Here is a 57,671-nt window from a genome sequence, read left to right on the forward strand (position 1 = left end):
ATGACCAAGGAGGCTTAATTATGGCACACATTAGAAAAGCAAATGGCTTAATAGATTGGCTTGATCAAAGATTAGCTGTCCATAAATTATTTGATGTTTTGATGGTAAAATACTGGATTCCTAAACAAATTAATTTTCTTTGGGCAATGGGTGTTATTTTAACAACACTTTTTGCAGTACTTTTTGTAACGGGTCTTTTACTTGTAATGTATTATAAACCTGATACTGCTCTTGCTTTTGATAGTGTAAATAAAACAATTATGCAAGAGGTTGATTATGGTTGGCTATGGCGTCATATGCATGGTGTAGCTGCTTCTGTAATCTTTTTAATCATTTATATTCATATGTTTACTGGAATTTATTATGGTTCTTATAAACGCGGTAGAGAAATGATTTGGGTAAGTGGTATGCTTCTTTTTGTTGTGTTTTCAGCTGAAGCTTTCAGTGGCTATATGCTTCCTTGGGGGCAGATGAGTTATTGGGCTGCACAAGTTATTACTAATCTTTTTGGAGGAATTCCTTTTATAGGTTCTGAACTTGTAATTTGGATTCGTGGAGATTATGCTGTTTCTGATCCAACTTTAACAAGATTTTTTATGCTTCATGTTTGCTTACTTCCTATAGTGATTATTTCAATCATTACTTTCCATTTTTATTCTTTAAGAATTCCACATGTAAATAATGAAATTTCTGAAGAATTGGATTTTGATTTAGAAGCTGAAAAATATATGGCAGGTGATACTAGAAATTCAAAAGTTATTCCTTTTTGGCCAGGATTTTTATCTAAAGATTTTATGTATATTTGTTTATTTATGATTTTCTTCTTTTATTTAGTTTGTTTTAAATTTGAATTTGCTATGGATCCTATTAATTTTGATCCAGCGGATGCGCTTAAAACTCCACCTCATATTTACCCAGAATGGTATTTTTTATGGAGTTATGAGGTTTTAAGAGGATTTTTCTTTGATATAGGTGGTATTAAAGCTTTCAATATCGGTTTAGCAGCTTTTGGTATAGCTCAAGTAATCTTTTTCTTGCTTCCTTGGCTTGATAGAAGTGAAGTAGTAAAACCGGCTCATGAGAGACCTTTATTTTTTATTTGGTTTTGGATTTTACTAATAGATATGATTGTTTTAACTATTTATGGTAAGTTGCCTCCAACGGGTGTAAATGCTTGGGTAGGATTTTATGCTTCTATTGTATTTTTATTATTGCTTCTAGTTATCTTACCTATAATTACTATTATGGAAAGAAAAGGAGCTAAATAATGAGAGAAATTAAAATATTTTTAATAGTAGTAATTTTTGCAGGAATTGTATATTGGGGTGTTGAACCTTATGCTCATTCTGTAATGAAGCCACATGTTACTCCTGCTAATTTTAATTTTTCTGCAGAAGATTTAAATTATGCTAAAAGCATCTTAGCTCAAAAAGAAGCAGCTTTAAATGATGCAAAAAAGGTAAATGATACTAAAAGAATTGAAAGCGCTCAAAAAGAACTTGACAAAGCAAAAGAAGATTTAAATCAAGTTAAAACTCTTTGGGATAAAGTTGCAAAAATAGATCTTAGCAAAGGTAATGTAGCTAAAGGTAAAGAATTTTTTACTGAAAATTGTGCAAGTTGTCACGGTTTAAAAGAAGATAATATTACATCACCAGTAGCTGATTCTTCTGCTTTTGGAGTTATTCCTCCTGATTTAAGTGCTGCTGGGGTTATTTTTGATGATAAATTTTTAGCTGCTTTAGTGATGAATCCATCAGTAGCTTTAAAGGTATATCATAAATTTGGAGATAATTTTCCAATGCCTCCTTATCAAGATACTCCAGAAGTTATGGATGCTAATATAGCTAATGTAATTGCTTATCTTAAAGAAATGGGAAATAAATTTGAAACTAATGAAAATATAGTAATTAAAAAAGAAGTAGAGACTAAATATCAAAAAATGGCAAATAGTCCTGAAAAAACTGCTTTAATCAATAAAGACATTACGTTTGCTAAAGATAAAACTACTTTTATAGAAGCTTGCGGTCGTTGTCATGATGTAAAATACGATAATTTTTTCACTCCTTCAAAACATAGTGATTTAAAAACTTACTTAGGTTCAATACCACCTGATCTTTCAATGATGATTAGATCTCGTGGAGAACAATATCTTCATGATTTTATCAATGATACTCAAAAATTACTTCCAGGAACTGCTATGCCAAGAGTTGGTTTAACAGAATCTGCTCAAACTAAGGTTATTTCTTATATTGAAAAAGTAGGTGATAGTAAAAAAGAAGAAAGAGAAAAAACAGGAATTTATATTATGATATTCTTCGTTATTTTAAGTGTATTTGCTATAGGATGGAAACGCTCAGTTTGGTCTAAACTTCATTAAACTTTTTTTAGATTTTCATCAGTATTATGATGAAAATCTTTTAATTTATCTTCAATTTTATTAGATTTTAAACTTAAAAGAGAAATACTGCTGTTTAAAATTTTTATTGGATTGGAGTATTTATGTTTGAAAAAAAATTAATTAAAAAGATTCTTTCAAAATGGAATTATGGTGATTTTAAAGTTATATTTTGGGATAATGATGAATTGATTATTGGAAAAAAACCTTCTCAATTTACTTTAATTTTTAAAGAAAAAATACCCTTATTTAATTTATTTAACGATACAAGTTTAGTATTTGCAAAACATTATATGGAGTCTAAGCTTGATATAGAGGGAAATTATGATGAAATAGCTAGAGTATTATATTATTTTTCAAATAAACATTTTTTGAAAAATAAAGAAGATGTTTTGAGTAAAATTACACAAAAGCAAGAAAGTAAAAATATTAAAAGTCATTATGATTTGGGAAATGATTTTTATAAATTATGGCTTGATAAAACTATGAGTTATTCTTGTGCTTATTTTAAAAATCCAAATGATACTCTTTATCAAGCACAAATTAATAAAATCAATCATACTTTAAAAAAGTTAGATTTAAAAAAAGGAGAAAAGCTTTTAGATATAGGTTGTGGTTGGGGATGGCTTTCTATTATGGCTGCACAACAATATGGCGTTAATGTTGTTGGAGTGACTATTTCTGAAGAGCAATATAAAAAAGCAAAAGAAAGGGTTAAAGAATTTAATCTTGATGATAAAGTTGAAATAAGATTGCAAAATTATCAAGATTTAGAATTTGAAAATTATTTTGATAAGGTTGTATCTGTAGGTATGTTTGAGCATGTAGGTAAGGAAAATTTAGGACTTTATTTTATGAAAGTTAAACAAGTATTAAAACCAGGTGGAATGATGCTTTTACATTCTATTTTATCTATGTTTGAAGGTAAAACTAATGCTTGGATTGATCGATATATTTTTCCAGGAGGATATTTACCTTCTTTAAGAGAAGTTATTGGTGTGATGAGCGAATGGGATTTTCATCTTCTTTTGGCGGAGAGTTTGAGAATACATTATGCTAAAACTTTAGATATATGGAGTCAAAATTTCAATCAAGTTTTACCAGAAGTTAGAAAAAAATATGATGAAAAATTTATCAGAATGTGGGATTTATATTTAAGATCTTGTGCTTCAGCTTTTCGCGTGGGTAGTGTAGATTTATTTCAATTTTTAATTACAAAAGAAATTAATAATGAATTAAGCCCAACTAAAGAATATATCTATAAGTAAAAACTAAACTTAGTTTTGGTAAAATCGGAAATTCATTTCGCACACACCAATTTCCTTTTTAGCTTGTTTAGTTAAGGGGTGTGGAGGAATAAAAGCTAAATTTACAAGGAGAAATCATGGTTAGCATGAGAGATTTATTAGAATGCGGTGTTCATTTTGGACATCAAACAAGAAGATGGAATCCGAAAATGAAGAAATTTATTTTTGGAGAAAGAAAAGGTATCTATGTTATAGATTTGCAAAAAACTTTGAGATATTTTAGATATACTTACAATATTGTTCGCGATGCTGCAGCTGAAGGTAAAACTATACTTTTTGTTGGAACAAAAAAGCAAGCCGGCGGGGCAATTAAAGAATATGCTGAAAAATGTGGTATGCCTTATGTCAATCACAGATGGTTAGGTGGTATGATGACCAATTTTGGCACTATTCGTCAATCAATTAGAAAATTAGAAGTTATAGAAAAAATGGAAGAAGATGGAAGTATCAAACTTTTAACTAAAAAAGAAGCTTTGATGCTTACAAGAAAAAAAGAAAAATTATTAGCTTATCTTGGAGGAATTCGTCATTTAAAAACTCAACCGGATATGATCTTTGTTATTGACACAGTTAAAGAAAAAATTGCTGTTCAAGAAGCAAATAAATTAAAAATTCCTGTTGTGGCGCCTCTTGATACAAATTGCGATCCTGATTTGGTAACTTATCCTATTCCAGGTAACGATGATGCGATTCGTTCTGTGCAACTTTTCTGTCAAGAAATCGCTGAAGCTATCAATGAAGGAAAGAATTTAAGAGATCAAGATGGTGAAATGCCAACTACGCAAGAAGAAGAGATTACAGAAGAAGAAAAAAAAGAAGTTTTAGATGAAGCTATGAGCGAAGAAGATTTTAAAGAGGAGCAAGAATAATGGCTGAAATTACTGCTGCAATGGTAAAAGAACTCCGTGAAAGCACAGGCGCGGGGATGATGGATTGTAAAAATGCTTTGAGTGAAACTGATGGAGATTTTGACAAAGCAGTTCAGCTTTTAAGAGAAAAAGGATTAGGCAAGGCTGCAAAAAAAGCCGACAGACTTGCCGCTGAAGGTTTAGTAAGTGTTAAAGTTAATGATGATTTTTCAAGCGTAACTATCACTGAAATCAATTCAGAGACCGACTTTGTAGCTAAAAATGATCAATTTATCTCTTTGACTAAAGATACAACAGCACACATTCAAAACAATAGCTTACAAAGTGTTGAAGAGCTTCATTCGAGCGTAATCAATGGGGTAAAATTTGAAGAATATTTAAAAAGTCAAATTGCAACTATTGGTGAAAATTTAGTTGTAAGAAGATTTGCGACTTTAAAATCAAGTGCTAATGGTGTTGTAAATGGTTATATCCATACAAATGGACGTATAGGCGTTATTATTGCTGCTGCTTGTGATAGTGCTGAAATTGCTTCTAAATCAAGAGATTTTTTAAAACAAATTTGTATGCATATAGCAGCAATGAAACCAAGCTATTTAAGTTATGAGGAATTAGATATTTCTTTTGTTGAAAGTGAATATAAGGCTTTAGTTGCTGAACTTGAAAAAGAAAATGAAGAAAGACGCAGACTTAAAGATCCAAATAAACCAGAGCTTAAAATACCTAAATTTGCAAGTAGAAAACAACTCAGTGAAGAAATTTTAAAACAAGCAGAAGAAGATATTAAAGCTGAACTTAAAGCACAAGGGAAACCTGAAAAAATTTGGGACAATATTATCCCTGGAAAAATGAACAGCTTTATCGCGGATAATTCTCAACTTGATAGCAAATTAACCTTAATGGGGCAATTTTATGTTATGGACGATAAAAAAACTATAGAGCAAGTTATTGCTGAAAAAGAAAAAGAATTGGGCGGTAAAATTAAAATCGTAGAATTTATTCGTTTTGAGGTTGGTGAAGGTTTAGAAAAGAAAACTGAAGATTTTGCTGCTGAAGTGGCTGCACAACTTTAAAAGCGATTGTAATGGAACTTTTAAGAGCGGAAAATTTAAGTCATAGTTTTGATTATCCGCTCTTTGAAAATTTAAATTTAACTTTAAAAACTCAAGATTGTATTGCTATAGAGGGTAGTAGCGGTTGCGGAAAATCAACTCTTTTGCATATCCTTTCTTCTTTGCTTCAACCTAATGGAGGCGATGTTTTTTATAAAGATAGAAATCTTTATCATTTAGATGAAAATGAAAGATTAAAAATTCGTCGTTATGATTTTGGTATTATTTTTCAAACACATTATTTATTTAAGGGCTTTTCTGCTTTAGAAAATATAGAACTTGCTAGTGTTTTATCTCATAAAAAATTAGATGAAAAGATTCTAGAAAAACTAGGCATTGATAAACTTTTAAATCAAAAAATAGGAAAATTAAGCGGTGGGCAACAACAACGTGTAAGTATAGCTAGAGTGCTTTGTAAAAAACCTAAAATTATATTTGCAGATGAAGCAACCGGAAATTTAGATTTTGATAATGCTAAAAATGTTATAGAGCTTTTAATAAGTTATGCTAAAGAAAATGAAGCTGCCTTGTTTTTTGTTACTCATGATCATAAACTCGCAAAATTTTGTGATCAAATTTACACTTTAAAACTAAATGGAATTTGTTAATTATCTGGGCGATAAAAATGTAGCCACCTTTATGCTCCTTTTTGCTAGAATGAGTGGACTTATAGTTTTTTTTCCTTTTTTTTCTCATAATTCTATTCCTATAGTTATTAAAACAACTTTAGCTTTGTTTTTAACTATGTATTTATATCCTCTAGCAAAACTTGAAAATTTGCATTTAGATAGTTTTTTTGTGATTCAACTTTTAAGCGAAGTGATTTTTGGGATGATTGCAGGTTTAATATTGCAAATTATTTTTGCTATTATTATGATGGCTGGTGAACAAATTGCTTTTATTATGGGATTTACAATGGCTAATGTTTTAGATCCAAGTTCTGGCACAAATATGCCAATTACATCCCAAATTTTGCATTTAATTGCTTTATTGTTTTTTCTAGCCTTTAATGGGCATCATTTGATACTTTTATTTTTAAGTTATTCTTTAGGTTATATTGATTTAGGGGCTTTTTATCCTCAAGAAAATTTAATGCGTTATTTAAATTCGGGCATTTTAAATATTTTTATTATAGGTTTTACTATGAGTTTTCCTATACTTGGAATTTCTTTACTTACCGATACTATTTTTGGACTTTTGATGAAAACTATGCCGCAATTTAATCTTTTAGTAATTGGCTATCCTATTAAAATCGCTTTAGGAATTATTGTTTTAATAGTTATTTTGATTGTGATGATGGAGTATTTTAAGGATTTGATATTAGAAGCAATCACTCATATGCAAACTCTCTTTTTTGTCTAAGCAAAGGATAAATGAAAATTTTGTAGAATAGTAATTATTTTTAAGGACAAGTGATGAAAATTTTACTTTTAAATGAGAATTCTGTAGTTTCGAGATTGATAAGTCTTAGTGCTAAAAAAATGTCTTATGAATTTGAAGAGCTTAATACTTATAGTGAAGATTTGGGTCATTATGATGTTATTGTAGTTGATAGCGACGTCCCGGCTCCTTTAAAGGTTTTAAAAGAAAAATGCGATAAATTGATATTTTTAGCACCACGTAATCAAAATGTTGATATTGATGCACAAATTTTATATAAGCCTTTTTTGCCTACAGATTTTTTAAATTTATTAAATGGGGAAAATTTAAAAATCGATGATACCATTACTACAACAGCTATTGAAGATTCTAATGATGAAACCATTAAAGATGAACTTGATATAAATGATTTGAATTTAGATGATAAATCTAGCGAAGATGAATTGAAAATTGATGATTTAAATTTAGATTTTGATGATGAAAAATCAGATGAAGAAAATTTAAATATTGAAGAAACTAAAGATCTAGAAAATTCTTTAAATGAAGAAAATGAAAATCTTGACAATCTTAATGAAGAAACTGAAGCTATAAAATTAAATGATGAAACAAAAGAAGAAATTAAAGAGGATTCTCAAATATCACAAGAAAATCAAGATAAATTAGAAGCTGATGATGATTTTAAATTTGAAGAAAATATCGATAAGTTGGATGAAAAAGAGAATACACTAGAAGAAAGTCATAAGGAAAATAATGAAATTTCAGAAAATCATGAAATTTTAAATCATGATGAAATTTTAAACGATGATAATCTTTTATTACAAGAAGAAAATTTAAATGAAAAAACAGAACAAATAAATACTCCAAATATTCAAGAAGATTCTTTTGAGGATGAATTACCTTTAGTTGAAGAGCAAGAAAAAGAAGTTGATTTTGATGATATTCCAGAAGATGCAGAATTTTTAGGACAAAATAAAGAAGACGACGAAAAATCAGAAGAAGAAATCTTACCTGTCATTGAAGAAGACAATTCTTTAGAGGAAGATTTAATCAATGATTTTGGAAATTTAAGCGCTCAAGATCAGATTAAAGAAGAATTAGCACAACTTGATGAGCTGGAATATGAGATTGATGAAGATGATAGTCCGCAGATTTTAGAGAATTTTAAAGATACACCTGTTTTTGATGAAAAAGAATTACAAATTGATGAGGAAGAAGTCGTGGTTCCAAATTTAGCAGCAAATGAATTAGATGGTATTAAAGAAAGTGAAATACAACAAGCTTTAGGTGAAACTATAACAGAAAAAACTATTGAAGAGAAAAAAACTATTGAAAAAGAAATAGTATCTCAAGATCCCAAGGCACCAGAAACGACTAATGAAGAAATTGTAAATGAATTGAGTCAAAGTATCGCAGGAGCAATTACCTCAAGCATTAAAGATGATACCTTAAAAGCAGCGCTTAAGGGTATGAATATGAATATTAACATTAATGTTACTTTTAATGAGGAATAATGTTTGAAAAATTTTATTTTATTAGTGTCTGGGCCTAGCGGAGCTGGCAAATCTACGCTTTTAAAAAAACTTTTTGAGGAATTTAAATCAGATTTATATTTTTCGATTTCATCTACAACTAGATCTCCAAGAGAAGGTGAAAAACACGGGGAACATTACTATTTTGTTAGCCATAAAGAATTTCAAGAGGATATAAAAAAGGGCTATTTCTTGGAATGGGCTAAGGTTCATGAAAATTTTTATGGGACTTCATTGCGATATACGCAAGATGCACTTAATCACGGAAAGATAGTTGTTCTTGATATAGATGTACAAGGATATAAAATAGCTAAAAAAAAGCTACAAGATAAAATTGTTTCTGTTTTTATCACAACAAAAGATAAAGAAGAATTAAAACAAAGACTTATTAAGCGAAATACTGATACAATAATACAACTAGAAAAAAGATTAGAGAATGCAAGTGATGAAATGAAAGAGCTTTGTGAGTATGATTATTTGATTATAAATGATAAACTTGATCAGAGCTATGAAGCATTACGAGCAATTTTAGTCGCCCATAGGTTAAGAACAAAAGGGCAAGATCTAGATCGAATTCAAAATATTTGGAATAAAGGAGAGTAAAATGGGTGGTTGGTCAAGTCCTAGTCATTGGTTAATTATTTTATTAATTGTTGTGTTGCTTTTTGGAGCTAAAAAAATTCCAGAACTTGCAAAAGGTTTAGGTAAAGGTATTAAGACTTTTAAAGATGAAATGAATAGCGATGATGAAACAGTTAAAAATACTCAAAAAATCGAAGAAAAACAAAATAAAGAAAACAATACAAGTATTGATGCAAATATAGACGAAACAAAAAAAGCTTAAGGTTTTTTCTTGAAAAGTATTATTTTTAATGAGATTAAAAAAGTTTTAGGATGTGATTTTATTCTTGAAAATCCTAAGGATAAAAATTTAGCGCATTTTGCTACTCCTTTAGCTTTTTCTTTAGCTAAAGAGTTAAAAAAATCTCCTATGATTATAGCTAATGATTTAGCACAAAAATTTCAAAATCATCATTGTTTTGAAAAAGTTGAAGCTATTAATGGTTATCTTAATTTTAGAATTTCAAAAAACTTTTTAAATGAACTTGCTAGTCAAGCTTTAAAAAATCCACACGAATTTGCCAAAGATAATGGTAAAACGCACACTTTTTTACTTGAATACGTAAGTGCAAATCCTACAGGCCCTTTACATATAGGTCATGCAAGAGGAGCTATTTTTGGCGACACTTTAGCAAGAGTAGCAAAACATTTAGGTTATAAATTTGATACAGAGTATTATGTCAATGATGCGGGAAATCAAATTTATCTTCTTGGTCTTTCTGTTTTATTAAGTGTAAAAGAAAAAATTTTAAAAGAAGAAGTAGAATATCCAGAACAATATTATAAAGGCGATTATATCAGTGATTTAGCTAAAAAAGCTTATGAAGAATTTGGAAAAGACTTTTTTAAGGAAGAAAATATCCCTTCTTTATCAGATTGGGCAAAAGATAAAATGCTTATACTGATCAAACAAAATTTAGATCAAGCAAAAATTAAAATTGATAATTATGTAAGCGAAAAGTCTTATTACAATGCTTTAGATGCGACTTTAGAGGCATTAAAACAACATCAAGGTATTTATGAAAAAGAGGGAAAAATTTGGCTAGCTTCTTCTTTAAAAGGAGATGAAAAGGATCGCGTGATTATCCGTGAAGATGGTCGTGGAACTTATTTAGCTGCTGATATAGTATATCATAAGGATAAAATGAGTCGATCTTATGATAAATGCATCAATATTTGGGGAGCTGATCATCATGGATATATTCCTAGGATGAAAGCTGCAATGGATTATTTGGGTTTTAATCCAGATAATCTCGAAATTATTTTAGCGCAGATGGTTTCTTTGCTTAAGGATGGTGAACCTTATAAAATGAGCAAAAGAGCAGGAAATTTCATTTTAATGAGTGATGTTTTAAATGAAATTGGTGCAGATGCATTGCGTTATATATTTTTAAGTAAAAGATGCGATACTCATTTAGAATTTGATGTAAGCGATTTGCAAAAAGAAGATAATTCTAATCCAGTTTTTTATATCAATTATGCCTATGCAAGAATACATCAAGTTTTTGCAAAGGCAGGTAAGAGTATTGCGGATGTAATTGAGGCTGATTTACAAAATTTAAATCAAGATGGAACTAATTTACTCTTTGAGGCTTTAAATTTAAAAGCTATTTTAAATGATGCTTTTGAGAGTCGATCTTTGCAAAAGATTCCAGATTATCTAAAAAATCTAGCAGCAAGTTTTCATAAATTTTACAATGAAAATAAAGTAGTGGGTTCTGAAAATGAAAAGAGTTTGCTAAAATTATTTGCTTTAGTTGCTCTAAGCATAAGAACTGCTTTTGCCCTGATGGGAATTGAGGCAAAAAATAGAATGGATCGTTAATCCATTCTAAAGATTAAGCAAAATCACAGCTAATATAGTTAAAAAAACGCCACAAATTCCTATTTTATTTAATTTTTCTTTATATAAGATCCATCCTCCAGCACAAGTTCCGATAATTCCTATAGCGCCCCAAGTCGAATATGCGATACTTAAAGGCACATATTTTAAAGCAAAAGAAAGTAGAAAAAAAGCTAAGATGGCGCTAAAAATAGCAGCAATTCCCCAAAATTTATATTTAAAACCATTGGATTTTTTAAGTAATAAATTTGCAAGAATATCTAAAAATGCAGATAAGATGATAATTAAAAAATAAAATTTCACTCTCTAACTTCTCCGATATTAATCAAAATAATCCCTGCAATAGCACAAACAATACCTAAAATTTGAGTTAGAGTCAAAATTTCTTTAAAAATGATAAAAGAAACCAAAAGGATAAGAATTACGCCTAGCAATTCCCAAACTGCATATGCTATGCCAACTTGAATTTTTTTAATAGCTTTGCTTAGAAAAAAATAAGAAAAACCAATAAATACGGCCATAAAAAAATAGCCTAAAACTATGTTTTCCATTTTTAAAAAACTTGTACCCAACACTTCAAAAACAATAGCGCAAATTAAAAAAAACCAAGCTTTAAAAAGCTCTCTTTTTTCCATAAACACTCTATCCTTGTTAAAATTAAATGTTGAAATCATATCATTTAAAGCTTTAATCAGCCTTTTTATTTTATACTTTCAAGCGTAAAAATCTTTAAGAAAGTGAGAAACTTATGGGACGAGCGTTCGAGTACCGAAGAGCTTCTAAAGAGGCTAGATGGGATAAGATGAGTAAGCTTTTTCCTAAGCTTGCTAAGGCTATACAAGTAGCAGCTAAAGAGGGTGGGTCTGATCCTGATATGAATCCAAAATTAAGAAGTGCTATAGCTACTGCTAAAGCTAATAATATGCCTAAAGATAATATTGATGCGGCAATTAAGCGTGCTAGCGGTAAAGATAGTGTGGATATAAAAAATATCCATTACGAAGGAAAAGCAGCGCATGGAATTTTGGTTATAGTTGAATGCATGACAGATAATCCTACTAGAACCGTAGCTAATGTAAAAGCTATTTTTAGTAAAAATGGTGGAGAAATTTTGCAAAATGGATCCTTAGGTTTTATGTTCAATAGAAAAGCGGTTTTTTATCTTGAAAAATTTTCAGGAGATTTGGAAGAATTGGAACTTGATTTAATCGATGCTGGTCTTGAGGAATTAGAGCAAAATGAAGAAGAATTAGTTATCAGCGGGGATTATACAGCATTTGGAGAATTAAGTTCAGCTATAGAGGCTAAGGGTTTAGTGCTTAAAAAAGCTGGGCTTGAATATATTGCTAATAATCCTTTGAATTTTAGCGAAGAACAACTCAATGATATAGAAAAACTTCTAGATAAGCTTGAAGAAGATGATGATGTTCAAGCTGTTTATACTAACATAGAATAAAGGAGGAAAAATGCTTAAACAAATCGATACCACTAATGCAGGCAAATATAAATTTGCTTTAATTAAAACAGAAAAAGGCACAATGAAAGTTGAGCTTTTTGCCGATGAAGCTCCTCAAACGGTTTGTAATTTTGCTAATCTGGCTAATGAAGGATTTTACAAAGATTTAACTTTTCATAGAGTGATTCCAAATTTTGTTGTGCAAGGGGGCTGTCCTTATGGCAATGGTATAGGTGGGCCTGGATATGAAATTCCTTGCGAATGCGATAATCAACAGCATGAACATTTGCGTGGGACTTTATCAATGGCACATGCAGGAAGAGATACAGGTGGATCGCAATTTTTTATTTGTTTAAGTGCGCAACCTCATTTAAATGGAGTGCATACCATCTTTGGGCAAATTGATTTAAAAGATGAGCAAAGTTTGGAAGTACTTGACTCAATTCGCCAAGGTGATAAAATTTTAGATATTGAAATTCCTAGCGAAAAATGATTAATATAATCTAAAATTAAAGCTTTTTATTCTATAATAACTTCTTTACTTTAATGAAATATTTACAAGGAGTTATTATTATGAAAACTAAGTTTTCAATTATTTTGAGTGCTTGTATTTTTTCATCATCACTTTTTGCACAAACTGCAGATGATGAGATCACTAAGCTTCAAAAACAGCTTGCAAAAATTCAAGCTGAGTTAAAAGAAATCAGAAAAGAAAGAGAAGCTCAAGCTAAGCAAAACAAAGAAGTTAAAGAAGAGCTTGCTGATCTTAGCGATAGAGCAGATGATAACGAATTTCAAGCTGCTTTAAGTAAAGTGAAATTCGGACTTGAATTCTCGAATGCACTTTCAAATACAAACTATAAGCTTCCTAGCACAACTTATCATGCTAACAATAAGTGGATGATGGAACTTCACTTAAATATGAATGCAGATATTAACGATAAAACTAAATTCTATGGTCGTTTATCTATGGCTAAAAACTGGTCTCAAATGGGATGGAGTGGAACGCCTTATGACTTAGATGCAGGAAGAAACACTAGAACAAGTGGTCCTATCCTTTATGTAGATAGAGCTTATCTTGATTATTACATTACTCCTGAGTGGATTGCAACTATAGGAAGACAACCTGGAACAGATGGTCCTGGAACAAATCTTAGAAACAATGCCCTAAGACAATCAACCTATCCAGCTTTAGCAATCAACGCTTTAGGTGATGCTGCGGTTATTACTTATAAACCTGAAAGTTTGCAAGATTATAAAGTAGCTATCCGTGCTGCTTATGGTAAAACTTACCAATGGGATGAAGAAAGTGGTAAAGTAAGAGACTGGATGAGTGATCAACAAGATGCAGATGCAAATCTTTACTATGCAGCTGTAGAGGGAGAGCTTCCTTTAGGTAGCTTTGGAAATAACTTGATCATCTTTAATATAGCTCGTATGACTGATTTCTCTTTACCAGTTGATCTTGGCAATAGTGTAATGAATGGATTAATCGGTGGAGCAGGTGTTAAAAATTTAGGTGATGCAACTATTGCAAATATCCATTTTGAAAACTACAATACTTTTGGAACAGACTTTAACTGGTTTACATCTTTAGGTTATTACAACGGAAGCAATGCAAATACTTGGTGGTCAGATAAAGCTAATAGTATGGCTAGTTCTTTAGCATTTAACGAAAAAGATGGTTATGCAGTGCATGTAGGTGGACGCTATGACTTTACAAGAGCTTTAAAAGTAGGTTATGAATTCTTCTGGGGTAGCAGATACTGGTATACTATGTCTCGTCCAAGCATCAATGATCCACTTAATATAAGAATGACTAGAGGTATAGCAAATGATGTTTATGTGATTTATCAACTTGATAGATATCAATTCTTACGCTTAAGTTACACCAATATCCAAAATAAATGGGGAAATCGTGGTTTACCTCTTGGTGGAGCTAAGAAAGAAAAATCAAGAGCTGATAATGTTATGTTAATGTATAATGTGAAATTTTAAGGAGTAAGTGATATGAAAAAATTACTTTTTTTAGGTTTATTGCCTATCATTGCTTTAGCTGATTGTGCTAGCTTAATGGCAAAATACGAAGCTCCAGAACCAGAATCAAAAACAATGAAGCAAATTGAACGCTGGGTGAATAAAAAAGTTAAAGATCCTAAAGATGCTTCAATTTTGAAAGAGTGTATGGTTGCTCGTGCGGCTGATAATCCAAATCAAGTTTCAGTTGCAGGTAAATAATAAAAGCGGTTTAAAACCGCTTTTATACTTCTTTTAATTTCTTCAATTCTTTTTTTATTTTTTATATTCTTTGTTTTAAAATTTTGTTATAATAAATCAAATTTCAATCATAAAGAATTATAAATGCAAAAACCTGATATACAAAGTTTGACTAATTTTCTTATTATCTATACAAAGACTTTATTGGGTTCTGGGACTTATACATCTAGGGTGGCTAAATGTGTAGGAAGAATCGCTAAAGTTTATGGCTATGAGATCAATATTAATTTCTTTTTTCACCATATTACTTTAAATATCGTAGATAGGAGCGATAAATCCAAGCATAGAACTTATGTAATCCCTAATCATCATGCTTATATTAATTTTAAGATTATTTTAGATTTGAGTGCTTTAAGTTGGGCTATTTATGATCATAGATATGATCTTGAAAAAGCAAAGGCGATTTTTGATCAAATCATCTGCCAAGAAAAGCGTTCTTTTTTAAAGACTCTTTTTTTAGTTTCTATTGCAAATTCGGCTTTTTGTAGGCTCTTTGGTGGTGACTTTGGTTCGGGTGTTTTGGTATTTTTTGGAACTTTTTTAGGTTTGATTTTAAGATTTTTTTTGACAAAGTTTAAAATAGATTTGAGAATTCAATATATTATTTGTTCTTTTATCTCTTCAGGTTTTGTTTTTTTAGGGCTTGATATGGGATATACAAATACATCCGATGTGGCTTTAGGTTCTAGCATTTTATATCTTATCCCTGGTGTGTTTTTTATCAACTCGGTTATAGATATACTTAAAGATCATATTTTAATGGGAGTGAGTCGTATTATTAGTGTTGGGATTTTGATTTGTTGTATAGCACTTGGAATTTATATGACGCTTAGTTTAACTGATTTTGGAATTTTAAGATGATAGAATTTGTTTTAAAAGATATGTTTTTTGCGGCTTTAGCTGGTTTTGGTTTTGCTTATGCTTGCAACCCTCCTTTTAAAACCTTGGTAGCTTCAGCTTTTTTAGCAGCTATTGCCCATGGTCTTCGTTTTGTTTTGGTGCAATATTTTCACTTTCAAACCTTAGCAATAGCAACCTTTATAGCCTCTTTTTGTATAGGTTGTTTGGGTATAGTTTTAGCAAAAAAGATAAAAACTCCAGCTGAAATCATAGCCTTTCCAGCACTTATACCGATGATACCTGGGATTTATGCTTATAAGGCAATTTTATATTTGATCTCTTTTATACGCAGTGAAGATATTCAAGCTAAAACTAATTTTTTGGTGCAATTTTTTGATTATTTTTTAACTACAGTTTCTGTAACTCTAGCTTTAGCTATAGGAGTAAGTATCACTTTGCTTATATTCTTTGAGCAAAGTTTTATGATGACAAGACACATAAGAAGACATTAATTTTCATTTTTTTTATCTTTTTGTTAATTTAATATCTTACAATAAAAATAAAAAAGGAAAAAAATGCAAAAGTATTTATCGCATAAACCTTTAGCAAAAAAATGCCATTCTCATCATGATCACTCTCATCATGAACATCATCACGATCATAATCATTCAGATGCGCGTAATATGGATAAGAAAATTTTAAAAATATCTCTTATTATGACTTTTTTGATGATGCTTGTGCAATTTGTGTATTCTATACTTTCAAATTCCTTAGCATTATTAAGCGATACTTTGCATATGTTTTCTGATGTTTTTGCTTTAGCTCTTAGCTTTTTTGCGATTATTGCTATAGAAAAATTTAAAGATGAACAAAAAACATTTGGTTATTTTAGATTAGAAATTTTAGTTGCTTTTATCAATGCTTTAACTATTATTTTATCTGCGATTTTTATTATTTATGAAAGTATAGAAAAATTATTTTATCCAGTAAATATAGATGCAAAAACTATGATTGTTGTTGCTATTTTGGGATTTTTAGTCAATGCTTTTAACGCTTTTTTAATGTTTAAAGGTGCAAGTTTAGATAATGTCAATATGAAATCTGCTTTTTTACATATGATAAGCGATTTGCTAGGCTCTTTGGTGGTGATTGTAGGCGGAATCGTTGTTTATTTTACTCAAATTGTTTATATTGATACGATTTTAGCTTTGATTTTATCTCTTTTGCTTTTAAGATGGGCGATTAAGCTATTAAGAAAAAGTATTAATATTTTGCTAGAAACTTCACCTGTAGATGTCAAAAGTGTTGAAGAAGTGATTTTAAAACATCATCAAGTGAGCAAAATTTTGGATTTGCATATAGTAGAGATTACAAATAAAATGTTTGTAGCAACTTTGCATATCGAAGTTAATATTAAAGAATTATATGAATTTGAAAAACTCTATCAAGAGCTTTCAAATGAACTCTTAGAACATTTTAATATAGGACATATTACAATACAACCAAGTATTACAAAAAAGGAAGAATGATGAAATTTAAAGTTAATAATGTCAATTGTATCAATTGTGTAAATTTAATCAAAAAATCTTTAGAAAATGAATATGGGGCAATAGAAGTGGATTTAGAAAATAAAATTTTAAGTGTTGATTTGAAGGAAGAAAAATTAGAAGATTTTAAAAATGAATTTGAAGAATTAGGATTTGAAATAGTAGGTCGCATATAAATGCAAGAATTTCGTGTAAAAATAGGGAAGATGACTTGTGTTAATTGCTCCAATGCTATTGAACGTGCTTGTAAAAAGATTGATGGTGTTGAAGAAGCAAGTGTTTCTTATATAAATTCAAGTGGTATTTTTCTCATCCAAGAAGATGAAAAACGTAAAGAAATTTTAACAAAAATAAAAAATTTAGGCTTTGAAATTTTAGAAGATGAGCAAAGCCTAGAAGAATATAAAATCAAAAAACATATTGAACTTAGAAAAAATTTACTTTTAAGTATAGTTTTAAGTGTTGTTGTGATGTATTTTGAAATGTTTGATCAAAGTTTTTTTTCACAAAATATGCAAATGTTTTTAAGCTTTTTTGGAATTTTTTACTGCGGAAGAGATTTTTTTTCTCATGCTTTTTTGGGATTGAAAAATAAAAATTTAGATATGAATACCCTTGTTGTTTTAGGGGTAATGAGTGCTTTTGTGTATTCTTGTTTGATTTATTTTAGAATTTTTAATGAAGAGCATTTGTATTTTAGTGGCGCTATGATGATTATCTCTTTTGTGCTTTTAGGAAAATATCTTGAAAATAAAATCAAATTTAAAGCTGAAAATTATCAAAAAAAACTTGAAAATATTGATACAAAAAAGGCAAGAATTTTACTTGAAAATAATCAAATTAAAGAAATCTCAAGTGCTTTTGTTAAAGCTGGAGATATTATTTTGGTAAAAGAAGGTGAAAGCATTGTTGCTGATGGGGTGATTTTAAGCGGAAATGCTGAAGTAGATATGAGCTTTTTAAATGGAGAATTTTTTCCTATATTGAAAAAAGAAAATGATGAAGTGCAAGCGGGTGGTATTGTTTTAAATGGTATGTTAAAAATTAAAGCAAGTAAAAAAGCAATGGATAGCACTTTAGAACAAATTAAAAATTTAGTTTTTTATGCAGGAAATATAAAAACCCCATTAGCAACTTTAGCAGATAAAATTTCTAAATATTTTGTAGCAGGTATTATCATTTTGGCTTTATGTGTATTTTTATTTTGGTTTTTTAAAGCAAATTTAAATATAGCTTTTTTGCACGCTTGTGCTGTGCTTTTAATCTCTTGCCCTTGCGCCTTAGGACTTGCAACTCCAATTGCTTTAGTGGTAGCTAGTTCAAATGCGGCTAAAAATTTTATTTTACTTAAAAATCCTGCAGCCTTAGAAAAGCTTAGTCAAATTAAACTTGCTTATTTTGATAAAACAGGAACTTTGACTAAAGAAGAATTAAAAATTATTAAGCACAATTTAAATCAGGACGATTTTAAAAAGCTTTGTGAGATTGAAAGCTTAAGTTCTCATCCTATTGCAAAAAGTTTGAGTAAAAATATTCATCCTAATTTAAAAGGCGAAGGTGAAATTGTTTTTGGCGCAGGTATTGTCTATAAAGAAGATAATGATACATATTTTATAGGAAGTAGATATTTTTTAGATAGCAAAGGTATTGATACTAAAGAATGCGATCAATTTTTTAATCAATTTAAAAATTTGGGAAGTATTAAGGTGTATTTTGCAAAAAATTTTCATTGTCTAGGTGGAGTTTTACTCGATAGCACTTTAAAACAAGGTGCAAAAGAACTCATTGCGGGATTAAAAAAACGAGGAATTAAAAGTATCATTTTAAGTGGAGATAATCAAGAAAGTGTTGAAAAGGTAGCTAAAGAGCTAGATATTAGTGATTTTTATGCACAATTAAAACCAGAAGAAAAATTTCAAATCATTAAAAATTCTAAAGAAGCTCTGTTTATAGGAGATGGCTTAAATGATGCAGCAGGATTATCTTTAGCAAGTGTGAGCATGAGTTTTTCAAAGGCAAATGAATTAGCTAAAAAAACAGGGGATTTTATCTTGATTAAAGAAAATTTGGAAAATATTTTATATTGCTTTTCTCTTTCTAAAAAAACAAGAAAAATAATTAAATTAAATCTTTTTTGGGCTTTTATTTATAACACGCTTTGTATTCCTATTGCGGCTGGTTTTATACCTTTTGTAACTTTAAGCCCACACTTCGCAGCTTTAGCCATGTGTTTTAGTTCTATAACGGTTGTACTTAATTCTTTGAGGTTAAAAAATATTTAATTATTCTTGAATTTGAGGCTCTCCAAAACAATCTTTCAAAGCCTCTTTAACATCTTCTTCAGGATTAAATTTTTTAGCTCCTTGTTTGAGTTCTTTAAAAGATGAATTAAGATCTAGCTTAGAATTTGAAAGAGAGCTAGGCTCTTGAGTTATTGATTGGAGTTTGCTTTCATCAATAGCAATTTCTTTTTGGACAGCAATTTTTGCATTTTCTCCTAATTTATCTTTTAAAAGCTCTTGTATGAGCTTAAAGCCTTTATTAAGTTGAGTGCGATTTTCTCCTGTAGCATTGGAGCTTATTGTTAAAATTTGATTTTCATAACTAATAAATTGTGTATTTTTCTCAAAACATTTTCCAAGCTCATAATCTCTATCATATATTGCATCCAAAAGCATCTCATAAGCATTTTGCGTTTTTGGTTTTTCTTGAATTTTTTGATCTAAAATAGGCGTGGTTTCTGGTAAAGTATTTTCAATAGTTTTTCTTTGCTTGATTTCATTGATTTGTGTATCAATTTCTTTAAGATAACTTGCCTCCATCATCATAAAAGCCATCACGCAAAGTGTAAAACCATCATCATCACAAATCATATTTTTAGCACGAGCTAAAATGCGGAAAAATCTTTCATAAATTAAAGTTGAAAATTCAGTACTCCTGGCAAAAAAACTTTCTTTGAGATAAAATAGCATTTCATCAATAACGCTAGAAGCTTCGTATTCTTTAAGTTCATCCAAGAAATCAAAAACCTTTTCTTTATCTTTAGTCAAAATAGCATGATAAAATTCTTTAATTTTATTTGGATCTAAAAAACCTAACATATCAGTGATTTTAAGAGTACTAATATCATTTTGACAAAAAATAATAGCCTGATCAAGTAGGGTCAATGTATCTCTTAAAGATCCATTACCACTTCTTGCAATAAATTTTAAAGCTTCTTCCTCAAAACGAACATTTTCTTTAATAAGAATTTCTTTGAGATGGTTTTGAATTTCACTTTGCGGGATTTGTTTAAAGCGAAAATGTTGAGTTCTGGATAAAACTGTAGCTGGAAGTTTTAAAGGATCTGTCGTTGCAAGTATGAATTTTACATAGCTTGGTGGTTCTTCTAAGGTTTTTAAAAGTGCATTTGCAGCCTGAGGGGTAAGCATGTGCACTTCATCGATAATGAAAATTTTAAAACGAGCCATAGAAGGAGCATATTTAGTTTGCTCGATCAAAGCTTGTATATCTTCAAGACCTCGATTACTCGCTGCATCCATTTCTATGATATCAATATGTTTTCCTTCTAAAGCCGCTATACATTGCTTACAAGTTCCACAAGGAGTGTCACTAGGTCCTTGATCGCAAACTAGAGCACGAGAAAAAATTCTAGCACTAGAGGTTTTTCCACTGCCTCTTAAACCTGAAAAAAGATAAGCATGGGCTAAGCGGTTGTTATTAAGTGCGTATTTTAAGCTAGTGCTAACAGTTTTTTGCCCTATAAGCTCATCAAAAGTTTTTGGTCTGTATTTAACGGCTAGTGCTTGAAGCATTTTTCACTCATTCATTATAGATAAAAGTTCGACATTATCTTTAGTTTTTAGCATTTTTGAATATAAAAATTTAAGAGCTTCAATATCATCCATTTGAGAAATAGCAGAGCGTATAGCCCAAATTTTTTGAAGTTCTGCAACACCTTGTAAAAGTTCTTCTTTTCTAGTGCCCGATTTGATAATATTGATCGCAGGATAAATTCTCCTATCAGAGATATTTCTATCAAGAACGATTTCGCTATTTCCCGTTCCTTTAAATTCTTCAAAAATTACATCATCCATTCTTGAGCCAGTATCAATTAAAGCAGTAGCTATAATGGTTAAAGATCCACCATTTTCTATATTTCTAGCGGCACCAAAAAAGCGTTTTGGCTTATGGAGTGCATTTGCATCTACACCACCACTTAAAACTTTCCCGCTACTAGGGGTTGCTGTATTATAAGCTCTAGCAAGTCTTGTGATACTATCAAGCAAAATGATAACATCTTTGCCTGTTTCAACCATTCTTTTTGCCTTTTCTATAACAAGTTCTGCAACGCGAACATGATTATAAGCAGGTAAATCAAAAGTAGAGCTAAAAACCTCACCTTTAACGCAACGTTGCATATCGGTTACTTCTTCTGGTCTTTCATCAACTAAAAGAACAATTAGATGCATTTCTGGATGATTTCTAGCAATTGCAGCTGCTAATTCTTTCATGAGTTCTGTTTTGCCTGTTCTAGGCGGTGCTACTATAAGCCCACGTTGTCCTTTTCCTATAGGGGTAAAAAGATCTAAAACGCGTCCTGTTAATTTTATAGGATCGTATTCTAGTTTGATTTTTTCAGTAGGAAAAATCGGGGTTAAATTGTCAAATAATGGCCTTTCTTTAGCTTCTTGTAAAGGCATATAATTAATCGCTTCAATTTTTAAAAGCGCATAATATTTTTCTTGATCTTTAGGTTCTCTAACTTGCCCTGTGACGATATCTCCTACACGTAATGCAAATTTACGAATTTGAGAATTAGAAACATAAGCGTCATTAACACTATCGCTTAAATTAGAATCCATACCTCTTAAAAAGCCATAGCCCTCACTTGAAATTTCTAAAATTCCTGTAAAGAGTATAAATCCGCCTTTTTTAGTTTGTGCTTTTAAAATTTCAAAAATAAGTTCTTGACGACGAAATTCGCGTGGATTTTCTATTTCGCATTCATTTGCAATTTTGACTAAATTTTCTAAGTCAAGTAATTTTAAATCTTCTATTTTATAACCCTCAACTGGAATATGGGTTCTTTGATGTTGTTTTTTTTCTTTTTCCATAAGCCCTCGCAAGAAATTATGCAGTCATTTGCAGTAGTAAATTAAAATTGTGATTTTAATAAAAAAATATACTTTTTGTCAAATAATTTGCATATATTTGTTTATAATTATAAAAAAATATTTTTTAAAGATTAATTATGAAATGTGAACATTGTAGATTAAGTTATCAAAAATCCCAAATGATTATTTATAAAGATAAATTTTTTTGCTGTAAGGGATGCGAAAGCGTTTGGAAAATCCTGCATGAAACAGGCTTGGATGAATTTTATGAAAGGTTAGGAGATCGATCTTTAAAACCTGTAAATTTAGAATTTTCAAATAAAAACTATGATGAATTTATCACTCAAACCAAAGAAGGTTTTAGTGAAATTTATCTTATGATTCATGGCATTGAGTGTGCAGCCTGTATATGGTTAAATGAAAAAATTTTAATTAAACAACAAGGAATTTTAGAACTAGATATCAATCATTTAAGTCATAAAGCAAGAATAGTTTTTGATAAGGAAAGTATTTCCTTAAGTCAAATTTTGAATTTAATCGAAAGCATAGGTTATAAAGCAAGTGCGTATAATCCTGTTAAAAGTTCTAAAAAAGCTGATTTAATGAAAAGAGAGTTTTATTCTAAACTCGTAGTAGGCATTGCTTGTGTGATGAATATTATGTGGATTGCTGTAGCAAAATACGCTGGTTTTTTTAGCGGTATGGATAGAGATATAAAAGATATTTTGAATTTTTTTGAATTTATTCTTTGTTCTCCTGTGCTTTTTTACACTGGATCTAATTTTTATAAAAGCGCTTTAAAATCTTTAAAATTTAAAAGCCTCAATATGGATACTTTGGTAATTAGCGGAGCTACTTTAGCGTATAGCTATTCTTTATGGGCTATGTTTACAAGATCTTCTGAAGTTTATTTTGACTCGGTTGCGATGATTATTTGTTTTGTATTTATAGGAAAATATCTTGAAATGTTTAGTAAAAAACGTGCTTTAGATACTATAGATGGATTAAGTGATTTTTTACAAAATGAAGTTATGGTTTTTAATGGAAGGGATTTTGCACCTAAAGAGGTGCAAAAAGTCTGCATAGGAGATAAAATTTTACTTAAAAGTGGAGATAAAATTTTAATTGATGGGATTTGTAAAAAGGGCGAAGCGAGTATAGATACTTCATCTTTAAGCGGAGAAAATGAGCCTTGCTTAGTTAAACAAGGAGATATAGTTAATTCTGCTTGTATTGTTTTAGATGGGAGTATTGAGTATGAAGCGAGTAAAGTTTATAGTGATTCTAAGTTAAGTCAAATTATAAAGCTTTTAGAGTTTGCAAGTATGAAAAAAGCAAAACTTGAAAGTTTAGTTTCTCAAATTTCTTCTTATTTTTCTCGTGTAGTTTTAAGTTTTGCTTTAATATGTTTTTTAATATGGTTTTTTTATTATAAAGCTGGAATTGAAATTTCTTTGATCAATGCAATTTCCGTTTTAATTATAGCTTGCCCTTGTGCTTTAGCTTTAGCTACTCCAGTTAGCAATCTTGTGGCGCTTGGTAGAGCATTAAAAAAAGCAATTTTATTTAAGAGTTCAAGTGTGGTCGAGGATCTTTCAAAATGCAATATGGTTGTATTTGATAAAACAGGGGTTTTAACTAAGCCTAATTTAGAAGTAAAACATTTTTTCTTGCATGAAAAGTTGAATATCGATGAATTTTATACTTTTGTTTCACTTTCAAATCATCCAATTTCAAAAAGTGTTGCACAATTTTTAAGTAAAAACAAAAATGCTAAACGTTTAAATTTAAATTTTCAAGAAGTAAGCAATATACAAGCAAAAGGTATTAGGGCTATGTTAAATGATAAAGTTTTTTTAGGCGGAAATTTAAAATTTTTGCAAGAAAATAATATAATTTTTAATCAAGAATTTAATAATTCTCATTTTGTTTTTGCTAGCGATAGTGAAGTTTTAGCTTATTTTGAATTCTCGAGCGTTTTAAGGGATGGAGCTAAAAATTTAATCACCTATCTTAAATCTACAAAAACTCAAATTATGATTTTAAGTGGTGATAATCAAAAAGCAGTTGAAAAAATCGCTAATGAGCTTGAAATTTATAATTTTAAAGCTGCTTGTTTGCCTGAAGAAAAAATGCAAATTGTGGAAAAATTAAGTCAAAATAAAAAAGTTTTATTTGTAGGAGATGGTGTAAATGATGCTTTGGCATTAAAATATGCCGCTGTTTCTGTAAGTTTGCGTGAAGGAAGTGATTTGGCAATTGAAAATAGTGATATTTTACTTTTAAAAAATGATCTAAATTCTTTAAAAAATGCTATACAAATTTCAAAAAATACTTACAAAATCATCAAGCAAAATTTATTCCTTTCTTTATTTTACAATGCTTGTACTATACCTCTAGCTTTTTTAGGACTTATTAATCCTTTAGTTGCAGCAATTTCTATGTCTTTTAGTAGTATAATGGTGGTTTTAAATGCTTTAAGGATAAAAAATGAATAGTGTAATTACAATGATGATAGGTGTTTCCATCCTTGGTTTTTGTGTGATTTTGGCTATCTTGCTTTGGGGAATAAAAACTAAACAATTTGATGATGATTATAAATTTGTTACTTTAAATGATGATGAAGAATCATTACGCGATGCTATAGAACTTGAAAACCGTAAAAAGAGAGCTTTAAAGGATAAGAGAGATTAAGCTTTCATTGACAAAATGAAAGCTTTGGAATTATTTTAAAGTTTCAATATATTTATCAACAGCTTCTAAATCAGCTTCGCTTAAGCTGCTTAATTGAACTTTCATAATAGCGCCTTGGCCAAATTTGTTTCTTGTGCCTGCTTTATATTCTTTAAGTGCTTGTGCTCTTTCTTCAAAACTTAAAGTTTTAAGAGCTGGAACTTTATTTAAATAAACTTTATCTGCTTTTGCACCGTGGCATACCGCACATTTTTTAAATATAGTTGCACCATCAGCAGCAAAAGCTGAAACACCGATACATGCTAATGCAGAGATTACTAACATTTTTTTCATTGACACTTCTCCTTGAATTTAATTTAATGTCAAAACTATTATATATCTTATATTTTTATAATCTCCTTAATAAATTTTAAAATTAAATATATTCAATATTTGTTTTTATTTTTTGAAATAAATTTTTATTTTAAAAGCTGATATTTTTTCAAAATATATTATAATATTTTTTATGAAAAAAGCATTGTTTTTAGATAGAGATGGTGTAATAAATATTGACAAAAAATATGTCTATAAAATCGAAGATTTTGAATTTTGTGAAGGCATTTTTGATTTGTGTCGTTATTTTTTAAAAAAGGATTATTTGCTTTTTATTGTTACCAATCAATCAGGTATTGCAAGAGGGTATTACAGCGAAGAAGATTTTTTTAGACTTTGTGATTTTTTTTTGAAAGAATTTGAAAAAGAAAAAATTCATTTTTCTAAAATTTATCATTGCCCTCATTTGCAAAATTGTGATTGTAGAAAACCTAAACCTGGTATGCTTTTAAAGGCTAAAAAAGAATTTGATATTGATATGGAAAACTCTATATTTATAGGAGATAATTTAAGCGATATGCAAGCGGGTTTAAATGCAAATATTAATACTTTGATTTTAATTAATCAAGAAAAAAAAGAAGAAAGTTATTTCAAACAATTTAAAAATTTAAAAGAAGTTTTAAACTTTTTTGAGAAAGGAAAAAATAAATGAAAATAGCAATTACAGGTGGAGCAGGTTTTATAGGATCTGGACTTGCTTTAAAATTGCAAAAAGATCATGAAATTTTAATCATTGATAAAATGTCAAGTAATGAACTTTTAGATAATGGTAATTTAGAGTGTTTTGGGCATTTTAAAAATTTGCTTGATTTTGAAGGTGAGCTTTATGTTGGAGATATCAAAGATGAAAAAACTTTACAAAAGATAAGAAAATTTAAACCTGATGTGATTTTTCATAAAGCAGCTATTTCAGATACAACAGTTTATAATCAAAATAAGATTTTAACAACAAATTTAAATACTTTTAAAGATTTTATAGAATTAAGCATAGATATTAATGCAAAATTAATTTATGCAAGTTCAGCTTCAGTTTATGGCAATCAACCAAGCCCGCAAAAAGTTGGGGTTGAAGATCCTAAAAATCCCTATGCATTTTCAAAACTTATGATGGATAAAATTGCAAGAAAATACTATGATAAAGCCCATATTGTTGGACTTAGATATTTTAATGTGTATGGAAAAGGTGAATTTTATAAAAACAAAACCGCATCAATGGTAGTGCAATTTGCTCATCAAATTTTAGCAGGAAAAAATCCTCGTTTATTTGAAAAGAGTGATCAAATTTATAGAGACTTTGTGTATATTAAAGATGCTATTGATGCAAATTTAGTTGCGCTTGATTCTAAATGCGGAGTTTATAACGTAGGTAGTGGCGTAGCAAGGACTTTTCAAGATATAGTTGATATTTTACAAAAAGAGCTAGGTACAAATTTACCTTGTGAGTATATCCCAAATCCTTATATTAAAGCCTATCAATTTCATACTCAAGCTGAGCTTTCTAAAGATTGGGCTTATCAGCCAAAATTTAGTCTTGAAATGGGAATTAAAGATTATTTAGATGAAATTAAACGTCTTTTTGAAAAGGAAGTTAATGCTTGAATTTCTAAGTCAGCAAAAGCCAAAAATTCTTATTATAGGTGATTTTATGGTGGATAATTATACTTGGTGTGATTGTTCGCGTATTAGCCCTGAAGCTCCTGTTTTAGTAGCAAAAACTTCAAGACAAGATCAAAGACTTGGAGGAGCTGCAAATGTTTATGCAAATTTAAAAAGCTTAGGAGCGGATGTTTTTGCATTGGGAGTAATAGGAGGTGATAAAAATAGTGAGTTTTTAAAAGCAAATTTAAAGGGTGAGTTTTTGATACAAAATGGACGTAAAACTCCATTTAAAAATCGTATCATGGCACATAATCAGCAAGTATTAAGACTTGATGAGGAAGATACAAGTGATATAATTTTAGAAGAAGAGCTTATCACTTTATTTTACAAATATATTAAAGACTTTCAAGCGGTAGTTTTAAGTGATTATGCTAAAGGAGTTTTAACTCCTAAGGTATGTAAAGCATTGATACAAAAGGCTAATGAATTTAATATTCCTATTTTGATTGATCCAAAAGGAAGTGATTTTAGTAAATATAGTGGTGCAACTTTACTTACTCCAAATAAAAAAGAGGCTTTAGAAGCATTGAAATTTGAAAATTTGGACGGAGAAAATTTAGAAAAAGGCATTAAAAAATTAAAAGATGATTTTAATTTAAAGTATTCTATGATCACTCTTTCAGAGGCAGGAATTGCTGTTTATGATCAAAAATTACACATTGCACCAGCTAAGGCTTTGGAAGTGTATGATGTTACCGGAGCAGGGGATAGTGTGATCGCGGTTTTAGCTTTTTGCTTGGCAAATAAAGTAGATATTTTTAAAGCTTGTGAAATTGCCAATGAAGCAGCAGCAGTTGTTGTAAGCAAAGTAGGTAGTGTGAGCGTGAGTTTTGATGAGATAAAAAGCCTTAAAAGAAGTGATTTTGAAAAAAAGATTGTTAGTCAAAATGAACTTATGAAAATTTTAAGCGATAAAAATAAAAAAGTTGTTTTTACTAATGGTTGTTTTGATATAGTGCATTTTGGTCATATACAATATCTTCAAAAAGCAAAAAAATTAGGCGATGTGTTAATAGTGGGATTAAATTCTGATGAGAGTGTGCGTCGCTTAAAAGGAAATGAAAGACCTATAAATTCTGAATTTCAAAGAGCTTGTATGTTAGCAGCTTTTTATTTTGTAGATTTTGTTGTGATCTTTGATGAGGATACGCCCTTAAAATTGATCACAGCTTTAAAGCCCGATATTTTAGCTAAGGGTGCTGATTATGAAGGTAAGGAAGTTGTAGGGGCTGATCTTGTTTCAAGAGTTGAGTTGATCAAATTTGAAGAGGGTTTTAGTACAAGTAAAATTATAGAAAAAATTAGGAAGCAAAATGATTAATCTTATAGAAAAAGAATGGCAAGAGCATCAAGAAGTATTAAAAGCTAGTGAAATTCTTAAAGGTCAGATCGCAAAAGTAGGTGAGCTAATATGCCAATGCTTAAAAGAAAATGGCAAAATACTTATTTGTGGCAATGGTGGAAGTGCTGCAGATTCTCAGCATTTTGCTGCTGAACTTAGCGGTCGCTATAAAAAAGAACGTAAAGCTTTAGCGGGTATAGCTTTAACCACTGATACTTCAGCTTTAAGTGCGATAGGAAATGATTACGGATTTGAGTTTATATTTTCAAGACAGCTTGAGGCTTTAGCAAGAGAAAAAGATATCTTGGTAGGAATATCAACAAGCGGCAACAGCCCTAATGTTTTAGAGGCATTTAAAAAAGCAAAAGAATTTAAAATGCTTTGTATAGGATTAAGTGGAAAAAGTGGGGGTAAGATGAATGAAATTTGTGATTACAATCTTGTTGTACCAAGCAATGATACAGCAAGAATTCAAGAAATGCATATTTTAATCATTCATGCACTTTGTCAAATAGTCGATGAGAATTTTTGATGAAAGTTTTTTAAAACTAGTTCAGGTTTTAAATCTTTCATGCATTTATGATGTTTTAAAGGGCAAATTTTTTGCATACAAGGCATACAGTCTAGATTTAAATGTACTAATTTTGCATTAGGATTTTTCCAAGGTGAAGTTTGAGTAAATTTAGTAGGACCAAAGATTGCTATGGTTTTTATCTTATAAGCGGCTGCTATATGCATAGGTCCACTATCATTTGTTATAAAAAGATCGCAAAGGGCTATATTTTGACATAAAGTTTGAATGCTTGTTTTATTGCAAAGATTTTTAGCCTTAATGTTTGAATTTTTTAAAAGCTTTTCAATTTCATCGCAAAGAATTTGTTCCCCATGTCCAGCACCAAAAATTAAAATTTCATGGCTTTTTGAAAATTCTTTTGCCACTTCGGCAAAATAACTCGCATCCCAACGCTTAGCACTTCCAAAGGTAGCCCCTGGATTGATCCCTAGAATTTTTTTACCATTTTTGAGTGTTAGAGGATGTGTAAATCTTCTTTTAATCGGAAGTAGTAATTCTTTGGAATGAATTTTAAAATTTAAAGCATTTTCAATGAAATAAAGATATTTTAAAACTTGATGCTCTTCTTTAAATTTGCGTTTATTGAAAAAATATCTTTTTTTTGCTCTTAATATATTTAAAATGATTTTAGAAGACAAAGATGATCTAAAAGAGATCGCAAGGTCTATTTTAAATTCTTTACGCAATTTCAAAGCTTGTTTATAACGTTTTTTTCTATCTTCTATGATAGTTTTAAAATGAGAAAAATTTTTAAAAAGCTGAGTAGAAGCAAAAGAACCATAAAGGATAAACTCAGCATCTTTAAAATATTTTTTTATACCATATAAAGCCGCTGAAGCCATTACAGCATCGCCTAGCCAAGTGGGAAGATGGATAAAAATTTTCATGAAAACCTTAAAATTTTAGATAAAATTTTTTATAATTTTAACAAAAAATTAGGAAAATTATGCCAAAAATCAGTCTTATTATCCCTGTGTATAATGTTCAAAATTTGCTTTCAAGAACCTTACAAAGTTGCACAAATCAGACTTTTAAAGATATAGAAATTATAATTATTGATGATAAAAGCGAAGATGAAAGCTTAAATGTAGCCTTGGAATTTGCTAAAAAAGACCAAAGAATAAAAATTTTTAAAAATGATAAGAATTTAGGCACCTTTGCAAGTAGAAATTTGGGAGTTTTAAGATCAAGTGCTGATTTTGTGATGTTTTTAGATGCGGATGATTTTTTGCCTTTAAGAGCTTGTGAAATAGCTATTTGTAGCATGAAACCTGAGTTGGATTTGCTTTGTTTTGATGCTTTTGTTCATAGAGTAAAAACTAAGCAATTTTATCGTTTTAAAAAAGATGAAATTTTTACTCAAGAACAATTTTTAGAATTTTTAATCAAGCAAAGACATTTTTGCTGGTCGGTTTGGGCAAAGGTTTTTAAAAAAGATCTAATTCTTAAAATTTTTGAAAAAATTGATATTTTTGAAAAACTTTGTTATAGTGAGGATGTACTTTTTTGTTATATTTATTTTATGTTTTGTAAAAAAATAGCTATTTTTAAAGAATGCCTTTATCATTATGAATTTAATGAGAATGGTAGGTATGAAAACAAAAATAAAGAAATTTTATGGCAAAATTATCAAGATAAAAAAAGAAGCTTAGAGATCTTGAAATCGATTAAAAATGATTTTTGGGAATTTAATAAAAAGTTTTTTTTGATTTTAGAAAAAGAAATTAAAAGTTTAGAGGGAAGATTGTAAAATAGTATTTGCTTTTTCCAAATCTTTGGCATTATCTATATCTAGACTTGATTTTTCATCCATAATATAATAAGTTGTTTTTTCTTGAAAAAAAGTCGGATTTTTTAAAAATAAATCAGTTTTTATAATATAAATTGCACCATTACTCATGTAAGTTTTTGGTAATTTTTGTCTAGGCATAAAAGGATAAGAGTTATTGCATATACCTTGTAAATACCCTTTTTTGCTCACTATAAAAGCTTTTAAAATTTTATTATCATATTCTGTAACGCTAATCAGTGCATTTGATTGTTCTTCTTGAAATTTTAAAAAGGCTTCATCAATGTGTTTATAGGTTCTAAAAGGAGAGGTAGGTTGTAAAAAAATAATATTTTCATAATATTTATAAAATTTTAGGGTATGTAAAATAACTTTATCACTAGTTGTATCATCTTGTGCCAATTCAATCGGTCTTTTTAGGGTATCAATATCTTGAGTTTTTCCATATTCTAAAATTTCATCTCCATCGCTATTTAAAACAATTTTGTCGATGAAATGGGAATTTTTAGCGGCATATACGGTGTAATAAAGCAAGGGTTTATTGTTTAAAAGTGCTAAATTTTTATTTTTTATTCCTTTTGATCCAGATCGAGCTGGGATAATAGCTAAATTCATATTATATCCATAAATTTCTTTTGTTTGCTAACTTTAAAGAGTTTTTCATCTTTTAAAAGCTTAAAAAATTCTTCCGAGCTTTTTAAAGCTTTGATCTCATGTTTTTTATTTTTAGGGTTGAAAGGTTTTTTAATGAGTTTTAAAATTTCTTTTTCATTAGCTTGTGTTTTTAAAACATCCTTTATGTTTGTTCTTGCATCTTGTCTTGATCCAACTAAAATTCCATTGATACCAAGATATAAAGCTTCTTTTAAAATGCAACTTGAATTTCCGATGATAAAATCAGCATGTTTTAATAAAATAATAAAATATTCAAATCTTAATGAGGGAAAAATTTTAAAGCGTTTTAAATTTTTTAATTTTTCATAAGATTGCATAATAGATTCAAAGCCTAAATCATTATTTGGATAAATAACGATATAATTTTTTTTACTTTTTATCAAAGCATTTACAAATTCTTCACTTTGTTCTTTCATAGAGTTAAATTCTGTTGTAACAGGGTGAAAAATAACTATAGCGTATTTTTCATAGTTAATATTGTAATATTTTTTTACTTCTTTTATACCAATATAATTAGCGTTAAGTAATTCCAAATCTGGAGAACCTATGATAAAAATAGAATTTTTATCTTCTCCCATTTGCACGAGTCTTTTTTTTGCAGTTTCATCATTGACTAAATGTATATGTGCAAGTTTGCTTATAGCATGTCTTAGACTTTCATCTATAGTTCCTGATAATTCCCCACCTTCTATATGTGCCACTAAAATATTATTTAAACTTCCAACTATAGCAGCCGCTAAGGGTTCGATTCTATCACCATGAACAATGATTAAATCAGGTTCAATTTCATGTATAAATTTTGAAAAACCGTCAATAGTAGCTGATAGGGCTTGATCCATTTGATAATATTTGTCATGATTTATAAATTTATGGATATTTTTAAAACCACATTTTTCTATTTCTTTAACAGTCAATCCAAATTTTTTGCTCATATGCATACCAGTAGCAAATATAAATAATTCAAATTCATTAGAATTTTCTATTTTAAGCATTAAAGATTTTATCTTAGAAAAATCAGCTCTTGTGCCACTTACAAAGACTATTTTTTTCATTCAAAATCATCCCAAGTAAGTTGCGTATCGATTTTAATATCTTTTTTTGTTTTTCTACCTAAAATATTTTCAAACTCAGCTGCAGCAATTCCACCAATACCAGGACGTTTAACCCAGATATTTTCTTTGCTAAGTATTTGTCCTTTTTTGATTTCTTTTATGCTTACTATACTTGCAAAAGCAAAGTTGATAGTTACTTGCTCTTCTTTTAAAGCATTTTTATTGTTATCCCCTCTTAAAAGAGTCATTTGCTCACTTTGAACAATAAGTTCTTTTAAAGCTTTCTCATCCATTGAGCATACTATATCAGGACCTTCTCTATCCATTTTATCTGTAAAATGTCTTTCTAAAACACTAGCTCCTAAGGCAACAGCACCTAAACAAGCAAGATTACTCGTTGTGTGATCGCTCAATCCATAAAGACAATTAAATTCTTTGTAAAGTTCAAGCATGGCTTGCAATCTTACTAAATGCATAGGAGTTGGATATAAATTGGTTGTATGAAGTAAAACAAAAGGAATTTCAAAATCTCTCAAAATTTTTACTGTAGGTTTTATGCTTTCTATGCTATTCATTCCTGTGCTTATGATCATTGGTTTTTTAAATTGTGCTATGTGTTTGATCAAGGGATAATTATTACATTCTCCAGAACCTATTTTATAGGCAAGTACTCCCATATCTTCTAAGCGATTAGCAGCTGCACGAGAAAAAGGAGTGCTAAGATAAGTTAAATTTAAGCTTTCTGTATATTCTTTTAAAGCTAATTCATCTTTATAATCAAGAGCACATTTTTTCATAATTTCATAAATGCTGATTTTTGCATTTCCTGGGATAACTTTTTTTGCAGCTTCACTCATCTCATCTTCAACGATATGCGTTTGATGCTTAATAATCTTGGCACCTGCTCTTTTGGCTGCATCGACCATAAGTTTTGCAAGCTCTAAACTTCCATTATGATTGATACCTATTTCAGGAATGATTAAAGGAGAATTTTGAGATATGGTTAGGCTATTGATCTTTATTTGCATATTTTTCCTTGCATATAGTGTTTTATATCACTTGGAAGTCTAAAAAAATCTTTAAATAATTTATAATAAATATTTTGTTTTAGCTTAGGTTTAGGTTTTTTTGAATATATTGTTTCTCTATGTATAGAATCAGGACATAGAATATCGCTTATATAATTATTTGGCTTATTCTCTATTGAAAAATGATTGCCGTTTATAGGTGCTAAATCTATGTATTTTGCCAAGGTGCTATTTTCATTTAATGAGTAAAAATGAGCTCCGTATTTTTCTTTTAAAAAAGCTAAAGTTTGTAAATCAAATTCTTTAGAATGAAATTCAGATACTGAATTTTGATTTTTAAATTTAGGTAATAATTTTAACAAATTATTTTTTTTATGTTCAAAAGCATAAGAATTATCTTCATAAAAATCAATCCCACTTAAATAAATATTTTTATACCCTAAGGAAATAGCTATTGCGCACATGTAAATTCCAGAAGTCATTCTTTTGCTTTCATAAATTTCGTTATATAACATAAAAGCTAAAAAATCTTTTATGTTATATAATAACTCATGCCCTAATATACAATCGCAAAAATAATTTGGAAACAATTTTATAAATTTTTTATCATCTATAAGAGGCAAATTAAATGTTGAACATACAATATTTTCTATATTATATTCGTTGTTTTCTATCAGTTTTTTAGCGGTGTAATATTGTTCGAAAAATACAAAGGAATTAAAAAAAGCATATTTGATATTTTTACCAAGATAGTATTTGTTTTCAAAGTAAAATTGATTGCACCTAAAAACATCATATTCTTTTGGAAGTCTTTTGTAATCTATTTCTTTTAAGCTAGGACCATTGCCGCAAATTACGGCATTACCCCCCCCCCATGTATCATCCTTACATTCTCCTTTATAAACTATCTTTAATTTTGTTTTTTTTATGATAAAATTATAAAATAAAAAACTTAAAGGTTTGTTTAATGAAGCAAGAAGTAAGTAGTTTTTGGTATACTCCTAAAGGATATAAGGGTATAGGTTTGATGGAATTATTATCGATAAAATCTTTTTTAGATAATAATTATAAATTTATACTTTACACTTATAATCTTGATGATAAAATTTTTAATCAATTAGATAAAATATTTAATGATTTTGAACTTAAAGATGCAAATGAAATAATTCCCTTTGATGAGTATTTTAACGACGATAGAGGAGCTAAAGTAGCTGCTTTTAGTGATTATTTTAGATATAAAATGCTCTATACTAGGGGGGGGGTATGGGTGGATCTTGATATGATCTGTTTGTACCATATCAATTTAGATCAAGAATATATTTTTTCTCAAGAAATTGATGAGGATGAAAATCATCCAAGAATTACCACTTCTTTTTTAAAATTTCCAAAAAATTGTGATTTTGGAAAAATTCTTATAAATGAAGCTGAAAAAATTATAGATCATAAAAAGCAAATTCCATGGGGAGTTATAGGTCCTTCATTTTTAGCAGAATGGGTTGAAAAAAACCAACTTAAAAAATATGCTTGGGATTATAAAAAAACTTGTCAAATTCCTTGGTTAAAAGCTAAAGATTTTATTGAAAAAAATGTTGTTTTAGATACAAATCAGCCGTTTATCCATCTTTTTTCAGAAATGTGGAGATGTAATAAAATGAATAAAAATTGTTTTTACAAAAATGGAATTTATGCATGTTTGCTTAAAAAGCATGAAATAAAAAATTTGACCATTAGGTTAAAATTAAAAAAAATTATTTAATTGGTTATGGATGATTAAATGAAAACAGTCGGTGTAATTATACCAATATATAATGTACAAGATTATTTAAGAGAGTGTTTAGATAGTGTTATTAATCAAACTTATAAAAATTTACAAGTGGTTTTAGTCAATGATGGTAGCACTGATGAAAATTCATTAAACATTGCTAAAGAATATACTTTAAAAGATGAAAGATTTATTTTATTTGATAAGAAAAATGGAGGGCAAAGCACAGCAAGAAATGTAGGTATAGAATATTTCAGTAAAGAATATGAACTTAAAAATATCACTAGTGATATCAAAGAAAATTCTTTAATAGAATTTAGCATAGAAGGTAATAATGAAATATATAAAGTCTATAAAAGTTCTAAATTCTTTAAAAATGAAAATGAACTTTTAAATTTTCAAACTCCAAATATAGATTATATTATCTTTTTAGATAGTGATGATTATTGGGAATTAAACTGTATAGAAGAATGTGTTCCTAGAATGGATGGGGTTGAAGTGGTTTGGTTCAAAGAGAAAGTTTTAATTGAAACCAATGTTGATATATCTACAAAAACAATTTTTGAGCAATATTATAACGATAAATCTGTGATTTCAAAATATGAGTGGATAGAAAAGCAAATAAATAAAGATGATTTTTTTCAATTTGTATGTTTTGGGATGATTAGTTTTGATTTTTTAAAAGCACTTTGTTTAAAATTTGAAAACAATATAGTTGGAGAAGATCGAATATTTGGAATAATACTTTTTTTAAAAATGAATTATACATATATGATAAATCAAGAATTATATTTTTACAGAATTAGAAATAATTCCATTTGTAATTATAATAATGCCAAAATCCAAAAATATCCTAAATACTTCAGTGATTTATTTAGAAAATGTAAAAATATAGAACGTCACATAGGTGTTTATTCACCTTTAAAGATGTTAATGATTTTGATTCAATATTGTGAAAATAATAAAAAAAATATAGATAAAAAAGAATTATTTTTAATTAAAAAAATTTTTATACCTTCTTTTTATAATTGTATCTATCCGGATATATTAAAATGCGATAAAATTCCAATTGTTATGAAAATATTTTTTTTTAAAATTGATTTATTTTGGCTTGAGTTTTGTAAATATCATAAAAATAGATTTTTTATAAAGATGAATAATAATATATTGTTTTTATTATTGTTTTTATATACTATTTTTATAAGATTTAAAATTCCCAAGATTAAAGGATAGATTTATAGGAATAAAAAATGATTAAGCCCTTAATAAGCATTATCATTCCAATTTATAATGTAGAATCCTATTTAAAAGAATGTTTAGATAGTGTGATAAATCAAACATATGAAAATTTAGATATTATTTTAGTTGATGATGGAAGTAATGATAGAAGTTTAGAAATAGCTTTAGAATACCTTCAAAAAGATGAAAGAATTTTTCTTATTTCAAAAGAAAATGGTGGATTAAGCTCGGCTAGAAATGTAGGGTTGGAATTTATAAAAGGAACTAAACTTAGAGCTTTTTTTGAAGATAATAAAGAAGAAGATATTATATCTTTTGAAAAAACCCATACTTTTAAAAAAAATACAAAAATAATAAAAAAAGAAGATATAAAAGTAAATTTTAAACAAATTCAAAAAAGATATATCAAAACCAATTTAGAGAATATTAATGAATTTATAATACAAGAATTACCTAATTCTATAATACATTTTTTAGATTCTGATGATTATTTTTTAAAAGATTGTATAAAATTATGTCTTCAAAATATGATTGAAAAAGATTTAGATATTTGTGTGCATAATTTTGATGAACTTCATGAAAATGATTTTAAATTTATAAAAAATCCTGATACAAATTTGATGAGCAAAAGCAAAAAAGATTTTTATGAAAATGGTTTAAAATTGTTACAAGAAAATAATTTTCTTAGTTTTTATTTTGCTTGGCAGGGAGCTTTTAATACTGTTATCTTAAATGATTATATTCTTCGTTTTACTCATGGAATTTATCATGAAGATCATGATTTTGGAACTATTTTATTTTGCTTAGCTAAAAAAATATACTATATAGATGAAACCTCAATGATTTATCGAATAAGAGATAATTCTATTATAAATTGCAAGGAAACTAGCATCCCTAAAAAATTACCTAAAAATTTAGAACCATTAAGAAAATATTTTGATAATTATCAAGAACTTACAAGATATTTTAAAATTTATAGTTTTTTGATAATTGCAAAGCAAATTTTTATATTTAATTTAGAACTTAAAAATCAATTTATACAAAAAAGTATAAAAGAATATTATCAAACTTATTTTGAACAAAAATTTTATAATATTTTTTTGCAATTAAAAATAATGGAAATTTTCATGAAAAATCCATTATTTTTTCAAAAATATAGAAAATTAAGAATGTATCTTCGTCATCCAAAAAAACTTTTCAAAAAGGATAATTATGTCTAAAATTTCCATTATACTTCCAACTTATAATGTAGAACCGTATATAGAAAGAGCTTTACAAAGTTCTATAAATCAGACTTTTAAAGATATAGAAATTATAGTAGTAGATGATTGTGGCAATGATAAAAGTATAGAAATTGCTAAAGACTATGCTAACAACGATGAAAGAATAAAAATAATCCACAATGAAAAAAATCTAGGTTTATTAAGAGCAAGATATGAAGGTGTGAAAGCTGCTATTTCAGATTATATTATGTTTTTAGATCCAGATGATTATTTAGAGTTAAATGCTTGTGAGGAATGTATAAAAGTTTTGGATAATAATGAAGTTGATTTGATATGCTTTAATTATAATAATATAAAATCAACATATATTGAAAAATTTGATTTTTTTATTGATGCGAAGTTTAATCAAGAAGATTTTTTATTTTTTTTAATTAGTAAATTAGATGATTATAATTGGAATATATGGTCTAAAATTTATAAAAAAGAGATTTATTTAAGAATTTTCAAAGAAAATGAAAAATTAACATCTTTAAGGATTAATATGGCCGAAGATACTTTATTTTTTATTATTTGTCTTAATTATGTTAATAAGATTTACACTATATCGCATAAAATATATAATTATAATAAAATTAATTTAAATTCCAGTATGAATACTATGAATATTCAAAAAAATATTTCTTATGTTAAAGATTTAAATAATTGTATAAGTCTTATCACTATTTTTATCAATCAGATTGATAATAAATTTTATTTCGACTATTGTCAGTCCATTCTTTACTGTTTAAAAATTCATGTTTTAGAATTAATTTATAAACATCTAGAAAAAAGATTATTATATAAGATTAAATTAAAAATACAGAAAAAAATAACTAAATTAAAGAGAAAAAAATGCATAAAACAATTATTAGTGAGAATAAAATAAAATTTTTAATTATAAATCTTAAAAAAGCAATCAAAAGAAAAGAATATATTGTAAATTTATGTCAAAAATATAAACTTGATTATGAAATTATTGAAGCAGTCGATGGAAAAACTATAGACAAAAATGAGTATTTAAATATAGTTTCATATGATAAAATGTTGCAGTTTCATAAAAGAGAATTAGGACTTGGTGAGCTTGGTTGCTCTTTATCTCATAAAAAATGTTATGAAAAAATGTTACAAGAGGATATAAATCATGCTATTATTTTAGAAGATGATGCATATTTTGATGAAAGATTGCTTAATTTTTTAAAATATATCAATGAATTCCCTAAAGATCTAGAGCTTTTATTACTAGGTCATCAAAGACAAGTTTATAATGATGATGGCTTTAGGATAGAAAGTCCATATTCAAGAAGATTTGCAAAAAAAATTGCAAATTATAAAATTCGTCGTTTGATCGCTAGAGGCAACGGTACTTATGGTTATTTTATAACTAAAAATGGAGCTTTAAAATTGCTCTCTCATTTAGAAAAAATTTATTTACCCATGGACGCTCTTACTTGTAATGAAAAAGTTTTAAACACTTACGCTTTATTTCCTGTGCTTGTTTATACACATGAAAATTTTATTCTTGAAAGTTCTACTCAAGATGATAAAAAATTTCTTAAAAAAAGAAGTAAAATAAGTAAATATATTAAAAAATTTCATATTTTTGTAAAATATTTTTTACCTAGTTTAAAAAAGGTTAGACCTTATGAAAATATTGATTGTTAGTGATTATTTTAATAAAGGAGGGGTAAGTTATGTTATTTATCAGCTTATTAAAGAGTGGAGTAAAAATCACGAGCTTTCTTTGTTATTTTTTGAAAAGACGCCCCTAGCTTATGATGATATTTGTAGCAATGCTTATATCGAATTTATCAACACAAAAACTTTAATCCCTATTCGTTTTTTAAATAAATTTATTAATAAAATCATATATAAAAATGCAATTAAAAAAAAATTAAAACAGTATAAGCCTGATGTTATAATTTCATTTAAGACTAAGCCGAATTTATTTACCTTGCTTGCAAATAAAAATATAGGTATTAAGCATATTATTTGTGAGCATGGTTTTCATCTTGGGGAAAAATCTAAAAAAACTAATCGCTTAAGAAGAAAGTTATATCCTTTGGCTACATGTTTATGTGTTTTAACCAAAGAAGATTTTAAGTACTATTCTTTTGTAAAAAACAAAATCATCATGCCAAATCCTTTAGGCATAGAAAAACAAATTCATGTAAATGATAAAGAAAATATTATTTTGTATGTAGGAAGATTAGAAGAAGAAAAGGCTGTAGATGTTTTTATTAAAGCTTTATCTTGTATTCAAAAAGATATTTTAAATAAATGGAAGATTATCATAGCGGGTGAGGGTTCTTTAAAAAAGAATTTGATAGAGCTTACTAAAAATTTAAATTTGTGTATCGATTTTATAGGCTATATAGAAGATTTAAGTTTTTACTATGAGAAAGCTAAAATTTTATGTCTATGTTCTAAACAAGAAGGTTTGCCTATAGTTTTAATCGAAGCTATTTTTTATGAATGTGCTAGGATTAGCAGTGATTATATAGGCGTAAATGAATTAATTGATGATAAAAATAATGGATTTTTGTTCAGGATAGATGATTTTAATGATATGGCTTCAAAAATATTACTTCTAATGCAAAATGAAAATTTAAGACAAAAAATTACTAAAAAGGCTAAAGAAAAAATTGAAATTTATCAGGTAGAGAATGTAATGAATAAGTGGGATGAATTGTTTAATATGATCAGGCTTATTTGATATACTTCCAAAAAGTATATTGAGCATATAATTTTGCAATTATAAATCCATTTTTTCCCTCTAAAAAACCTAACTTTATAAAATAAAGTTTAAAAAAAGTCCAGTAAGGATTTATTATAGCTTTTATAAAATTATTTTTCTTGGGATTTAAACTCGAATAAATATTTTGTTTATTTATAAATTGCTCTATACTTTCATATGCATAATGTAAAAAATAGTGTTGTAAAAATCCTATTTTTTCTTTGCAAATTATACTTTCATGGACTTCTCTTTCATTAAATTTTGCATATTTTTTATGAAATAATCTTATATTATAATCCGGATATAAGCCCATTCTTGTTATAGCCTTTCCAAAGAAAAAATTTAATCTTGCTACTTTGTATGCTTTAAATATAGGATTTTTTATAGTTTGTAAAACTTCTTTTTCTAATTTTTTTGTAAAAATTTCATCGCTATCGAGTATGAACACCCATTCGTTAGTTGTTTTATCAACACCAAATTGTTTTTGTTTTGCAAAACCAAGCCAATTTTGATGAAAAATTTTTACATTGTCAAAAGTATTTGCAATTTTTAAACTATCATCTGTACTCCCACTATCTACTATAATTACTTCATTGGCAAATTGAACACTTTTTAGTACTTCTTGGAGGTATCTTTGACTATTGAATGTTAAAATTACAATTGAAAGATTCATAAATAGATCTCCTCTTTATAGCTTGAAAAGCGACGATGAAAGAAGAAATATTCATCAGGTTTAAATTTAATCATTTCTTCGCAACAATTTGCTTGATAAAGCGTAAGTTCTTCAATACTTTTTTCTAAAGGATCCATAGTTTTAAAAAATCGGATATGAAATTTTTTATCCTTACCTTGATATACAAAAGCAGGTAAAATCAAAGCTTTTGTTCTTTGTGCTAAAACACTAGCACCCATTTGGTAATTAACTCTTTTACCAAAAAAATAAAGTTTTATACTTTCATTATCTGTGCAATCTTGATCAGTGAGTATGCCCAAGGCTCTATTATTTTTAATCGCATTTAGCATTTTTCTTAAACCGCCTTGTTTTTCGATAAGTTCTATGTCAAATTGAGTACGATTTTTGGCTAAAATAGAATCCATTTTTTGGCTTTCTAGTTTTCTTCCAACTATAGAAATTGCTCCAAATTTAGCAGCATAAAAAAGGCTTAGAAGTTCCCAATTCCCATAATGTGCAGTTGTAAATATAATACCTCTTTGGCTTTTTAAAGCTTCATTTAATATTTTTTCATTATCAATAACGATTTTATTTAAGATTTTTTCCTTGCTTGTGTTTTGATTTTTAATACAATCTAATCCAAAATGAGCAAAATTGCGATAAATTTGAAAAGAGAGTTGATCTCTTTGGAGTTGATTTTTTTCAGGAAAGCAAATTTGAAGATTGATATCTATAATTTTTCTATGCTTATGATTGAACTTAAAAACGATTTTTGCAACGATAAAAGCTAAAAAATTAAGAATAAAATCGGGCATAATTATTACTAAAATTTTAAGTATATAATAAGCAAAAAGATAAAGCCAATCTTTATTTTTCATCAAAAATTTCCTTGATTAGTCTTAAAATATCCTCTTCTTCTATACGCATGATGCAAAAATCACTTTTATCAATATGTTTAGAATTTGTAATTTTTTTGCCCGCATCTATGATTTTATTAATACTTGTTTTATAGGCATTTCTATAGCTTGGAGTCGCTCCAAATATCGTGATAGAAGGTCTATTTAAAGCAAAAGCAAGATGGGTTGGGCCACTATCATTACCTATGATTAAATCCATTGTTTTTGTAAATGCCATAAGTTCTTCTAGGTTAAATTTTGGAGCAAGTTCTATATTTTTTTCATCAATTGCACTTAAATTGATAACATCTTTAGCAAATTCAAATTCTTTAACATTTCCCCAAGATAAGAAAATTTTAGCTTCAGGAAATTCTTGGATGATAAGTTTGCAAAGTAGGGTAACTTTTGTTTTAGGGTAAATTTTATTTTCTACACTTGAACCAACATGTATGAGTATATTTTTTTTATTTTGATCAATTTTTAATTTTTTAGATAAAAGTTGTTTTAAATTTTCATCCACGTAAAAAACATCTTTTTTAAAAGCTAAATCTTTTGGATTAAAATCCTCATTAAGGGTAAAAGAAGCAAGGTTTAAATATCTTACAAATACATTTTCATTATAATCTATGTTTAATTTTTGATTGTAAAAATTATGTGCAAAACTTTCTTTTAGGCTATTTTGATCAAAGCCGAAATTATTGCGGCTTAAAATTCGACTTACTATAGCTGATTTTATAAGCCCTTGCAAATCAATAACAGCGGTATAATTATTTTTTCTAGCCTTAAGTAAAATTTTTAAGCTTTTAAAAAAATGCTTATCTTTTAAGGGTAAAGCATAAAGCTTATCAATTAGTGGATGGTTTTTGAGTATGCCTTTAAATTTTTCATCTACAAACCAATGAATTTCTATATCTTTTTTAAAATTTTTAATAAATTGAAGCACTACAGCACTTTGTATAATATCGCCTAAAGCGGATAAACGAACGATTGCTATTTTCATTCAAACCCATATTGTGATTTTTTTGCTATGATTTTAACAAATAATTTTACAAAAGAAGGTTAAATTATGATTAAAAATGAAGGTTATATTTGTATTTTTGATTGCGAGAGTATTCCTGATGTTGATTTAATCCGTAAAACTTTAGCTTTTAAAGGGAGTGATTTAGAGGTAAGTTTAAAAGCTTTAGAATGGCAAAAAGAACAAAGTGGGAATGAATTTTTACCCTTGCCTTATCATAAAATTGTAAGTATTTGTGCGGTAATTGCTGATAATTTTGGTAAATTTATTAAAGTCAATAAAATAGATGGCGACAATGAAAAAGAAATGATTGGTAATTTTTTTTCTTTTATTGAAAAGCATGAGCCAAAATTAGTCAGTTATAATGGAAAAAATTTTGATATGCCTTTATTGGTTTTAAGGGCTTTAAAATATAACATTAAAGCAGCAAATTATCTTGATACCCAAAGCGATAAATGGAATAATTATAAAACGCGTTTTTCAGAACTTAAACATTGTGATTTGTTTGAAAGTTTTGGAGGATTTAGAGGGATGAAGCTTGATGTGCTTTGTGCTATGGCTGATTTGCCAGGAAAATATGATGTGCATGGTGATGAGGTGATGAGTTTGTATTATGAAGATAAACTCGAAAAAATTCATGAGTATTGTGAAAGCGATGTTTTAAACACTTATATGCTCTTTTTAAAATATGAATTGATTAAAGCAAATATCAATGATGAAGATTATGTTTGCTTTTTAGATAATATGAGTGAATTTTTAAAAACAAAAAAAACTGATCGCTCTTATGTTGAAGTCTTTTACAAAGCGTGCGAAAATGAAATTTCTAAGATACAATTTTAATCGTTAAAATAAATATATTAAAATTTAATCAAGTTATTTAGTAATTAAGAAAGGAAAAAAATGAAAATTCTTATCAGTGGTGGTGCAGGATATATTGGCTCTCACACTTTAAGACAGTTTTTAAAAACAGAACATGAACTTTGTGTTTTAGATAATCTTTCTAAGGGATCAAAAATTGCAATTAATGATTTACAAAATATAAGAGATTTTAAATTTTTTGAATTGGATTTGAGTGATTTTAAAAAAGTAAAATCTTTATTTGAAAAGGAAAAATTTGATGCAATTGTTCATTTTGCAGCAAGTATAGAGGTTTTTGAAAGCACTCAAAACCCTTTAAAATATTATATGAATAATACAATAAATACAACCAATTTAATTAAAATTTGCATAGAAACAGGTGTGAATAAATTTATCTTTTCTTCTACGGCTGCAACTTATGGGGAACCTCAAACTCCTGTTGTAAGTGAAAATAGTCCTTTAGCGCCTATTAATCCTTATGGTAGAAGCAAATTAATGAGTGAAGAGGTTTTAAGGGATGCTAATAAAGCTCATCCTGAATTTAAGTACTGTATTTTAAGATATTTTAATGTTGCGGGTGCTTGCATGGATTTTAACATAGGACAACGCTATCCAAAAGCAACTTTACTTATAAAAGTAGCAGCAGAATGTGCAGCAAAGAAACGCGAAAAAATGTTTATTTTTGGCGATGATTATGATACAAAAGATGGAACTTGTATAAGAGATTATATTCATGTTGATGATATTTCAAGTGCGCATTTAGCTGCTTTAGAATATTTGCAAAATAACGAAAGCAATATTTTTAATGTGGGTTATGGCCATGGTTTTAGTGTAAAAGAAGTAATTGAGTCTATGAAAAGGGTGACTGGAGTAGATTTTAAAGTAGAGCTTGCTCCACGTAGAGAAGGGGATCCAAGTGTTTTAATTTCTGATGCACAAAAAATCAGAACTTTAACTTCTTGGCAGCCAAAATTTGATGATTTAGATTTAATCTGTAAATCAGCTTACGATTGGGAAAAACAGTGCTAAAAAGGCTATTTTTTATTTTAAGTAAAGAGGATAAAAAATTTTTATTTTCTTTGCTTTTTTTTTCAGTTTTAATTTCTTTTATAGAAAGTTTTGCAATCTCTTTGGTAATGCCTTTTATCACTTTAGCAAGTGATTTTTCATATTTTGATCGCAATCATTATTTGATAGAAATTAAAAATTATCTAGCTTTGCCAACATTTAAAATCATTGTTTATTTTGGTTTTATATTGATTGTTTTTTATGTTTTAAGAGCTTTTTTAAATAGCTATTATTTTCATTTATTGGCCAAATTTTCTAAAGGAAGATATCATAATATAGCCTATAAAGTTTTTGCAAAATTTTTAAATATTAATTATGAAAATTTTACTCAAAAAAATCAATCTGAAATTTTAAAATCTATTACAGGAGAAGTTTATAATTTAAGCACAATGATTTCTTCGTTTTTGTTGATGATGAGTGAAATTTTTGTTGTAATACTACTTTATACTTTAATGCTTTTGATTAATTATAAAATTACCTTATTTCTAAGTATTTTTATGATTTTTAATGCACTTATTTTAATTAAAATTCTAAGTCCTATTATTAAAAAAGCAGGACTTAAACGCGAAGAAGCGATGAAAAATTTTTTTGAAATTTTAAATACTAATTTAAACAATTTTAAACTCATTAAACTTAAAACCAAGGAAGATGGAATTTTAAATCTTTTTAAAGCTCAAAGCGAAGCTTTTGCTAAGGCAAATATTACCAATGAAAGCATGAGCGCTATTCCTAGAATTTATTTAGAGGGTGTGGGTTTTTGTATCCTTGTTTTTATAGTTATTTTTTTGGTTTTAAAAAATGAAAGCGATATTTCTGGTATTTTAGCTACAATTTCTATTTTTGTTTTAGCACTTTATCGTTTAATGCCGAGTGCAAATCGTATTATTACGAGTTATCATGATTTGATTTATTATCGCTCTTCCTTGGATATTATTTATCAAATCTTTAAGCAAGAGGAAGAAAATTTAGGCGATGAGGAAATTTCTTTTAAAAAAGAACTTAGACTTGAAAATTTAAGTTTTGGCTATAAGGGTAAAAAAAATCTTTTTAACGGTTTAAATTTAGAAATAAAAAAAGGTGAAAAAATCGCTTTCATTGGAGAGAGTGGTTGTGGCAAAAGTACTTTGGTGGATATTATTTTAGGACTTTTAAGTCCAAAAGAGGGAAAAGTTTTAGTTGATGGGGTAGAATTAAATTCTAAAAATGCAAAAAAATATCGACAAAAAATAGGCTATATCCCTCAAAATATTTATCTTTTTAATGATAGCATTGCTAAAAATATTAGTTTTGCAGATGAGCTTGATGAAGATAAGCTTTTTAGAGTGATTAAGCAAGCAAATTTAGAGCATTTTATTAAACACCTTCCCGAAGGAATTTGGACAAAAGTTGGAGATGGTGGAAGCAATTTAAGTGGAGGGCAAAAGCAACGTATAGCTATCGCTAGAGCTTTGTACTTAGAACCTGAAATTTTAGTTCTTGATGAAGCAACATCGGCACTTGATAGTAAAAGCGAAGCTAAGATTATGGATGAAATTTATAAAATTTCAAAAGATAAAACGATGATTGTCATCGCGCATCGTCTTTCCACTATAACAAATTGTGATAGTATTTATCGTTTAGAACATGGTGAGTTGATTAAGGAAAATTAAGTGAAAATTACTTTTATTATAGCAACTTTAAATTCAGGTGGAGCGGAGCGTGTTTTAGTAACTTTAGCAAATGCCTTTTGCAAGGAACATGAGGTTAGTATCATAAAATTTCATCAAGGAGATTCTTTTTATCCATTAGAAAATAATATCAATCTTAAAACTTTACCTGATTTTAGATTTGATACAATTTATCATAAAATTATAAGTCGTTTTAAAAAAATTTTTACATTAAGAAAATTTTTAAAGCAAACTCCAAGCGATGTGTTTATTTCTTTTTTAGATACTACAAATATAGCTTGCATTATTGCCACAATTGGACTTAATACACCACTTATTATTAGCGAGCATAGTAACCAAGCTTATCTAAAATCTAAAATATGGAGATTTTTAAGGCGTTTAACTTACCCTTATTGCAATGCTTTGAGTGTTTTAGGAAGTAGTGACAAATTTTATTATCAAAAATTTGTCAAAAAAGTTGAGCTTTTATTAAATCCTTGCCATTTTAGTGCTGAAATTTCACTTCAATCTTCTTTTGAAAAAGAAAATTTGATCCTTTTTGTAGGTCGCTTAGATGCAAATAAAAATCCTATGATGTTTTTAAAAGCTATAGATAAAATAGATCAAAATACGCAAAAAAAATATCGTTTTTTGATAGCAGGTGATGGAGAATTAAGATCAATACTTGAAAAAAAAGTCAAAAAGATGCACGCAAATATAGAATTTTTAGGTAAAGTGGAAAATATTAAAGAACTTTATAAAAAAGCTAAAATACTTTGTCTTTGTTCCTTTGTTGAAGGATTGCCAACCGTACTTATAGAAAGTTTGTATTTTGATGTGTGTCGAATTTCAACTTTATATCATGATGGTTCTAAGGATTTGATTGAGGATGGTAAAGATGGTATTTTAGTAGAATGTGATAATGAAGAAATGTTGGCAAAAAAAATTGAATTAGTTTTGCAAAATGAAGATTTTAGATTAAATTTAGTGCAAAATGCTAAAAAAAGATGTATCAATTTTGATATTAACGAGATAAAACAACAATGGCTAAAATTGATTAAAGAGGTTATTTATGCCTAAAATTTCGATTATAGTTCCTACTTTTAAACGTCCAAAATTGCTTAAAAAAGCTATTAAAAGCATTCAAATGCAAAACTACGAAAACTTAGAAATTATTATTAGCGATGATCATTCTGGCGATGAAACAAAAGATATAGTCCAAGAAATGCAAAAACAAGATAAACGTATAAAATATTTTTTAAATGATAAATACAAAGCTGGACCAAATGGAAATAAAAACAATGGTTTAGATCATGCTAGTGGAGATTTTGTAAGTTTTTTAGATGATGATGATGAACTTTTACCTAACGCTTTGGAAATTTTAATGCAGAAAATTGACAAAGGGTATTCTCATGTTATTGGAAATTGTTTTATAGAAAAAGAAGGGAAATTAACTCAAGAATTTAGTGGAAGAGGCTTAGATAAAGATCAAGAACTTTGTAAAAAAGATTTTTTGATGGGAAAAATTCATGGAGAGTTTTTTTCTATTTTTAAAAAATCTTTGTTGAAAAATCAGCGTTTTAATGAGGAATTTTACGGGAATGAAGCGACACTTTGGGTGCATTTATACAAGGAAAAAACTTTTTATATTCATCAGGCTTTTCGAATTTATCGTTTAAACAGAAGTGATAGTGTAACTTTAGCTGCAAGTAAAAATGCTATTAGAGTTTATCTTGGTTATTTGGAACTTGCGAAAATTTTGGAAAATGAGTTAGAGCAAACAGGAGATAAAGATTACAAAGGTATTTGTGCAAGTTATTATAAAATGGCGGCATACTATGCAAAACTTGGAGGAAATTTTAAAGAGCTTTATCGCTGTTTGTTTAAAAGTTTAAGTATTAAGATAAATGCACCCGCTTTAATATTACTGATTTTAAGTATAATTCCAAGTAGTATGATTAAAAAATTATCTAAAATACGGACATGTTTATGCAAAAATTAGCAATTTTTATCTATTCTTTAGGAAGTGGCGGAGCTGAAAGGGTTGTGGCAACTTTACTTCCTATGTTAAATCTTAAATTTGAAGTACATTTGATTTTGATGAATGAAAAGATTTCTTATGAAATATCAAAATGCAATATACATTTTCTAGAGCATTCTAAGCCCAATGAAAATGCAATTTTAAAATTCATCAAACTTCCATTTTTAGCTTTAAAATATAAAAAAATGTGTAAAAAATTAAATATAAATACTGAATTTGTATTTTTAAATCGTCCAAATTATATAGCTTTAATGGCAAGAATTTTTGGAAACAAAACTCGCCTTATTATTAATGAATGCACTACTCCAAGCGTGATGTATAAAAAAAAGAATTTTAATTCTTGGGCTAATAAATTTTTGATTTCTTGTTTATATCCTAAGGCAGATTTAATTTTGCCAAATTCTAAAGGAAATTTAGGGGATTTGATCCAAAATTTTAATATCAGAAAAGATCAATGCAAAATTTTATATAACGCTATAGATTTAGAAAATATAGAAAAAAAATCTGAAGAAGAAATTACCTTAAAAGATAAATTTATTTTAAGTGTTGGAAGATTAGATGCTGGAAAAAATCATGCTTTGCTTATTCGTGCTTATGCAAGATTGAAAACAGATTTGAAACTTGTGATTTTAGGTGAAGGAATTTTAAAAAATGAATTAGAAAAACTGATACAAGAGCTCGATTTAGAAAATAAAGTTTTACTTTTAGGCTTTGATAATAATCCTTATAAATATATGAGCAAATGTGAGTTTTTTGCATTTGCTTCCATATTTGAAGGCTTTTCAAATGTTTTAATTGAAAGTTTAGCTTGTGGATGTGCTGTAGTGTGTACTGATCATAAAAGTGGAGCTAAAGAGCTTTTTGGAAATAATGAATTTGGATTGTTGGTAGAGGTAAATAATGAAAATTCTATGTTTGAAGGCTTAAAGACAATGTTAGAGGATGAAAATTTAAGACGAGCTTATAAAAATAAAGCTAAAAATAGAGCTCTTGATTTTGATAAAGTTAAAATTGCGCGAAATGCTCTAGAATATTTAATAGGATAAAGTATGTTTAAAAAAGAATATTTCAAAAATCCTAACACGATTTTATTTTTAATGATTTTGGGTGCTTATCTTTTCAGTATAGCTTGTAGATTTTTTTGGGTGATTTGGGCGAGTCAATTTAATGAGTATTTTTTTAATCATCAATTAATGATAACTTCAAATGATGGCTATGCCTTTGCAGAGGGAGCAAGGGATATGATAGCAGGATTTCATCAGCCTAATGATTTATCTTATTATGACGCTTCTTTATCGGCGCTTACTTATTGGATTTATAAAATTACTCCTTTTAGTCTTGAAACAATTATTTTGTATTTGAGTGTTTTTTTATCTTCATTGGTTGTTATACCTATTATTTTAATTGCAAATGAGTATAAATGTTCTTTTGCGGGTTTTATAGCCGCATTATTAGCATGTATAGCTAATAGTTATTACAACAGAACAATGGCTGGATATTATGATACAGATATGCTTGTTGTTGTTTTACCTCTTTTTATTTTATTTTTTATGATAAGGTTGGTTTTAAGAAGAGATTTATTTTCTTTGATATGCCTTCCTTTTTTTATTAGAATTTATCTTTGGTGGTATCCTTCAAGCTATACTTTAAACGTTAGTTTGATAGGATTTTTCTTATTTTATTCTTTAATTTTCCATAAAAAAGAAACTATTTTTTATATAAGTATTATTTTGATGTTAATTACTTTATCTAATATTGCTTGGTATTATCAAAGTTCTATTATTGTTTTGTTATTTTATTTTTATGCATTTAAAAGAGAATATTTTAAAATAAAATTTTTAATTGTATTAGGAATTCTCACTTTTATTTTTCTAATTATTAGTGGTGGAATAGATCCTATACTTTATCAACTTAAATTTTATATTTTTAGATCAGATGAAAGTGTTAATTTAACACATGGTTTTGTATATTTTAATGTTAATCAAACCATACAAGAGGTTGAAAGCATTGATTTTAGCGTTTTTATGCAAAGAATTAGTGGTAGTGAATTTGTATTTGTATTTTCTGTGATCGGTTTTATTATATTTATTTTTGCGCATAGAAGTATGATTTTAAGTTTGCCTATACTTTTTTTAGGTTTCTTAGCTTTAAAAAGTGGACTTCGTTTTACAATTTATGCTGTTCCTATTTTAGCTTTTGGTTTTGGTTATTTGATTTATTATTTTAAAGAATATAATTTTAAGAAAAAAAAGAATTTAATAAATATCTTACTTGCTCTTTTTGTTTTTTTATGTTTAAGTCCAATATTTATTCATATCAATTTTTATAGGGCTCCAACAGTTTTTTCTAAAAATGAAGCAACTCAATTAGATCAATTGAAAAAACTTGCAAACAGGGAGGATTATGTCGTTGCTTGGTGGGATTATGGTTATCCTATCCGTTATTATAGTGATGTCAAAACCTTAGTAGATGGTGGAAAGCATTTAGGAAAAGATAATTTTTTTCCTTCATTTATTTTAACTAAAGACCAGAGATCTGCAGCTAATATGGCAAGATTAAGTGTTGAATATACAGAAAAAAGTTTTTACGCTTCTAGTGATAGTCTTTTAAGAAAAGATATTTTACAAGCGATGATGAAAGATTACAATAATACCAATGTTGATTTATTTTTGTATTCTTTATCTAAGCCAGATTTTAAAATCGATACTCCAAAAACAAGGGATGTTTATATATATATGCCTTTTAGAATGGCATCTATTTTTCAAACTGTTTCTAGTTTTTCTTTGATTAATCTTGATAATGGAAAATTTAATCAACCATTTATTTTTAGTACAGCTTATCCTTTAAGCAAGAATGATGGAGAAATTATTTTAAGCAATGGGGTTTCTTTAAGCGACGATTTTAGGAGTTTAAAATTTAATAATAGTGATTCAGTGGAGATTCATAGTTTTATAGAAATAAATTCGCTGCAGCAAAATAATTATAAGGAAATTCCGATCAATGAAAATGGGCAATATTATCTTTTTTATATAAAAAATAGTTCTATTCCATATATACAATTTATATTAATGGATAAGATTATGTTTGATAGTGCTTTTGTACAAATGTTTTTTTTGGGAAATTATGATAAAAACTTGTTTGATTTAGTGATTAATACCCAAGATGTTAAAATTTTTAAATTAAAAATTTAGGTTTTATTAGTATGAAAATAGGTTTTTTATCTCATGCAGGGGCAAGTATATATCATTTTAGAATGCCAATTATTAAGGCTTTGATAAATCAAGGCCATGAAATTTTTATCATAGTTCCAAAAGATGAATATACGCAAAAACTTCAAGAATTAGGTTTAAATCTTGTTATTTATAATTTTTCAAGATCTAGTTTAAATCCTTTTGTAGTTTTTAAAAATTTTTTTCATTTGAAAAAGGTACTGAAAAATTTAAATTTAGATCTTATTCAATGTGCTGCACACAAAAGCAATACTTTTGGAATTATAGCTGCTAGATTGGCCAAAATTCAATTTATTTTTGGCTTGGTTGAGGGTCTGGGTTCTTTTTATATTGATAATAATTTTAAAAGCAAAATAATAAGATGGAGTATAAATTTATTATATAAAATTTCTTTTAAGCTTGCCAATGGTTTTATATTTGTCAATGAGAGCAATGCTTTTTTTATGAAAAATTTAGGACTTGAGCAAAAAAAAATTTTCATTATTAAATCAGTTGGTATTGATCTTAAAAAATTTTTTCCTATAAAAATTAAATATGAGTCAAAAAGAATTTTTTGGCAAAATCTAAATATAGATGAAAAACCTATTATTTTAATGATAGCAAGAGCTCTATGGCACAAAGGAATTAAGGAATTTTATGAGAGTGCAAGTTTGTTAAAAGAACGAGCTAATTTTATTTTAGTAGGAGGAAGAGATGACAATCCTTCTTGTGCGAGTTTGGAGTTTTTAAATTCAGGTTACGTACATTATTTAGGTCCTAGAAATGATATAGTGGAATTATTGAGAAATTGTGATATTTTTGTTTTGCCAAGCTATAAAGAAGGATTTCCCGTGAGTGTTTTAGAAGCTAAAGCTTGTGGAAAAGCTATTGTGGTAAGCGATTGTGAAGGATGTATAGAAGCAATTTCAAACGCTTATGATGGACTTTGGTTTCAAACTAGGAATGCTAAAGATTTGAGTGCTAAAATTGAACTTTTATTAAACGATGAAAAATTAAAGGATAATTTAGGAGTAAATGCGGCTAAAGATGCTTTAAAGTATGATGAAAATATTATAGCTCAGCGTTATCTGGAAATTTATAAAAAGGTAATTAAAAATGTATAATCATTTTTTTAAGAGAATTTTTGATTTTTGTTTGGCTTTATTCTTACTTGCATTATTTTTTCCTATTATTTTTGTAACAGCTTTGCTTTTAAAGTTAACTCAAGGAAGCGTTATTTTTACACAATATAGACCTGGTTTAAATGAAAAAATTTTTAAAATTTATAAATTTAAAACAATGAGCGATGAAAAAGATGAAAATGGAGAGCTTTTACCAGATGAAAAGCGTTTAAAGGCTTTTGGAAAACTTGTAAGATCTTTAAGTTTAGATGAACTTTTGCAACTTTTTAATGTTTTAAAAGGCGATATGAGTTTCGTTGGACCTCGTCCTTTGTTGGTGGAGTATTTACCTCTTTATAATGAAAAACAAAAATTACGTCATAATGTACGCCCAGGTATTACAGGATGGGCGCAGGTAAATGGTAGAAATGCTATTTCTTGGGAAAAGAAATTTGAACTTGATGTGTATTATGTCGAAAATCTGTGTTTTTTGCTTGACTTAAAGATTATGTTTTTAACTGCTTTAAAAGTTTTAAAAAGAAGTGGAGTAAGTAAAGAAGGACATGTTACTACAGAGAAATTTAATGGCAAAAACTGAAAAAATCTATATTTATGGAGCTGGTGGTCATGGGTTGGTTTGTGAAGATGTTGCCTTAAGCTTAGGCTATAAAGAGTGTATTTTCTTGGATGATTTTAAGGGAAAGCCTTTTAATCCTAATTTGGAAAAATATGATTTTTTTATTGCCATAGGAAATAATCAACTAAGAAAAGAATTTTTTGAAAAAGTTTCTATAAATGGTTTTAAAATAGTTAATCTCATCCACCCAAGTGCGATTATTAGCCCTAGTGTTTTCTTAGAGGAAAATGCTGGAATTTTAATCATGCCTCATGTTGTAGTTAATGCAAGAGCAAAAATTTCAAAAGGAGTGATTTTAAATACTTCAAGCGTGATTGAGCATGAGTGTGAAATAGGAGAATTTTCTCATATTAGTGTTGGGGCTAAATGTGCAGGCAATGTAAAAATAGGAAAAAATTGTCTTTTGGGAATTAATTCTTGTGTTTTGCCAAATTTAAACTTGGCTGATGATAGTATTTTAGGTGGAGGAGCAACTTTGATTAAAAGCCAAGATGAAAAAGGTGTTTTTGTAGGAACACCTTCAAGAAGGATAGATGAGGTTTATTGAATATGATTTTATCATCTTGTATAACAAATCTTTCATTTTGGAATAGATTGTTATAAATTTTAAGCAAGCATTTATCTTATGTGCTATATGTTTGCTTTGAAAAATTCTCTAAAACATAAATTTCTTGTTGGCCTTAAAGTGAATTCAAATTCTAATTTTAGTAAGTTTGAAAAATATATTAAGTATCGTTATGTTCTTTAATGGTTTGATAGGAATTTGGTGTAATTTTTAAGGTTTTTTAACTTCCTTTTTTTAAATTAGAAAATAAAAATTTAAAAACACTTTAGAAATTACAAATATCATTTTTGTTTATGATGATAGGTGTATTATTGTTGCTTATATTTATTATATTTGTTTATATAATTGATAAATTTAATCTTTTTTTATGTATTTTGCAAGATGAGAAGGTGTAGAAATTTATAAAAAGGCGAAATTATAAAAAAGAAGATTTGTAAAAACTTCAAATGTGGTATAAAATAAATTTAGGTGCAAAAAGAATTTTTAATGTTTGATTTCTGGTAAATTATTTTAGATACAATGCAATATAAATATAAATCTCTTTATAAAAAGGATAAAAAATGAGATTTTTTCTTTCTCCTCCTCATATGAGCGGTAATGAATTAAAATATATCGAAGAAGTTTTTAAGAGTAATTATATCGCTCCTTTAGGTGAATTTGTAAATCGTTTTGAAAAAAGTGTTAAAGAATATAGCAAGAGTGAAAATGCCTTAGCACTTAACTCTGCTACCGCAGCTTTACATTTGGCTTTAAGAGTTGCAGGTGTGGAGCAAAATGATATAGTTTTAGCTTCATCTTTTACTTTTATAGCTTCGGTAGCACCTATTTGTTATCTTAAGGCAAAACCTATTTTTATAGATTGTGATGAAACCTATAATCTTGATATTACGCTTTTAAAACGTGCCATTAAAGAATGTGAGAAAAGACCAAAAGCTCTTATTTTAACTCATCTTTATGGAAATGCTGCAAAGATGGATGAGATCATGCAAATTTGTAGTGAAAATAATATTATTTTAATCGAGGATGCCGCTGAAGCTTTAGGAAGTTTTTATAGGGAAAAAGCTTTAGGAACATTTGGAGAATTTGGGGTTTATTCTTATAATGGCAATAAAATTATTACAACTTCAGGCGGTGGCATGCTTGTTGGTAAAAATAAAGAAAAAGTCGAAAAAGCTAGATTTTACAGTACTCAAGCAAGAGAAGATTGTTTGCATTATGAACATTTAGATTATGGATATAATTATAGATTAAGTAATGTTTTAGGAGCTATTGGTCTAGCGCAAATGGAAGTTTTAGAACAAAGAGTGCTTAAAAAAAGAGAAATTTATAATTGGTATAAAGAATTTTTAGGAGATAAATTAACTTTTTTGGATGAATTAAAGGACTCTAGAAGCAATCGTTGGTTAAGCACTGCTTTGATTGATTTTGATACAAAAGAGCTTAATTTATATGAAAAGAATATAAATATTTCTCAAAAAAATATACCTTTGCATCCAAAAATTTCTAAATTAATAGATGATTTAAAAAAGGAGCAAATTGAAACGCGTCCACTTTGGAAAGCTATGCATACTCAAGCAGTTTTTAAAGACTGTAAAGCTTATATTAATGGAAATAGTGAGTTATTTTTTCAAAAAGGAATTTGTTTGCCAAGTGGAACAGCTATGCAAAAAAATGATGTAAAAGAAATTTCAGAATTAATCCTTAAAAGTATAAAGGAATAATATGGATTTTTATAAGAGCAAAAGATTAATCTTTTTTTTATGTTTTGATATTGTTTTATTTTCTCTTTCTATATATCTAGCTTTCTCTTTGCGCTTTAGTGGAGATATTGCAAATATTTTTTATCAAGGCATGCTTAAAGCAGGAGTTATTTTACTTTTTTTGAAAATAGCTTTTTTATTTATTTTTAGAATTTATAAGGTTGCTTGGAGATTTTTTTCTTTAAGCGAGGCAAGAAAAATTTTCTTTGCTTTGGCTTTGGCTGAATTTTGTTTTTTAATTATTTTTTATTTTTTTAGTGATTTTTTTAATCCTTTTCCAAGAAGTGTAATAGGGATTGATTTTGTAATATCTTATATGTTCATAGGAACTTTAAGAATTAGTAAAAGAATGCTTGTAGATTTTAAATTTTCCAAGGCTAAGCAAGAAAATCCTTGTATTGTTATAGGAGCAACTTCTAAAGCTTTGCATTTATTAAAGGGAGCAAGAGAAGGAAGTTTGGGATTTTATCCTGTTGGGGTAATTGATGAAAGAAAAGAACTTATAGGAACTTATTGTGATAAATTTATTGTTCAAGATAAAAGCAAAATCAAAGAATATGTTCAAGATGGTATTAAAACTGCCATTATCGCATTAAAATTAGAGCAAGAATCTTTAAAAAAACTTTTTGAAGAATTAATAGATTATGGCATTATAGATGTTAAAATATTTTCTTTTACTCAAAATAAAACTAGAGATATTAGTATAGAGGATCTTTTAGCTAGAAAACCAAAAGATTTAGATGATGGTGCTGTAGCAGCATTTTTAAAAGATAAAGTTGTATTGGTAAGTGGAGCAGGTGGTACCATAGGAAGCGAGCTTTGCAAACAATGTATTAAATTTGGTGCGAAACATCTTATAATGCTTGATCATAGCGAATTTAATCTTTATAAAATCAATGAGGAATTACAAAATTTTAAAGAAAAAATTACTCCTTTAATGATGAGTATTTTAGATCATGATTCTCTTGATAAGGCATTAAAGACATATCAACCTGAACTGATTTTGCATGCTGCTGCTTATAAACATGTTCCACTTTGTGAGCAAAATCCTTATGCTGCTGTGATTAATAATATAGTAGGAACAAAAATTTTAATTGATAGTGCTAAAACTAATGGTGTTAAAAAATTTGTAATGATTAGTACAGATAAAGCTGTACGTCCAACGAATGTCATGGGCTGCACTAAAAGAGTTTGTGAGCTTTATACATTAAGTTCTTCAAGTCCTGATTTTGAAGTTGCTTGTGTGCGTTTTGGTAATGTTTTAGGTTCAAGTGGAAGCGTTATTCCTAAATTTAAAGCCCAAATTGAAAATGGAGAAGCATTGACTTTAACTCATCCTGATATTGTACGTTATTTTATGCTTGTAAATGAGGCTGTGCAACTTGTTTTACAAGCTGGAGCTATTGCTAAAGGTGGAGAACTTTTTGTACTAGATATGGGAAAACCTGTTAAGATTATGGATTTGGCCAAAAAAATGCTTTTGCTTTCAAATCGTCCAGATTTGGAAATTAAGATTGTAGGGCTTAGAAAAGGAGAAAAGCTTTTTGAAGAACTTTTAATTGATGAAAATGATGCTAAAACAAAATATGAAAGTATTTTTGTAGTTAAAAACGAAAAAATCGATTTGAATATTTTAAATTCACAAATTGAGAGACTTAAGCAAAATAAAGATATAATTAGTCTTTTAAAAGAAATTGTACC

Annotated in this window: 58 protein-coding genes and 1 pseudogene (2 of these 59 cut by a window edge); 46 read left to right on the plus strand and 13 right to left on the minus strand. The window is 28.0% G+C overall.

All coding sequences use genetic code 11. From position 1 onward, the window contains the following. The 12 genes from petA to argS form a co-directional block, all read left to right on the plus strand. On the plus strand, window positions 1–18 hold the 3' portion of the coding sequence (gene petA, locus ACD570_RS03605; protein WP_200280963.1) for a ubiquinol-cytochrome c reductase iron-sulfur subunit. 486 nt of this gene lie to the left of the window's left edge; the window shows 18 of its 504 coding nt (coding positions 487–504); its start codon lies beyond the left edge, outside the window; its stop codon occupies window positions 16–18. A 2-nt stretch (window positions 19–20) separates the two neighbouring features. Next, window positions 21–1,268 (plus strand): cytochrome bc complex cytochrome b subunit, encoded by a 1,248-nt coding sequence (locus ACD570_RS03610; protein WP_337207263.1) that lies wholly within the window; start codon window positions 21–23, stop codon window positions 1,266–1,268. Next, window positions 1,268–2,380: a c-type cytochrome gene (locus tag ACD570_RS03615; RefSeq protein WP_417904416.1), complete on the plus strand. Its 1,113-nt coding sequence runs from the start codon at window positions 1,268–1,270 to the stop codon at window positions 2,378–2,380. The genes ACD570_RS03610 and ACD570_RS03615 overlap by 1 nt, the downstream gene beginning before the upstream one ends. Window positions 2,381–2,502: 122 nt before the next feature. Further along, entirely contained in the window at window positions 2,503–3,666 is a 1,164-nt protein-coding gene (locus tag ACD570_RS03620; RefSeq protein WP_337207267.1) for a cyclopropane-fatty-acyl-phospholipid synthase family protein, read from the plus strand. A 116-nt stretch (window positions 3,667–3,782) separates the two neighbouring features. After that, window positions 3,783–4,574, plus strand: coding sequence for a 30S ribosomal protein S2 (gene rpsB, locus ACD570_RS03625; RefSeq protein ID WP_200280970.1), 792 nt, complete (start codon window positions 3,783–3,785; stop codon window positions 4,572–4,574). Then, window positions 4,574–5,647, plus strand: coding sequence for a translation elongation factor Ts (gene tsf / locus ACD570_RS03630; RefSeq protein WP_417904417.1), 1,074 nt, complete (start codon window positions 4,574–4,576; stop codon window positions 5,645–5,647). The genes rpsB and tsf overlap by 1 nt, the downstream gene beginning before the upstream one ends. A gap of 11 nt (window positions 5,648–5,658) precedes the next feature. Continuing rightward, on the plus strand, window positions 5,659–6,294 hold the full coding sequence (locus ACD570_RS03635; protein WP_417904418.1) for an ABC transporter ATP-binding protein: 636 nt from the start codon (window positions 5,659–5,661) through the stop codon (window positions 6,292–6,294). Beyond that, window positions 6,281–7,048: a flagellar biosynthetic protein FliR gene (gene fliR, locus ACD570_RS03640; RefSeq protein ID WP_200280978.1), complete on the plus strand. Its 768-nt coding sequence runs from the start codon at window positions 6,281–6,283 to the stop codon at window positions 7,046–7,048. Before ACD570_RS03635 ends, fliR begins: the two co-directional genes overlap by 14 nt. Window positions 7,049–7,101: 53 nt before the next feature. Next, window positions 7,102–8,577, plus strand: a complete 1,476-nt coding sequence (locus ACD570_RS03645) for a hypothetical protein (RefSeq protein WP_417904419.1) — start codon at window positions 7,102–7,104, stop codon at window positions 8,575–8,577. A 3-nt stretch (window positions 8,578–8,580) separates the two neighbouring features. Then, window positions 8,581–9,198 carry a guanylate kinase gene (gene gmk, locus ACD570_RS03650; RefSeq protein ID WP_200280984.1) on the plus strand — a complete coding sequence of 206 codons (618 nt, stop codon included), beginning with the start codon at window positions 8,581–8,583 and terminating at the stop codon, window positions 9,196–9,198. A 1-nt stretch (window position 9,199) separates the two neighbouring features. Continuing rightward, window positions 9,200–9,439 (plus strand): Sec-independent protein translocase subunit TatA/TatB, encoded by a 240-nt coding sequence (locus tag ACD570_RS03655; RefSeq protein WP_200280986.1) that lies wholly within the window; start codon window positions 9,200–9,202, stop codon window positions 9,437–9,439. Window positions 9,440–9,448: 9 nt separating this feature from the next. Further along, the gene (gene argS / locus ACD570_RS03660; RefSeq protein WP_417904420.1) at window positions 9,449–11,041 is read left to right on the plus strand and encodes an arginine--tRNA ligase; all 1,593 of its coding nucleotides are present in this window, start codon (window positions 9,449–9,451) and stop codon (window positions 11,039–11,041) included. Between the two features lie 6 nt (window positions 11,042–11,047). Here the strand turns inward: argS and ACD570_RS03665 are convergent, their stop codons facing one another. Together ACD570_RS03665 and ACD570_RS03670 are read right to left on the minus strand one after the other, a co-directional pair. Then, window positions 11,048–11,362, minus strand: coding sequence for a DMT family transporter (locus ACD570_RS03665; RefSeq protein ID WP_337203359.1), 315 nt, complete (start codon window positions 11,360–11,362; stop codon window positions 11,048–11,050). Then, on the minus strand, window positions 11,359–11,694 hold the full coding sequence (locus ACD570_RS03670) for a DMT family transporter (protein WP_374260355.1): 336 nt from the start codon (window positions 11,692–11,694) through the stop codon (window positions 11,359–11,361). Before ACD570_RS03670 ends, ACD570_RS03665 begins: the two co-directional genes overlap by 4 nt. 113 nt (window positions 11,695–11,807) lie before the next feature. Between ACD570_RS03670 and ACD570_RS03675 the strand changes: the two genes are divergently transcribed. From ACD570_RS03675 to ACD570_RS03715, 9 genes are all read left to right on the plus strand, one after another. Next, a complete protein-coding gene (locus ACD570_RS03675) occupies window positions 11,808–12,515 on the plus strand; it encodes a YebC/PmpR family DNA-binding transcriptional regulator (RefSeq protein WP_417904421.1) in 708 nt (235 codons plus the stop codon). A 10-nt stretch (window positions 12,516–12,525) separates the two neighbouring features. Then, window positions 12,526–13,008, plus strand: coding sequence for a peptidylprolyl isomerase (locus ACD570_RS03680; protein WP_417904422.1), 483 nt, complete (start codon window positions 12,526–12,528; stop codon window positions 13,006–13,008). 80 nt (window positions 13,009–13,088) lie between these two features. Next, window positions 13,089–14,513, plus strand: coding sequence for a DUF3373 family protein (locus ACD570_RS03685; RefSeq protein ID WP_417904423.1), 1,425 nt, complete (start codon window positions 13,089–13,091; stop codon window positions 14,511–14,513). A 12-nt stretch (window positions 14,514–14,525) separates the two neighbouring features. Beyond that, window positions 14,526–14,753 (plus strand): hypothetical protein, encoded by a 228-nt coding sequence (locus ACD570_RS03690; protein WP_200281000.1) that lies wholly within the window; start codon window positions 14,526–14,528, stop codon window positions 14,751–14,753. A gap of 123 nt (window positions 14,754–14,876) precedes the next feature. Next, a complete protein-coding gene (locus tag ACD570_RS03695; protein WP_200281002.1) occupies window positions 14,877–15,653 on the plus strand; it encodes a threonine/serine ThrE exporter family protein in 777 nt (258 codons plus the stop codon). Continuing rightward, a complete protein-coding gene (locus tag ACD570_RS03700; RefSeq protein ID WP_200281004.1) occupies window positions 15,650–16,144 on the plus strand; it encodes a threonine/serine exporter family protein in 495 nt (164 codons plus the stop codon). The genes ACD570_RS03695 and ACD570_RS03700 overlap by 4 nt, the downstream gene beginning before the upstream one ends. A gap of 63 nt (window positions 16,145–16,207) precedes the next feature. Continuing rightward, window positions 16,208–17,161 (plus strand): cation diffusion facilitator family transporter, encoded by a 954-nt coding sequence (locus ACD570_RS03705; protein WP_417904424.1) that lies wholly within the window; start codon window positions 16,208–16,210, stop codon window positions 17,159–17,161. Continuing rightward, window positions 17,161–17,355: a cation transporter gene (locus tag ACD570_RS03710; protein WP_337204403.1), complete on the plus strand. Its 195-nt coding sequence runs from the start codon at window positions 17,161–17,163 to the stop codon at window positions 17,353–17,355. The genes ACD570_RS03705 and ACD570_RS03710 overlap by 1 nt, the downstream gene beginning before the upstream one ends. Beyond that, complete coding sequence (locus ACD570_RS03715; RefSeq protein WP_417904425.1) at window positions 17,356–19,461, plus strand: heavy metal translocating P-type ATPase; 2,106 nt, start codon at window positions 17,356–17,358, stop codon at window positions 19,459–19,461. It abuts the gene before it with no gap. Here ACD570_RS03715 and ACD570_RS03720 read toward each other — a convergent pair whose 3' ends face one another. After that, window positions 19,462–20,994 (minus strand): DNA polymerase III subunit gamma/tau, encoded by a 1,533-nt coding sequence (locus ACD570_RS03720; protein WP_417904426.1) that lies wholly within the window; start codon window positions 20,992–20,994, stop codon window positions 19,462–19,464. A gap of 3 nt (window positions 20,995–20,997) precedes the next feature. Beyond that, window positions 20,998–22,296, minus strand: coding sequence for a transcription termination factor Rho (rho, locus tag ACD570_RS03725; protein WP_417904427.1), 1,299 nt, complete (start codon window positions 22,294–22,296; stop codon window positions 20,998–21,000). Between the two features lie 137 nt (window positions 22,297–22,433). Between rho and ACD570_RS03730 the strand changes: the two genes are divergently transcribed. Together ACD570_RS03730 and ACD570_RS03735 are read left to right on the plus strand one after the other, a co-directional pair. Continuing rightward, on the plus strand, window positions 22,434–24,794 hold the full coding sequence (locus tag ACD570_RS03730; RefSeq protein ID WP_337207285.1) for a heavy metal translocating P-type ATPase: 2,361 nt from the start codon (window positions 22,434–22,436) through the stop codon (window positions 24,792–24,794). After that, window positions 24,787–24,990 (plus strand): cbb3-type cytochrome oxidase assembly protein, encoded by a 204-nt coding sequence (locus ACD570_RS03735; protein ID WP_200281025.1) that lies wholly within the window; start codon window positions 24,787–24,789, stop codon window positions 24,988–24,990. The genes ACD570_RS03730 and ACD570_RS03735 overlap by 8 nt, the downstream gene beginning before the upstream one ends. Before the next feature lie 30 nt (window positions 24,991–25,020). On the opposite strand, the gene ACD570_RS03740 is transcribed toward ACD570_RS03735, so the two are convergent. Next, window positions 25,021–25,323 (minus strand): c-type cytochrome, encoded by a 303-nt coding sequence (locus ACD570_RS03740; protein ID WP_200281028.1) that lies wholly within the window; start codon window positions 25,321–25,323, stop codon window positions 25,021–25,023. A gap of 153 nt (window positions 25,324–25,476) precedes the next feature. On the opposite strand from ACD570_RS03740, the pseudogene ACD570_RS03745 reads away from it, so the two are divergent. The 4 genes and pseudogenes from ACD570_RS03745 to gmhA all read left to right on the plus strand — a co-directional run bounded on the left by ACD570_RS03745 (window position 25,477) and on the right by gmhA (window position 28,895). Beyond that, a pseudogene (locus tag ACD570_RS03745) lies at window positions 25,477–26,014 on the plus strand (D-glycero-alpha-D-manno-heptose-1,7-bisphosphate 7-phosphatase). Continuing rightward, window positions 26,011–26,961 carry an ADP-glyceromanno-heptose 6-epimerase gene (rfaD, locus tag ACD570_RS03750; RefSeq protein ID WP_337199130.1) on the plus strand — a complete coding sequence of 317 codons (951 nt, stop codon included), beginning with the start codon at window positions 26,011–26,013 and terminating at the stop codon, window positions 26,959–26,961. Before ACD570_RS03745 ends, rfaD begins: the two are co-directional and overlap by 4 nt. Beyond that, complete coding sequence (rfaE1, locus tag ACD570_RS03755; RefSeq protein WP_417904428.1) at window positions 26,954–28,342, plus strand: D-glycero-beta-D-manno-heptose-7-phosphate kinase; 1,389 nt, start codon at window positions 26,954–26,956, stop codon at window positions 28,340–28,342. The genes rfaD and rfaE1 overlap by 8 nt, the downstream gene beginning before the upstream one ends. Continuing rightward, window positions 28,335–28,895, plus strand: a complete 561-nt coding sequence (gene gmhA, locus ACD570_RS03760; RefSeq protein WP_239819866.1) for a D-sedoheptulose 7-phosphate isomerase — start codon at window positions 28,335–28,337, stop codon at window positions 28,893–28,895. Before rfaE1 ends, gmhA begins: the two co-directional genes overlap by 8 nt. On the opposite strand, the gene waaF is transcribed toward gmhA, so the two are convergent. Beyond that, window positions 28,871–29,824, minus strand: coding sequence for a lipopolysaccharide heptosyltransferase II (gene waaF, locus ACD570_RS03765; RefSeq protein ID WP_337209565.1), 954 nt, complete (start codon window positions 29,822–29,824; stop codon window positions 28,871–28,873). The two genes, gmhA and waaF, sit on opposite strands and share 25 nt — an antisense overlap. A gap of 59 nt (window positions 29,825–29,883) precedes the next feature. On the opposite strand from waaF, the gene ACD570_RS03770 reads away from it, so the two are divergent. Further along, the gene (locus ACD570_RS03770; RefSeq protein WP_417904429.1) at window positions 29,884–30,687 is read left to right on the plus strand and encodes a glycosyltransferase family 2 protein; all 804 of its coding nucleotides are present in this window, start codon (window positions 29,884–29,886) and stop codon (window positions 30,685–30,687) included. On the opposite strand, the gene ACD570_RS03775 is transcribed toward ACD570_RS03770, so the two are convergent. Genes ACD570_RS03775 through ACD570_RS03790 form a run of 4 tightly spaced genes read right to left on the minus strand, consistent with a single transcriptional unit; the run spans window position 30,670 to window position 34,413 of the window. Then, window positions 30,670–31,341, minus strand: coding sequence for a cytidylyltransferase domain-containing protein (locus tag ACD570_RS03775; protein WP_337198567.1), 672 nt, complete (start codon window positions 31,339–31,341; stop codon window positions 30,670–30,672). The genes ACD570_RS03770 and ACD570_RS03775 overlap by 18 nt on opposite strands. Further along, on the minus strand, window positions 31,338–32,453 hold the full coding sequence (gene neuC, locus ACD570_RS03780) for a UDP-N-acetylglucosamine 2-epimerase (RefSeq protein WP_337207296.1): 1,116 nt from the start codon (window positions 32,451–32,453) through the stop codon (window positions 31,338–31,340). The genes ACD570_RS03775 and neuC overlap by 4 nt, the downstream gene beginning before the upstream one ends. Beyond that, complete coding sequence (gene neuB / locus ACD570_RS03785; protein ID WP_337207298.1) at window positions 32,450–33,481, minus strand: N-acetylneuraminate synthase; 1,032 nt, start codon at window positions 33,479–33,481, stop codon at window positions 32,450–32,452. Before neuB ends, neuC begins: the two co-directional genes overlap by 4 nt. Continuing rightward, on the minus strand, window positions 33,472–34,413 hold the full coding sequence (locus tag ACD570_RS03790; protein ID WP_417904437.1) for an alpha-2,3-sialyltransferase: 942 nt from the start codon (window positions 34,411–34,413) through the stop codon (window positions 33,472–33,474). The genes neuB and ACD570_RS03790 overlap by 10 nt, the downstream gene beginning before the upstream one ends. A 35-nt stretch (window positions 34,414–34,448) precedes the next feature. Between ACD570_RS03790 and ACD570_RS03795 the strand changes: the two genes are divergently transcribed. Genes ACD570_RS03795 through ACD570_RS03820 form a run of 6 tightly spaced genes read left to right on the plus strand, consistent with a single transcriptional unit; the run spans window position 34,449 to window position 40,457 of the window. Then, window positions 34,449–35,237 (plus strand): glycosyltransferase, encoded by a 789-nt coding sequence (locus tag ACD570_RS03795; protein WP_417904430.1) that lies wholly within the window; start codon window positions 34,449–34,451, stop codon window positions 35,235–35,237. Window positions 35,238–35,255: 18 nt separating this feature from the next. Beyond that, entirely contained in the window at window positions 35,256–36,476 is a 1,221-nt protein-coding gene (locus ACD570_RS03800) for a glycosyltransferase family 2 protein (RefSeq protein ID WP_417904431.1), read from the plus strand. Between the two features lie 17 nt (window positions 36,477–36,493). Next, complete coding sequence (locus ACD570_RS03805; RefSeq protein WP_337207398.1) at window positions 36,494–37,702, plus strand: glycosyltransferase family A protein; 1,209 nt, start codon at window positions 36,494–36,496, stop codon at window positions 37,700–37,702. Further along, window positions 37,695–38,630 (plus strand): glycosyltransferase family 2 protein, encoded by a 936-nt coding sequence (locus ACD570_RS03810; protein ID WP_337207396.1) that lies wholly within the window; start codon window positions 37,695–37,697, stop codon window positions 38,628–38,630. Before ACD570_RS03805 ends, ACD570_RS03810 begins: the two co-directional genes overlap by 8 nt. Further along, window positions 38,597–39,406, plus strand: coding sequence for a glycosyltransferase family 25 protein (locus tag ACD570_RS03815; RefSeq protein ID WP_417904432.1), 810 nt, complete (start codon window positions 38,597–38,599; stop codon window positions 39,404–39,406). Before ACD570_RS03810 ends, ACD570_RS03815 begins: the two co-directional genes overlap by 34 nt. Then, the gene (locus ACD570_RS03820) at window positions 39,387–40,457 is read left to right on the plus strand and encodes a glycosyltransferase (protein WP_417904433.1); all 1,071 of its coding nucleotides are present in this window, start codon (window positions 39,387–39,389) and stop codon (window positions 40,455–40,457) included. The genes ACD570_RS03815 and ACD570_RS03820 overlap by 20 nt, the downstream gene beginning before the upstream one ends. Here the strand turns inward: ACD570_RS03820 and ACD570_RS03825 are convergent. The 3 genes from ACD570_RS03825 to waaC are packed head-to-tail and all read right to left on the minus strand — an operon-like array spanning window position 40,450 to window position 43,047. After that, entirely contained in the window at window positions 40,450–41,151 is a 702-nt protein-coding gene (locus tag ACD570_RS03825) for a glycosyltransferase family 2 protein (protein WP_200280305.1), read from the minus strand. The two genes, ACD570_RS03820 and ACD570_RS03825, sit on opposite strands and share 8 nt — an antisense overlap. After that, complete coding sequence (locus ACD570_RS03830; protein WP_337207391.1) at window positions 41,148–42,029, minus strand: lipid A biosynthesis lauroyl acyltransferase; 882 nt, start codon at window positions 42,027–42,029, stop codon at window positions 41,148–41,150. Before ACD570_RS03830 ends, ACD570_RS03825 begins: the two co-directional genes overlap by 4 nt. Next, window positions 42,019–43,047, minus strand: a complete 1,029-nt coding sequence (gene waaC, locus ACD570_RS03835; protein ID WP_337207389.1) for a lipopolysaccharide heptosyltransferase I — start codon at window positions 43,045–43,047, stop codon at window positions 42,019–42,021. Before waaC ends, ACD570_RS03830 begins: the two co-directional genes overlap by 11 nt. A gap of 66 nt (window positions 43,048–43,113) precedes the next feature. On the opposite strand from waaC, the gene ACD570_RS03840 reads away from it, so the two are divergent. The 12 genes from ACD570_RS03840 to pglF all read left to right on the plus strand — a co-directional run. Continuing rightward, window positions 43,114–43,905: a 3'-5' exonuclease gene (locus ACD570_RS03840; RefSeq protein ID WP_337207387.1), complete on the plus strand. Its 792-nt coding sequence runs from the start codon at window positions 43,114–43,116 to the stop codon at window positions 43,903–43,905. Between the two features lie 60 nt (window positions 43,906–43,965). Then, window positions 43,966–44,952 carry a UDP-glucose 4-epimerase GalE gene (gene galE / locus ACD570_RS03845; RefSeq protein ID WP_337207385.1) on the plus strand — a complete coding sequence of 329 codons (987 nt, stop codon included), beginning with the start codon at window positions 43,966–43,968 and terminating at the stop codon, window positions 44,950–44,952. Beyond that, entirely contained in the window at window positions 44,946–46,640 is a 1,695-nt protein-coding gene (locus ACD570_RS03850; protein ID WP_200280320.1) for an ABC transporter ATP-binding protein, read from the plus strand. The genes galE and ACD570_RS03850 overlap by 7 nt, the downstream gene beginning before the upstream one ends. Beyond that, window positions 46,641–47,717 (plus strand): glycosyltransferase, encoded by a 1,077-nt coding sequence (locus ACD570_RS03855; protein WP_337207383.1) that lies wholly within the window; start codon window positions 46,641–46,643, stop codon window positions 47,715–47,717. It abuts the gene before it with no gap. Then, entirely contained in the window at window positions 47,710–48,639 is a 930-nt protein-coding gene (locus ACD570_RS03860; RefSeq protein ID WP_337207381.1) for a glycosyltransferase family 2 protein, read from the plus strand. The genes ACD570_RS03855 and ACD570_RS03860 overlap by 8 nt, the downstream gene beginning before the upstream one ends. Then, window positions 48,627–49,724: a glycosyltransferase gene (locus ACD570_RS03865; RefSeq protein ID WP_417904434.1), complete on the plus strand. Its 1,098-nt coding sequence runs from the start codon at window positions 48,627–48,629 to the stop codon at window positions 49,722–49,724. The genes ACD570_RS03860 and ACD570_RS03865 overlap by 13 nt, the downstream gene beginning before the upstream one ends. A gap of 3 nt (window positions 49,725–49,727) precedes the next feature. Continuing rightward, a complete protein-coding gene (locus ACD570_RS03870; RefSeq protein ID WP_417904435.1) occupies window positions 49,728–51,869 on the plus strand; it encodes an STT3 domain-containing protein in 2,142 nt (713 codons plus the stop codon). Between the two features lie 11 nt (window positions 51,870–51,880). Continuing rightward, window positions 51,881–53,011 (plus strand): glycosyltransferase family 4 protein, encoded by a 1,131-nt coding sequence (locus tag ACD570_RS03875; RefSeq protein ID WP_337207377.1) that lies wholly within the window; start codon window positions 51,881–51,883, stop codon window positions 53,009–53,011. Further along, window positions 53,004–53,606, plus strand: a complete 603-nt coding sequence (gene pglC, locus ACD570_RS03880) for an undecaprenyl phosphate N,N'-diacetylbacillosamine 1-phosphate transferase (protein WP_337198842.1) — start codon at window positions 53,004–53,006, stop codon at window positions 53,604–53,606. The genes ACD570_RS03875 and pglC overlap by 8 nt, the downstream gene beginning before the upstream one ends. Then, complete coding sequence (pglD, locus tag ACD570_RS03885) at window positions 53,593–54,192, plus strand: UDP-N-acetylbacillosamine N-acetyltransferase (protein WP_337204791.1); 600 nt, start codon at window positions 53,593–53,595, stop codon at window positions 54,190–54,192. Before pglC ends, pglD begins: the two co-directional genes overlap by 14 nt. 578 nt (window positions 54,193–54,770) lie before the next feature. Further along, window positions 54,771–55,931 (plus strand): UDP-N-acetylbacillosamine transaminase, encoded by a 1,161-nt coding sequence (pglE, locus tag ACD570_RS03890; protein WP_337202975.1) that lies wholly within the window; start codon window positions 54,771–54,773, stop codon window positions 55,929–55,931. 1 nt (window position 55,932) lies between these two features. Next, window positions 55,933–57,671 carry the 5' portion of a UDP-N-acetylglucosamine 4,6-dehydratase (configuration-retaining) gene (pglF, locus tag ACD570_RS03895; protein ID WP_337207372.1) on the plus strand. 31 nt of this gene lie beyond the right edge of the window, so only the first 1,739 of its 1,770 coding nucleotides appear in the window; it begins with the start codon at window positions 55,933–55,935; its stop codon lies off the right edge, out of view.

It is taken from the genome of Campylobacter sp. LH-2024 (genome assembly GCF_048270605.1).
In the GTDB taxonomy this organism is placed as follows: Bacteria; Campylobacterota; Campylobacteria; order Campylobacterales; family Campylobacteraceae; genus Campylobacter_D; species Campylobacter_D molothri.

Bases quoted from the DNA above. Each gene is read 5' to 3' on its own strand.
- ACD570_RS03610 (WP_337207263.1), top strand. From the start codon at position 21: ATGGCACACATTAGAAAAGCAAATGGCTTAATAGATTGGCTTGATCAA.
- ACD570_RS03615 (WP_417904416.1), top strand. From the start codon at position 1,268: ATGAGAGAAATTAAAATATTTTTAATAGTAGTAATTTTTGCAGGAATT.
- ACD570_RS03620 (WP_337207267.1), top strand. From the start codon at position 2,503: ATGTTTGAAAAAAAATTAATTAAAAAGATTCTTTCAAAATGGAATTAT.
- rpsB (WP_200280970.1), top strand. From the start codon at position 3,783: ATGGTTAGCATGAGAGATTTATTAGAATGCGGTGTTCATTTTGGACAT.
- tsf (WP_417904417.1), top strand. From the start codon at position 4,574: ATGGCTGAAATTACTGCTGCAATGGTAAAAGAACTCCGTGAAAGCACA.
- ACD570_RS03635 (WP_417904418.1), top strand. From the start codon at position 5,659: ATGGAACTTTTAAGAGCGGAAAATTTAAGTCATAGTTTTGATTATCCG.
- fliR (WP_200280978.1), top strand. From the start codon at position 6,281: ATGGAATTTGTTAATTATCTGGGCGATAAAAATGTAGCCACCTTTATG.
- ACD570_RS03645 (WP_417904419.1), top strand. From the start codon at position 7,102: ATGAAAATTTTACTTTTAAATGAGAATTCTGTAGTTTCGAGATTGATA.
- ACD570_RS03655 (WP_200280986.1), top strand. From the start codon at position 9,200: ATGGGTGGTTGGTCAAGTCCTAGTCATTGGTTAATTATTTTATTAATT.
- ACD570_RS03670 (WP_374260355.1), bottom strand. From the start codon at position 11,694: ATGGAAAAAAGAGAGCTTTTTAAAGCTTGGTTTTTTTTAATTTGCGCT.
- ACD570_RS03675 (WP_417904421.1), top strand. From the start codon at position 11,808: ATGGGACGAGCGTTCGAGTACCGAAGAGCTTCTAAAGAGGCTAGATGG.
- ACD570_RS03680 (WP_417904422.1), top strand. From the start codon at position 12,526: ATGCTTAAACAAATCGATACCACTAATGCAGGCAAATATAAATTTGCT.
- ACD570_RS03685 (WP_417904423.1), top strand. From the start codon at position 13,089: ATGAAAACTAAGTTTTCAATTATTTTGAGTGCTTGTATTTTTTCATCA.
- ACD570_RS03690 (WP_200281000.1), top strand. From the start codon at position 14,526: ATGAAAAAATTACTTTTTTTAGGTTTATTGCCTATCATTGCTTTAGCT.
- ACD570_RS03695 (WP_200281002.1), top strand. From the start codon at position 14,877: ATGCAAAAACCTGATATACAAAGTTTGACTAATTTTCTTATTATCTAT.
- ACD570_RS03700 (WP_200281004.1), top strand. From the start codon at position 15,650: ATGATAGAATTTGTTTTAAAAGATATGTTTTTTGCGGCTTTAGCTGGT.
- ACD570_RS03705 (WP_417904424.1), top strand. From the start codon at position 16,208: ATGCAAAAGTATTTATCGCATAAACCTTTAGCAAAAAAATGCCATTCT.
- ACD570_RS03710 (WP_337204403.1), top strand. From the start codon at position 17,161: ATGAAATTTAAAGTTAATAATGTCAATTGTATCAATTGTGTAAATTTA.
- ACD570_RS03715 (WP_417904425.1), top strand. From the start codon at position 17,356: ATGCAAGAATTTCGTGTAAAAATAGGGAAGATGACTTGTGTTAATTGC.
- ACD570_RS03720 (WP_417904426.1), bottom strand. From the start codon at position 20,994: ATGCTTCAAGCACTAGCCGTTAAATACAGACCAAAAACTTTTGATGAG.
- rho (WP_417904427.1), bottom strand. From the start codon at position 22,296: ATGGAAAAAGAAAAAAAACAACATCAAAGAACCCATATTCCAGTTGAG.
- ACD570_RS03730 (WP_337207285.1), top strand. From the start codon at position 22,434: ATGAAATGTGAACATTGTAGATTAAGTTATCAAAAATCCCAAATGATT.
- ACD570_RS03735 (WP_200281025.1), top strand. From the start codon at position 24,787: ATGAATAGTGTAATTACAATGATGATAGGTGTTTCCATCCTTGGTTTT.
- ACD570_RS03740 (WP_200281028.1), bottom strand. From the start codon at position 25,323: ATGAAAAAAATGTTAGTAATCTCTGCATTAGCATGTATCGGTGTTTCA.
- rfaD (WP_337199130.1), top strand. From the start codon at position 26,011: ATGAAAATAGCAATTACAGGTGGAGCAGGTTTTATAGGATCTGGACTT.
- rfaE1 (WP_417904428.1), top strand. From the start codon at position 26,954: ATGCTTGAATTTCTAAGTCAGCAAAAGCCAAAAATTCTTATTATAGGT.
- gmhA (WP_239819866.1), top strand. From the start codon at position 28,335: ATGATTAATCTTATAGAAAAAGAATGGCAAGAGCATCAAGAAGTATTA.
- waaF (WP_337209565.1), bottom strand. From the start codon at position 29,824: ATGAAAATTTTTATCCATCTTCCCACTTGGCTAGGCGATGCTGTAATG.
- ACD570_RS03770 (WP_417904429.1), top strand. From the start codon at position 29,884: ATGCCAAAAATCAGTCTTATTATCCCTGTGTATAATGTTCAAAATTTG.
- ACD570_RS03775 (WP_337198567.1), bottom strand. From the start codon at position 31,341: ATGAATTTAGCTATTATCCCAGCTCGATCTGGATCAAAAGGAATAAAA.
- neuC (WP_337207296.1), bottom strand. From the start codon at position 32,453: ATGAAAAAAATAGTCTTTGTAAGTGGCACAAGAGCTGATTTTTCTAAG.
- neuB (WP_337207298.1), bottom strand. From the start codon at position 33,481: ATGCAAATAAAGATCAATAGCCTAACCATATCTCAAAATTCTCCTTTA.
- ACD570_RS03795 (WP_417904430.1), top strand. From the start codon at position 34,449: ATGAAGCAAGAAGTAAGTAGTTTTTGGTATACTCCTAAAGGATATAAG.
- ACD570_RS03800 (WP_417904431.1), top strand. From the start codon at position 35,256: ATGAAAACAGTCGGTGTAATTATACCAATATATAATGTACAAGATTAT.
- ACD570_RS03805 (WP_337207398.1), top strand. From the start codon at position 36,494: ATGATTAAGCCCTTAATAAGCATTATCATTCCAATTTATAATGTAGAA.
- ACD570_RS03810 (WP_337207396.1), top strand. From the start codon at position 37,695: ATGTCTAAAATTTCCATTATACTTCCAACTTATAATGTAGAACCGTAT.
- ACD570_RS03815 (WP_417904432.1), top strand. From the start codon at position 38,597: ATGCATAAAACAATTATTAGTGAGAATAAAATAAAATTTTTAATTATA.
- ACD570_RS03820 (WP_417904433.1), top strand. From the start codon at position 39,387: ATGAAAATATTGATTGTTAGTGATTATTTTAATAAAGGAGGGGTAAGT.
- ACD570_RS03825 (WP_200280305.1), bottom strand. From the start codon at position 41,151: ATGAATCTTTCAATTGTAATTTTAACATTCAATAGTCAAAGATACCTC.
- ACD570_RS03830 (WP_337207391.1), bottom strand. From the start codon at position 42,029: ATGAAAAATAAAGATTGGCTTTATCTTTTTGCTTATTATATACTTAAA.
- waaC (WP_337207389.1), bottom strand. From the start codon at position 43,047: ATGAAAATAGCAATCGTTCGTTTATCCGCTTTAGGCGATATTATACAA.
- ACD570_RS03840 (WP_337207387.1), top strand. From the start codon at position 43,114: ATGATTAAAAATGAAGGTTATATTTGTATTTTTGATTGCGAGAGTATT.
- galE (WP_337207385.1), top strand. From the start codon at position 43,966: ATGAAAATTCTTATCAGTGGTGGTGCAGGATATATTGGCTCTCACACT.
- ACD570_RS03860 (WP_337207381.1), top strand. From the start codon at position 47,710: ATGCCTAAAATTTCGATTATAGTTCCTACTTTTAAACGTCCAAAATTG.
- ACD570_RS03865 (WP_417904434.1), top strand. From the start codon at position 48,627: ATGCAAAAATTAGCAATTTTTATCTATTCTTTAGGAAGTGGCGGAGCT.
- ACD570_RS03870 (WP_417904435.1), top strand. From the start codon at position 49,728: ATGTTTAAAAAAGAATATTTCAAAAATCCTAACACGATTTTATTTTTA.
- ACD570_RS03875 (WP_337207377.1), top strand. From the start codon at position 51,881: ATGAAAATAGGTTTTTTATCTCATGCAGGGGCAAGTATATATCATTTT.
- pglC (WP_337198842.1), top strand. From the start codon at position 53,004: ATGTATAATCATTTTTTTAAGAGAATTTTTGATTTTTGTTTGGCTTTA.
- pglD (WP_337204791.1), top strand. From the start codon at position 53,593: ATGGCAAAAACTGAAAAAATCTATATTTATGGAGCTGGTGGTCATGGG.
- pglE (WP_337202975.1), top strand. From the start codon at position 54,771: ATGAGATTTTTTCTTTCTCCTCCTCATATGAGCGGTAATGAATTAAAA.